The organism is Belnapia sp. F-4-1 (genome assembly GCF_000802185.1).
GTDB lineage: Bacteria > Pseudomonadota > Alphaproteobacteria > Acetobacterales > Acetobacteraceae > Belnapia.
In genome coordinates this window covers 694,345-750,327 of sequence record NZ_KN676113.1, presented here as the reverse complement: position 1 = coordinate 750,327, position 55,983 = coordinate 694,345, and the positions used below count along the sequence as shown (strand labels likewise).

The 55,983-nt window shown below is 70.9% G+C and carries 52 protein-coding genes (2 of these 52 cut by a window edge); 23 read left to right on the top strand and 29 right to left on the bottom strand.

Annotated features, from left to right (window positions below; genetic code table 11):
- On the bottom strand, window positions 1-190 hold the 5' portion of the coding sequence (locus LH62_RS03790; protein WP_043359348.1) for a tartrate dehydrogenase. Its footprint begins 887 nt before the window's first position; 190 of the gene's 1,077 nt are visible here — the first part of the coding sequence; the start codon lies at window positions 188-190; its stop codon lies off the left edge, out of view.
- A 55-nt stretch (window positions 191-245) separates the two neighbouring features.
- Window positions 246-1,046, bottom strand: coding sequence for a calcium-binding protein (locus LH62_RS28010; protein ID WP_052213678.1), 801 nt, complete (start codon window positions 1,044-1,046; stop codon window positions 246-248).
- A 143-nt stretch (window positions 1,047-1,189) separates the two neighbouring features.
- On the opposite strand from LH62_RS28010, the gene LH62_RS03780 reads away from it, so the two are divergent.
- The 4 genes from LH62_RS03780 to LH62_RS03765 all read left to right on the top strand — a co-directional run bounded on the left by LH62_RS03780 (window position 1,190) and on the right by LH62_RS03765 (window position 7,338).
- The gene (locus tag LH62_RS03780; RefSeq protein ID WP_043365118.1) at window positions 1,190-2,614 is read left to right on the top strand and encodes an FAD-binding oxidoreductase; all 1,425 of its coding nucleotides are present in this window, start codon (window positions 1,190-1,192) and stop codon (window positions 2,612-2,614) included.
- 97 nt (window positions 2,615-2,711) lie between these two features.
- On the top strand, window positions 2,712-3,887 hold the full coding sequence (gene lptF, locus LH62_RS03775) for an LPS export ABC transporter permease LptF (protein ID WP_052213677.1): 1,176 nt from the start codon (window positions 2,712-2,714) through the stop codon (window positions 3,885-3,887).
- Window positions 3,884-5,005 carry an LPS export ABC transporter permease LptG gene (gene lptG / locus LH62_RS03770; protein ID WP_043365115.1) on the top strand — a complete coding sequence of 374 codons (1,122 nt, stop codon included), beginning with the start codon at window positions 3,884-3,886 and terminating at the stop codon, window positions 5,003-5,005. Before lptF ends, lptG begins: the two co-directional genes overlap by 4 nt.
- Window positions 5,002-7,338: an LPS-assembly protein LptD gene (locus tag LH62_RS03765; RefSeq protein WP_236552466.1), complete on the top strand. Its 2,337-nt coding sequence runs from the start codon at window positions 5,002-5,004 to the stop codon at window positions 7,336-7,338. Before lptG ends, LH62_RS03765 begins: the two co-directional genes overlap by 4 nt.
- Window positions 7,339-7,340: 2 nt before the next feature.
- Here LH62_RS03765 and LH62_RS03760 read toward each other — a convergent pair whose 3' ends face one another.
- Complete coding sequence (locus LH62_RS03760; RefSeq protein ID WP_144404366.1) at window positions 7,341-9,047, bottom strand: methyl-accepting chemotaxis protein; 1,707 nt, start codon at window positions 9,045-9,047, stop codon at window positions 7,341-7,343.
- 160 nt (window positions 9,048-9,207) lie between these two features.
- Here LH62_RS03760 and LH62_RS03755 point away from each other — a divergent pair, with 160 nt between their 5' ends.
- Window positions 9,208-10,179, top strand: coding sequence for a tripartite tricarboxylate transporter substrate binding protein (locus LH62_RS03755; protein ID WP_052213675.1), 972 nt, complete (start codon window positions 9,208-9,210; stop codon window positions 10,177-10,179).
- A 6-nt stretch (window positions 10,180-10,185) separates the two neighbouring features.
- Here LH62_RS03755 and LH62_RS32290 read toward each other — a convergent pair whose 3' ends face one another.
- Window positions 10,186-11,121, bottom strand: coding sequence for a calcium-binding protein (locus LH62_RS32290; RefSeq protein WP_052213674.1), 936 nt, complete (start codon window positions 11,119-11,121; stop codon window positions 10,186-10,188).
- Window positions 11,122-11,379: 258 nt separating this feature from the next.
- On the opposite strand from LH62_RS32290, the gene LH62_RS03745 reads away from it, so the two are divergent.
- The 3 genes from LH62_RS03745 to LH62_RS03735 all read left to right on the top strand — a co-directional run bounded on the left by LH62_RS03745 (window position 11,380) and on the right by LH62_RS03735 (window position 14,091).
- Window positions 11,380-12,303, top strand: a complete 924-nt coding sequence (locus tag LH62_RS03745) for a DUF1835 domain-containing protein (protein ID WP_043359345.1) — start codon at window positions 11,380-11,382, stop codon at window positions 12,301-12,303.
- Window positions 12,300-13,217, top strand: a complete 918-nt coding sequence (locus tag LH62_RS03740) for an isoaspartyl peptidase/L-asparaginase family protein (protein ID WP_043359343.1) — start codon at window positions 12,300-12,302, stop codon at window positions 13,215-13,217. The genes LH62_RS03745 and LH62_RS03740 overlap by 4 nt, the downstream gene beginning before the upstream one ends.
- Window positions 13,218-13,617: 400 nt before the next feature.
- Window positions 13,618-14,091 (top strand): DUF1203 domain-containing protein, encoded by a 474-nt coding sequence (locus LH62_RS03735; protein ID WP_043359342.1) that lies wholly within the window; start codon window positions 13,618-13,620, stop codon window positions 14,089-14,091.
- On the opposite strand, the gene LH62_RS03730 is transcribed toward LH62_RS03735, so the two are convergent.
- Entirely contained in the window at window positions 14,092-15,957 is a 1,866-nt protein-coding gene (locus tag LH62_RS03730) for an ABC-F family ATP-binding cassette domain-containing protein (protein ID WP_043359340.1), read from the bottom strand.
- Between the two features lie 53 nt (window positions 15,958-16,010).
- Entirely contained in the window at window positions 16,011-16,202 is a 192-nt protein-coding gene (locus tag LH62_RS03725) for a hypothetical protein (protein WP_043359338.1), read from the bottom strand.
- Between the two features lie 109 nt (window positions 16,203-16,311).
- On the opposite strand from LH62_RS03725, the gene ndk reads away from it, so the two are divergent.
- A complete protein-coding gene (ndk, locus tag LH62_RS03720; RefSeq protein ID WP_043359336.1) occupies window positions 16,312-16,734 on the top strand; it encodes a nucleoside-diphosphate kinase in 423 nt (140 codons plus the stop codon).
- Window positions 16,735-16,772: 38 nt separating this feature from the next.
- On the opposite strand, the gene LH62_RS30115 is transcribed toward ndk, so the two are convergent.
- The 3 genes from LH62_RS30115 to purM are packed head-to-tail and all read right to left on the bottom strand — an operon-like array spanning window position 16,773 to window position 18,671.
- Window positions 16,773-16,931: a preprotein translocase subunit SecE gene (locus tag LH62_RS30115; protein WP_144404365.1), complete on the bottom strand. Its 159-nt coding sequence runs from the start codon at window positions 16,929-16,931 to the stop codon at window positions 16,773-16,775.
- Entirely contained in the window at window positions 16,915-17,601 is a 687-nt protein-coding gene (gene purN / locus LH62_RS03715) for a phosphoribosylglycinamide formyltransferase (RefSeq protein ID WP_082012331.1), read from the bottom strand. Before purN ends, LH62_RS30115 begins: the two co-directional genes overlap by 17 nt.
- Window positions 17,598-18,671, bottom strand: coding sequence for a phosphoribosylformylglycinamidine cyclo-ligase (gene purM, locus LH62_RS03710; RefSeq protein ID WP_043365107.1), 1,074 nt, complete (start codon window positions 18,669-18,671; stop codon window positions 17,598-17,600). Before purM ends, purN begins: the two co-directional genes overlap by 4 nt.
- Before the next feature lie 95 nt (window positions 18,672-18,766).
- Here purM and LH62_RS31800 point away from each other — a divergent pair, with 95 nt between their 5' ends.
- From LH62_RS31800 to LH62_RS03675, 7 genes are all read left to right on the top strand, one after another.
- The gene (locus LH62_RS31800; protein WP_043359333.1) at window positions 18,767-19,471 is read left to right on the top strand and encodes a hypothetical protein; all 705 of its coding nucleotides are present in this window, start codon (window positions 18,767-18,769) and stop codon (window positions 19,469-19,471) included.
- The gene (locus tag LH62_RS03700; protein WP_236552465.1) at window positions 19,458-20,075 is read left to right on the top strand and encodes a CDP-alcohol phosphatidyltransferase family protein; all 618 of its coding nucleotides are present in this window, start codon (window positions 19,458-19,460) and stop codon (window positions 20,073-20,075) included. Before LH62_RS31800 ends, LH62_RS03700 begins: the two co-directional genes overlap by 14 nt.
- Window positions 20,072-21,223: an AI-2E family transporter gene (locus LH62_RS03695; protein WP_236552464.1), complete on the top strand. Its 1,152-nt coding sequence runs from the start codon at window positions 20,072-20,074 to the stop codon at window positions 21,221-21,223. Before LH62_RS03700 ends, LH62_RS03695 begins: the two co-directional genes overlap by 4 nt.
- The gene (locus LH62_RS03690; RefSeq protein ID WP_052213673.1) at window positions 21,223-21,969 is read left to right on the top strand and encodes a hypothetical protein; all 747 of its coding nucleotides are present in this window, start codon (window positions 21,223-21,225) and stop codon (window positions 21,967-21,969) included. The genes LH62_RS03695 and LH62_RS03690 overlap by 1 nt, the downstream gene beginning before the upstream one ends.
- A 9-nt stretch (window positions 21,970-21,978) precedes the next feature.
- Window positions 21,979-24,180, top strand: coding sequence for an RNA degradosome polyphosphate kinase (locus tag LH62_RS03685; RefSeq protein ID WP_052213672.1), 2,202 nt, complete (start codon window positions 21,979-21,981; stop codon window positions 24,178-24,180).
- Window positions 24,181-24,185: 5 nt separating this feature from the next.
- A complete protein-coding gene (locus tag LH62_RS03680; RefSeq protein WP_043359331.1) occupies window positions 24,186-25,670 on the top strand; it encodes a Ppx/GppA family phosphatase in 1,485 nt (494 codons plus the stop codon).
- Between the two features lie 74 nt (window positions 25,671-25,744).
- The gene (locus tag LH62_RS03675) at window positions 25,745-26,149 is read left to right on the top strand and encodes a cupin domain-containing protein (RefSeq protein ID WP_052213671.1); all 405 of its coding nucleotides are present in this window, start codon (window positions 25,745-25,747) and stop codon (window positions 26,147-26,149) included.
- Window positions 26,150-26,194: 45 nt separating this feature from the next.
- On the opposite strand, the gene LH62_RS03670 is transcribed toward LH62_RS03675, so the two are convergent.
- The 3 genes from LH62_RS03670 to LH62_RS03660 all read right to left on the bottom strand — a co-directional run bounded on the left by LH62_RS03670 (window position 26,195) and on the right by LH62_RS03660 (window position 28,005).
- Window positions 26,195-26,503 (bottom strand): hypothetical protein, encoded by a 309-nt coding sequence (locus LH62_RS03670; RefSeq protein WP_043359329.1) that lies wholly within the window; start codon window positions 26,501-26,503, stop codon window positions 26,195-26,197.
- A gap of 54 nt (window positions 26,504-26,557) precedes the next feature.
- Window positions 26,558-26,965: a hypothetical protein gene (locus LH62_RS03665; protein WP_043359328.1), complete on the bottom strand. Its 408-nt coding sequence runs from the start codon at window positions 26,963-26,965 to the stop codon at window positions 26,558-26,560.
- A 77-nt stretch (window positions 26,966-27,042) separates the two neighbouring features.
- Window positions 27,043-28,005, bottom strand: coding sequence for an N-carbamoyl-D-amino-acid hydrolase (locus LH62_RS03660; RefSeq protein WP_043359326.1), 963 nt, complete (start codon window positions 28,003-28,005; stop codon window positions 27,043-27,045).
- Between the two features lie 192 nt (window positions 28,006-28,197).
- On the opposite strand from LH62_RS03660, the gene LH62_RS03655 reads away from it, so the two are divergent.
- Window positions 28,198-28,761 carry a hypothetical protein gene (locus LH62_RS03655; RefSeq protein WP_144404364.1) on the top strand — a complete coding sequence of 188 codons (564 nt, stop codon included), beginning with the start codon at window positions 28,198-28,200 and terminating at the stop codon, window positions 28,759-28,761.
- 131 nt (window positions 28,762-28,892) lie between these two features.
- On the opposite strand, the gene LH62_RS03650 is transcribed toward LH62_RS03655, so the two are convergent.
- A complete protein-coding gene (locus LH62_RS03650; RefSeq protein WP_043359324.1) occupies window positions 28,893-30,122 on the bottom strand; it encodes an ABC transporter substrate-binding protein in 1,230 nt (409 codons plus the stop codon).
- A 137-nt stretch (window positions 30,123-30,259) separates the two neighbouring features.
- On the opposite strand from LH62_RS03650, the gene LH62_RS03645 reads away from it, so the two are divergent.
- On the top strand, window positions 30,260-31,249 hold the full coding sequence (locus LH62_RS03645) for a tripartite tricarboxylate transporter substrate binding protein (protein WP_043359323.1): 990 nt from the start codon (window positions 30,260-30,262) through the stop codon (window positions 31,247-31,249).
- 222 nt (window positions 31,250-31,471) lie between these two features.
- On the opposite strand, the gene LH62_RS03640 is transcribed toward LH62_RS03645, so the two are convergent.
- Window positions 31,472-32,860 carry a dihydroorotase family protein gene (locus LH62_RS03640; protein ID WP_043359321.1) on the bottom strand — a complete coding sequence of 463 codons (1,389 nt, stop codon included), beginning with the start codon at window positions 32,858-32,860 and terminating at the stop codon, window positions 31,472-31,474.
- 33 nt (window positions 32,861-32,893) lie between these two features.
- Window positions 32,894-33,805, bottom strand: a complete 912-nt coding sequence (locus LH62_RS03635; RefSeq protein ID WP_052213670.1) for a LysR family transcriptional regulator — start codon at window positions 33,803-33,805, stop codon at window positions 32,894-32,896.
- Window positions 33,806-33,997: 192 nt separating this feature from the next.
- On the opposite strand from LH62_RS03635, the gene LH62_RS03630 reads away from it, so the two are divergent.
- Window positions 33,998-35,536, top strand: coding sequence for an MmgE/PrpD family protein (locus tag LH62_RS03630; protein WP_043359319.1), 1,539 nt, complete (start codon window positions 33,998-34,000; stop codon window positions 35,534-35,536).
- 231 nt (window positions 35,537-35,767) lie between these two features.
- A complete protein-coding gene (locus LH62_RS03625; protein ID WP_043359317.1) occupies window positions 35,768-36,901 on the top strand; it encodes a bifunctional 2-methylcitrate synthase/citrate synthase in 1,134 nt (377 codons plus the stop codon).
- A gap of 279 nt (window positions 36,902-37,180) precedes the next feature.
- On the opposite strand, the gene LH62_RS31430 is transcribed toward LH62_RS03625, so the two are convergent.
- The 6 genes from LH62_RS31430 to trxB form a co-directional block, all read right to left on the bottom strand.
- A complete protein-coding gene (locus LH62_RS31430; protein WP_201445417.1) occupies window positions 37,181-38,086 on the bottom strand; it encodes a hypothetical protein in 906 nt (301 codons plus the stop codon).
- A 28-nt stretch (window positions 38,087-38,114) separates the two neighbouring features.
- Window positions 38,115-38,714, bottom strand: a complete 600-nt coding sequence (locus LH62_RS03615; RefSeq protein ID WP_043359315.1) for a nitroreductase family protein — start codon at window positions 38,712-38,714, stop codon at window positions 38,115-38,117.
- 28 nt (window positions 38,715-38,742) lie between these two features.
- Window positions 38,743-41,697, bottom strand: a complete 2,955-nt coding sequence (locus LH62_RS03610; protein ID WP_043359313.1) for a caspase family protein — start codon at window positions 41,695-41,697, stop codon at window positions 38,743-38,745.
- A 1-nt stretch (window position 41,698) separates the two neighbouring features.
- On the bottom strand, window positions 41,699-42,712 hold the full coding sequence (locus tag LH62_RS03605; protein WP_043359311.1) for an SH3 domain-containing protein: 1,014 nt from the start codon (window positions 42,710-42,712) through the stop codon (window positions 41,699-41,701).
- Between the two features lie 409 nt (window positions 42,713-43,121).
- Window positions 43,122-44,009, bottom strand: coding sequence for a LysR family transcriptional regulator (locus tag LH62_RS03600; RefSeq protein WP_201445416.1), 888 nt, complete (start codon window positions 44,007-44,009; stop codon window positions 43,122-43,124).
- 85 nt (window positions 44,010-44,094) lie between these two features.
- Window positions 44,095-45,111, bottom strand: coding sequence for a thioredoxin-disulfide reductase (trxB, locus tag LH62_RS03595; protein WP_052213669.1), 1,017 nt, complete (start codon window positions 45,109-45,111; stop codon window positions 44,095-44,097).
- Window positions 45,112-45,232: 121 nt separating this feature from the next.
- On the opposite strand from trxB, the gene LH62_RS03590 reads away from it, so the two are divergent.
- Window positions 45,233-45,712, top strand: coding sequence for an Lrp/AsnC family transcriptional regulator (locus tag LH62_RS03590; RefSeq protein ID WP_043359308.1), 480 nt, complete (start codon window positions 45,233-45,235; stop codon window positions 45,710-45,712).
- A gap of 6 nt (window positions 45,713-45,718) precedes the next feature.
- Here LH62_RS03590 and LH62_RS03585 read toward each other — a convergent pair whose 3' ends face one another.
- From LH62_RS03585 to carA, 7 genes are all read right to left on the bottom strand, one after another.
- On the bottom strand, window positions 45,719-46,930 hold the full coding sequence (locus LH62_RS03585) for a threonine ammonia-lyase (protein ID WP_043359307.1): 1,212 nt from the start codon (window positions 46,928-46,930) through the stop codon (window positions 45,719-45,721).
- Window positions 46,931-46,938: 8 nt separating this feature from the next.
- A complete protein-coding gene (gene greA, locus LH62_RS03580) occupies window positions 46,939-47,412 on the bottom strand; it encodes a transcription elongation factor GreA (protein ID WP_043338559.1) in 474 nt (157 codons plus the stop codon).
- A 313-nt stretch (window positions 47,413-47,725) separates the two neighbouring features.
- Entirely contained in the window at window positions 47,726-50,971 is a 3,246-nt protein-coding gene (gene carB / locus LH62_RS03575) for a carbamoyl-phosphate synthase large subunit (protein WP_043359305.1), read from the bottom strand.
- Between the two features lie 88 nt (window positions 50,972-51,059).
- Window positions 51,060-51,320, bottom strand: a complete 261-nt coding sequence (locus LH62_RS03570) for a hypothetical protein (protein WP_043359302.1) — start codon at window positions 51,318-51,320, stop codon at window positions 51,060-51,062.
- Window positions 51,317-51,952 carry a LysE family translocator gene (locus tag LH62_RS03565; protein WP_043359300.1) on the bottom strand — a complete coding sequence of 212 codons (636 nt, stop codon included), beginning with the start codon at window positions 51,950-51,952 and terminating at the stop codon, window positions 51,317-51,319. The genes LH62_RS03570 and LH62_RS03565 overlap by 4 nt, the downstream gene beginning before the upstream one ends.
- Window positions 51,953-51,955: 3 nt before the next feature.
- Window positions 51,956-52,717 (bottom strand): SDR family NAD(P)-dependent oxidoreductase, encoded by a 762-nt coding sequence (locus LH62_RS03560; protein WP_043359298.1) that lies wholly within the window; start codon window positions 52,715-52,717, stop codon window positions 51,956-51,958.
- Entirely contained in the window at window positions 52,714-54,096 is a 1,383-nt protein-coding gene (gene carA / locus LH62_RS03555; protein ID WP_043359296.1) for a glutamine-hydrolyzing carbamoyl-phosphate synthase small subunit, read from the bottom strand. Before carA ends, LH62_RS03560 begins: the two co-directional genes overlap by 4 nt.
- A 121-nt stretch (window positions 54,097-54,217) precedes the next feature.
- On the opposite strand from carA, the gene LH62_RS03550 reads away from it, so the two are divergent.
- Entirely contained in the window at window positions 54,218-54,688 is a 471-nt protein-coding gene (locus tag LH62_RS03550) for a GatB/YqeY domain-containing protein (protein ID WP_201445415.1), read from the top strand.
- 18 nt (window positions 54,689-54,706) lie between these two features.
- On the opposite strand, the gene LH62_RS03545 is transcribed toward LH62_RS03550, so the two are convergent.
- A complete protein-coding gene (locus LH62_RS03545) occupies window positions 54,707-55,426 on the bottom strand; it encodes a DUF1028 domain-containing protein (RefSeq protein WP_043359293.1) in 720 nt (239 codons plus the stop codon).
- A gap of 124 nt (window positions 55,427-55,550) precedes the next feature.
- Here LH62_RS03545 and LH62_RS03540 point away from each other — a divergent pair, with 124 nt between their 5' ends.
- Window positions 55,551-55,983, top strand: the start of a protein-coding gene (locus tag LH62_RS03540) for a tripartite tricarboxylate transporter substrate binding protein (protein ID WP_043359291.1). Its footprint extends 569 nt past the window's final position; the window shows 433 of its 1,002 coding nt (coding positions 1-433); its start codon is at window positions 55,551-55,553; its stop codon lies beyond the right edge, outside the window.

Genomic DNA, 55,983 nt, shown 5'->3' with positions numbered 1-55,983 from the left:
GGCGGAGCCCGTCCTCCGGCATCATCCGCCCGCTCGCGCGGTACATCGCGCTGCCCCAGTCGAAGCCCTGGAACTCGCAGGCGAAGCCGCCATCGGCCCGGGCGGTCGCCTCCAGTACCTGGCAGCCGGCCTCGATCACTTCCGGGCCGATGCCGTCGCCGCCGATGGCGGCAATCCTCAGGCTGCGCATGACGGGCGTTCCTCCGATTCCTGGGCCGCCATGAAGCCCGGGAGGAGGGGCCCCTTCAAGCCAGGATGAAGTCGGACTTCGCCAGATAATGCTCCCCGTTCAGGGTGAAGCTCGCGCTGGGCCCGCCCGGTGCTCCGGTCTGGTTAAAGAACGGGACATAGACCTCGACCACCGTATGTCCGCCCTCGACCTTCGCCCGCACCTGCATGTGGCTGGCATCGGTGAAGGCGCCGGAGCCGAGGAAATCCACCATGGGCTTGTTGTAGAAGGGAGTGAGGAAGGGCGTGAGATCCAGCTTGTCCTCGCCGCGGCGGAAGTCGGTCACCACGTCGCCGGTGGTGTCATAGACCGGCATCTTGGCCTGGCTGTTGGTGCCGCCGAAGCGGAAGACGTCGTAGCCGATGCCGCCGGTGAGCGTGTCGGCCCCGACGCCGCCCACCAGCAGGTCGTTGCCGGCACCGCCCACCAGCAGGTCGTAACCGCCGCCGCCCATCAGCGTGTCGTGGCCGTCGCCGCCGTAGAGGTTGTCGCTGCCGTCGCTGTCCCGGGCCTGGGCGCTCTGCCACTGGTCGTTCCCGGCGATGAAGCCGTAGCCGTAGATCAAGTCGTTGCCGCTGCGGCCCCACACATGATCGCTGCCATAGCCGGCATAGACCGTGTCGTTCCCCTCGCCGCCATCAATCCAGTTGGGGCTGATGACGGGGCCGGGGAAGGGTTCCGGGAAGATCGGTGGTCGGGGTCCATTCAAACCGTCGCCATAGATCAGGTCGTTGCCACCCCAACCCTGAATACCATTTTCGCCGGCATCGCCGTAGAGGGTGTCAGCCCAGGAACCGCCGTTGATGTACGTGGACATGACTTGATTTGTCCTACTGCGCGCCAAACTGAATACAATATTCATGTTATAGGCGAAGCGGCCCCGTCACATTGCACAAACCCGAGAGAAAGATGGGCAAGGCGGCGATTGACCCGGGCCCCCTTCGGCACGACCTTCCCGCCATGCCCGACGACCTTTCGCCCCCGCTGCTCGACCGTCTTTCCGCGCTGCTCGGCCCGCGCGGCATCCTGACCGAAGCTGCCGACCTCGAGCCGCACCTGGCCGATTGGCGCCTGCTCTACCGCGGCCGCACCCCCTGCGTGCTGCGTCCGGCCAGCACTGCGGAACTGGCCGAGGCGGTGCGGCTTTGCGCTGCCGCGGGGATGCCGCTGGTGCCGCAGGGCGGCAACACCTCCATGGTCGGCGGCGCCACGCCCGATGAGGGCGGCCGACAGGTTGTCGTTTCCCTGGCGCGGATGAACCGCATCCGCGACCTCGACCCGCTCGACATGACGATGACCGCCGAGGCGGGCCTCGTGCTGAAGGCGGCGCAGGATGCCGCCGCCGAGGCCGGCTGCCTCTTCCCCCTCTCCCTCGGCGCGGAGGGCACGGCGACGATCGGCGGCGTGCTGTCCACCAATGCCGGCGGCAACACCACCGTCCGCTACGGCAACGCGAGGGAGCTGATGCTCGGCCTCGAGGTCGTGCTGCCCGATGGCCAGGTCTGGAACGGCCTCCGCCGCCTCAGGAAGGACAATACCGGCTACGCGCTGCGCCACCTCTTCGTCGGCGCGGAGGGGACGCTCGGCTTCATCACCGCCGCCGTCCTCCGCCTTTTCGCCCGGCCGAAGGAAAGCGAGGTCGCGCTCTGCGCCGTGCGCGACGAGGATGCGGCGCTGGCCCTGTTCCGCCGCTTCCGCGACCGCGACGAGACGGCGGTGCGCGCCTTCGAATACATGTCCGGCACCGGCGTCGGCTTCTACGCCCGGCTGATCGAGGGCGGCAGCGTCCCGCTCTCGACCCCCGCCGACCACTACGTGCTGGTCGACCTCGCCTCCACCCGCCCCGATGCCGGCCTCCGCCCCCTGCTGGAGGCGGTGCTGGAGGAGGCGCTGGAGGCCGAAGAAGTGCTGGATGCCGCCATCGCCGAGAGCGAGGCCCAGCGTGCCGCCATCTGGCGCATCCGCGAGGAGCATCCGGAGGCGCAGAAGCGCGAGGGCGCCTCGGTCAAGAACGACGTCTCCGTCCCGGTCTCGCGGGTGCCGGAGCTGATCCGCCGCGCCTCCGAGGCCTGCCGCCGGTTGATCCCCGGGGTGCGCCCGGTGCCCTTCGGCCACCTGGGCGACGGCAACATCCACATGAACCTGCAGCAGCCGGAGGGGATGGACCCGGCCGCCTTCCTCGCCCGCAGCCATGACATCATGGACACGGTGAACGAGGTGGTCCGCGACCTCGACGGCAGCTTCAGCGCCGAGCACGGCATCGGCCGCCTGAAGACGGACATGATGGAGGGCTGGCGCGGCGGGCCGGAACTCGCCGTGATGCAGCGGATCAAGGCCGCGATCGACCCGCAGGGGATCATGAATCCAGGGAAGGTGTTGCCCTGAAAGCAGGGCCGGGCCGCCACCGGCCCGGCGCCTTCCCCGATCCTTTCCCCCGCTCCCGCCAGCGGCTAGGGTGCGCGCCCCCACCCCTTGAGCCGTGATGAGCCGCCTCGACCGTTACATCTTCCGCCAGCTGGGCGTCGCGCTGCTCGCCGTCACGGTAGGGCTGGCGGCGCTCGTCTGGCTGACCCAGTCGTTGCGCTTCATCGAGTTAGTGCTCGACCGTGGCCTGTCCTTCACCGTCTTCATCGAGCTGACCGGCCTGCTGCTGCCAAGCTTCCTGGCGATTATCCTGCCGATCACCACCTTCGTGGTCTCGCTCTTCATCTATGTCCGTCTTGCCTCGGACCGGGAGCTGGTGGTGATGCGCGCCGCCGGCCTGTCGCAATGGCAGCTGGCGCGGCCGGTGCTGGCCATCGCTGGGCTGGCGATGCTGGTCTGCTACGTGTTGAACCTCTGGGTGGTGCCGCGGAGCCAGGCAGCCTTCCGTGCCTGGCAGTACGAGATCCGCAACGAACTGGCGGCGATCCTGGTGCAGGAGGGCGTCTTCAGCTCGGTCGGCGAGGACCTCACCGTTTATGCCCGCTACCGCGACCCGGACGGCACGCTGCGCGGCATCCTGGTCCATGATGCGCGTGAGGCCGGCGCCCCCGTCACCATCCTGGCCGAATCGGGCCATATTTCCCCGGGCCCCAACGGTCCGCGCGTCACTCTCGAGAACGGCCAGCGCCAGCAGGTGGAGAAGGTCTCGCCGCCCCCAGGCTCGCCGCCCGGCACGGCGCCGACGCTCCGCCTTTCGGTCCTTTCCTTCAGCGAGAACAGCGTGGACCTGGCCCGCGCGCGCAGCGGCGAGGCCGATAGCCGCTACCGCAACGCCCAGGAGCGGACGCTGGACGAGCTGCTCCGCCCCGACCCGGCCGAGCATATCCCGGAGCGCGACCTGAAGCGCTTCGTCGCCGAGGCTCACCAGCGCCTGAGTGGCCCGCTGACGGCGATGACTTATGCCCTGGTTGCCCTGGCGACGGCGCTGACCGGGCAATTCCGTCGCCACGGCGGCAGCCTCCGCCTCTTCACTGGCATCGCGGTAGTGGTGGCGCTGCTCGCCTTCGGGCTGACTGCGAGCAACCTCGCGGCGCGGACGCCGCGGCTGATCCCGCTGATCTGGCTGAACACGCTGCTGCCCGGCCTCGTTTCCGCCTGGATCCTCTCCGGGGCGCCGGGCTGGCCGCAGCGCTGGTGGTTCGGCCGCCGCGGCACGGGCGCCGCCGCATCATGATGGTGGCCCTGACCCTGACGCGCTACGTCGCCCGGCGCTTCGTCGGCGCGACGCTGGCCATGCTGGCCGGGCTGACCCTGCTGGTCTCGCTCTTCGACTTCATCGAGCTGCTGCGCCGCGCCGCCACCCGGCCGGATGCCGGCTTCGCCCTGGTGGCGACCATTGCCGGGCTTCGCCTGCCCTTCGTCGCCCTGCAAATCCTGCCCTTTGCCATCCTGCTCGGCGGGCTGCTCGCCTTCTGGCGCCTGACCCGCTCCTCGGAGCTGGTGGTGGCGCGGGCGGCGGGCATCTCGGCCTGGGGCTTCCTTTCCGGCCCGGTTGCCGTCGCGCTGCTGTTCGGCGGGCTCGGCACGGCGGCGATCTCGCCCCTGTCCTCGGTCATGCTCGCCCGGGCGGAGCGGCTGGACTACGCCTATCTCCGCTCCAGCGCCGGCCTCACCGCACTGGCCGGCGGCCGGCTCTGGCTGCGGCAGGCGGATCGCGGCATGGAGGAGCAGGGGGTCGCCATCCTTTCCGGCCGCCCGGTGTCCGACCGGGAGGCGACGCGCGAGGGGTTCAGCATGACCGATGTCTCCCTCTGGCGCCTCTCGGCCAGCGACCGCCCGCTCGCCCGGATCGAGGCGCCGCGGGCCAGGCTGTTGCCCGGCCGCTGGGTGCTGGAGGATGCCGTCACCTTCAATGCCGACCGCACCGCCGGGCCGAAGCAGGATCTCAGCATCCCCACCGAGCTGACGCCCGACCGCATCGAGAACAGCTTCGCCTCGCCGGATACGCTGTCGGTCTGGGCGCTGCCGGGCTTCATCGCCGTGCTGGAGGCGGCCGGCTTCTCCGCCGTGCGGCACCGGCTGCATTTCCAGAGCCTGCTCTCGCTTCCCGTCCTGGCCTCGGCCATGGCCTTGCTGGCGGCCGGCTTCTCCATGCGCTCTTCCCGCCGTGGCGGGGTGGCGCAGATGATCGGGGCCGGCGTCGCGGCCGGCTTCATGCTTTTCGTGCTCGACAAGATCGCCAATGAATTCGGCGAGGCCGGGACGCTTCCGGTCTCGCTCGCCGCCTGGGCACCCACCATGGCCGGGCTGCTGCTGGCCCTCGCCCTGCTGCTGCATCTGGAGGATGGATGAGCCCTCGCCCCGCACGCCGCCGGCGCCTGCTTCTCGGTGGAGCGCTAGCGCTGCTGCCGGCCGGCCAGGCCCTGGCGCAGCTGGAGCAGCCGAGCGTGACGCCGCTCGACTCGTCCATCCGCCCGTCCCTGGTCGCGCCAGCCCCGGGAACAGCCCCCGGCATGGGCCAGCCCCCCGGCTCCAGCGCGTCTGCCATCCAGCCCTTCGGCGGCATCGCCGGCGGCGGCCAGCCGGTCGACCGCAACGCCCCGGTCACCTTCACAGCCGAGGAGGTGGAGTACGACCGCGACAAGGGCCTCGTCATCGCCCGCGGCCGGGTCGAGGCCTGGCAGGGCGAGCGGCTGCTGCGCGCCGACGAGTTCACCTATGACCGCAACACCGGCGTCGCCACCGCCCGCGGGAACGTCCAGCTGCTGGAGCCGGACGGCCAGGTGCTCTTCGCCGATGAGGCGGAACTGAAGGACCGCTTCCGCGACGGCGTGCTGGAGGGTGTCCGCGCCCTGCTCGCCGCCAATGGCCGCATGGCGGCCAACGGCGCCCGGCGCACCGGCGGCACCATCAACGAGCTTTCCCGCGTCGTCTATTCCTCCTGCGACCTCTGCGCCGACGACCCGACCGCCCCGCCGCTCTGGCAGGTCGAGGCCCGCCGCGCGACCCAGGACAAGGGCGAGCAGCGCATCACCTACCGCGACGCGACCGTCCGCCTCGGCGGGGTCCCGGTGCTCTACACGCCCTACCTTTCCCATCCGGACCCAAGCGCGCCGCGCGCCTCCGGCTTCCTCTTCCCGACGCTCGGCTATACCCGCTTCCTCGGTGCCTTCGCCGAGACGCCCTATTACTGGGCGATCGACGACACCTCCGACCTCACCGTCATCCCGATCCTCTCGACGCGGCAATATCCCAATCTCGGCCTCGAATACCGCAAGCTGTTCAATTTCGGCGAGATCACCGGCAGTGCCTCGATCGGCGGGCTGAACGGCCGCGACACCGGCGGCAAGGAAGAGCTGGCAGGCCATATCTTCCTCAAGGGCCGCTTCACCATCGACGAGAATTGGCGCGCCGGCTTCGACCTCAACCGCGCCAGCAGCGAGCAGTATCTCCGCACCTTCCGCTACGAGTACCGCCGGGTGCTGACCAGCCAGGCTTTCGTCGAGGGCTTCTGGGGCACCGAAACCTATGCCCGCATCGATGCCCGCGCCTATCAGGGGCTGCGGAGCGTCGACGACACGCGGCAGATTCCCTATGTCCTGCCCAACGCGGTGGTCGAGCACGCGCCGCGCGGCAAGTATCTCGGCGGCTTCCTCACCGTCGATGCCGGGCTGCTCGGCATCAGCCGCGACATCGGCAGCTCCACCCAGCGCCTCTCGAGCCGCGTTTCCTGGCAGCGGCCGGAGACGGACCGCTTCGGCGGCCTCTGGACGGTGAAGATCCAGGCCGATGGCCTTGGCTACCGCGCCCAGGGGCTGCAGGAGCCGCCGACCTTACTGCCCGAGGCCAATGGTGACCGGTTCAACGGCAATATCCGCGCCGCGCTCGACTGGCGCATGCCCTTCGTCCGCTATGCCGGCAACTGGGGCAGCCAGACGATCGAGCCCCATGTGCAACTCGTCACCGGCCCGCGGGTCGGGCCGCAATACCGGGTGCCGAACGAGGACAGCATCGATTTCGAGTTCACCGATGCCAATCTCTTCGCCCTCAACCGCTTCACCGGCCGCGACCGGCAGGAGGGCGGCACCCGCGTCGATGCCGCGCTCCGCGCCGCCTGGGACTTCCCCAATGGCGGTCAGATCGAAGGGCTCGTTGGCCGCTCCTTCCGGCTCGACGACCAGATCTCGAACCCCTATGCCGGCTCCGGCCTCGACCGCCGCGCCTCCGACTACGTGGCCCGGCTGCGCATCGCGCCGACCACCTGGTTCGACACCATCGGCCGCATCCGCCTCGATGGCGAGAACATCACCGACCGTCGGCTGGTGGACACCGTCGCCAATCTTGGCCTCGGCCGGGTGACGCTCTCGGCCGGGTATCTCTACTCGCCGCCGCTGCCCTACCTGGTCCCCAGCCGCTCGCGCGAGGAGGTAAGCGCCGGCTTCACCGCCCGCATCGGCCAGTATTGGCGGGTGGCGGCGACCGGGAAGTACGATCTCGGCCTCGGCCGCGCCGTGCTGGTCCAGGGCTCGGCCGGCTACGAGGACGAGTGCTTCATCATCGAAGGTCGCTTCATCAAGCGCTTCGCCCAGGACCCGACGACCGATAGCCTCTACGCGGCGAATACGGTCATCCTCTTCCGGCTCGGCTTCAAGACGCTCGGCGAGTACTTCTTCCGCGCGATCTGACCTCACGCGGCGCGCAGCCCATCCAGCAGGGTGCGCAGCGTGCCGCGCAGCGTGCCGCCCTGGCGCGAAACCTCCTCCGTGGTCCGCCGCATGGCCTGCAAGGCCTTCGCGGTGTTGTCGGCGCCGGCGCTGACCTCGGCGAAGGTGGCGGACACCTCGGTGGTGCCGGCGGCCGCCTCGGCGACACTGCGGGCGATCTCCTGGGTCGCCGCGCCCTGCTCCTCCACTGCGGCGGCGATGGCGGCCGCCACGTGGTCGATCTGGCCGATCACGTGGGTGATGCCCTTGATCGAGCGCACCGCCTCGGCCGTCGCACCCTGGATGGTGGCGATCTGCTGCCCGATCTCCTCGGTGGCCTTGGCGGTCTGCCCGGCAAGCTGCTTCACCTCGCTGGCCACCACGGCGAAGCCCTTGCCGGCTTCCCCGGCACGGGCGGCCTCGATCGTCGCATTCAGCGCCAGCAGATTCGTCTGCCCGGCGATGTCGCCGATGAGCCGCACTACATCGCCGATGCGCCCAGCCGCTTCGGACAGCCCGCCGATCGTGCCGTCGGCGGCCTCCGCCTCCGTCACGGCCCGCCGGCTGGCCTGCGCGGCCTCCGCAACCTGCCGGCTGATCTCCTGCACGGAGCTCGCCAGCTCTTCCGCAGCCGCGGCCACGCTTTGCACATGGCCGGTCGCCTCCTCGGCGCGTTCGGCCGCGGTGCCGGCGTGCTTCGCGCTTCGGTCGGCCTGGCCGGAGAGGGTGCCGATCGTGCCCTCCAATGCCGTGGCGGATGCTGTCAGCCCTGCGAGGACGGCGCCCAGCTGCGCCTCGATGCCGGACGCCAGATCCTGCCGCTGCCGCTGCCGCAGCCGTTCCGTCTCGGATTCCGCCCGCGCCATGGCCGCTTCCGCTTCCAGCACCCGTGCCTGGCGCGCCGCCGCCCGCAGCGCCTCCAGTCCCCGGGCAATGGCGCCGACCTCATCCCGACGCTCGGTGCCTGGCGCCGCATCCTCCAGCTGCCCGGCCGCCAGCGCATCCGCCCGCCGGCTGAGCTGCGCCAGCGGCCGGGTCACCCGGCGCAGCACGACCCACAGCGCCAGCCCCAGTGCGGCCAGGACACCTCCGGCTGCCAGCGAGGTGAGCCAGATTCGCGCCTGCCTGGCTTCTGCATCCGCCTCCTGTGCGATATCGCGGACGAACTGCTCCGTTCTTCGCTCGATCGCACGCAGCCGGTCCCGCACCGCTTCGACCTCCGGCGCCGCAGCCAGCGCGAGGCGCGTCGCCTCGTCCAGGTGTCCGGCCCGCGATGCGGCGAGGATGGCCTCCTGCTGCACCCTGTAGCGAGCGATGCTGGCCGCAGCCGCTCCCAGGTCTTCCCGGTTGGCCGGAACCGTCAGCGTCTGTTCGAGCTGCCTCATGCGCTGCAGCAGGTGCTGCAACTCGTCCGCCATGACCCTTTCCCAGTGCCGCCGCTCTTCCGCCGGCATGTCCACCTGAAGGAATTCCGTCGCCCGGGCGAAGGCTTGCAGGTTGCCTGTCGCCTGCCCGGCGGTGATGGCGCGGGTCGTGGCCTCCACGCTCATGGCCATCCGCTCGGCCTGGGTGGCCAGCATGCGATCCGCGATGACCGGGAGCGCCACGGCCACCACCGCCAGAAGGCCTACCGCCGCGAGCAGCCGTGGAGCCAGCCCATGCCAACTCTCCAGCAAACGAGATTGCAACATTCTCATTGGGCTCCAACAAATGCAAAAATCATGGTTATATCTCTAAATTGAAACAAATCCGCTAAAGTTCCGTTAGCGCCGGACCCGTGGTTGCACGATGCCTCCGCTGCCGCGACCATGCCGGAAACCGGCCCTGACGGCCGCACCGGGAGAAACATCCATGCCCATCCGCCGCCGCGGCCTGCTGGCCGCCCCCTTCGCCGCGCCACTGCTCGCCAGCCCGGCCGTCGCCCAATCCGGTTTCCCCAACCGGCCGATCCGCATGCTGGTGCCCTGGCTCCCCGGCGGCTCCTCCGACGTGCCGCTGCGGGTGCTGAGCGAGCTGGCGAGCGCGAAGCTCGGCCAGCCCGTGGTGGTGGAGAACAGGCCCGGCGCCTCCGGCACGCTCGGTGCGCTGGCCATGTCGCAGGAGGCGAAGGGCGACGGCCACGTGGTCGGCCAGATGCCGGTCACGGTCTTCCGCCTGCCGGCCATGTCGCGCCGCCCGACCTTCGACCCGGCGAAGGACTTCAGCTGGATCCTGCACCTGACCGGCTACGTCTTCGGCGTCGTCGTCCGCGCCGACCAGCCCTGGCAGAGCTGGGGCGAATTCGTGGCCTATGCGAAGGCCAACCCCGGCAAGGTCACCTACGGCACGCCCGGCGTCGGCAGCACGCTGCACATCACGATGGAGCGCATCGGCGAGATGCTGGGCATCGAGTGGCTGCACGTTCCCTTCCGGGGCGGCGCCGACAACACCCAGGCGGTGCTCTCGGGCCAGACCGTGGCGAACAGCGACAGCACCGGCTGGGCGCAGCTGGTGCAGGAGGGCAGGCTCCGCCTGCTGGTGGTCTGGACCGCGGAACGCGCCAAGCGCTTCCCGAACGTGCCCACGCTGCGCGAGGTGGGTATCGACATCGTCGCCGACAGCCCCTTCGGCATCGGTGCGCCCAAGGGCGTCGACCCGGGCATCGTGCGGGTGCTGCACGATGCCTTCAAGGAGGCGCTGTTCGACCCGAAGCATGTCGAGACGCTGGACCGCTACGACATGCCGCTGCGCTACATGAACAGCGAGGACTACGCCGCCTTCGCCATGAAGACCTATGCGGAGGAGAGTGCCATTATCCGCAAGCTCGGCCTCAGGATGGACTGAGCCTCATCAGGACAGGATGAAGTCGGCCGCCGTCAGGTCATACACCCCGTTGAGCTCGATCTCGCCGTTCGGGCCGGATGGCGTCGGCACCGGGAAGTCCGGAGGCGGGCTTCCGAAGACGGCGGCAAGCTGGACGATGGTGCGCCCCTCCTCGGTTACGGTGCGGACCTGGAGGCCGAGGCTCGCGCCGAATTCGCCCTCGCCGAGAAAGACCGACTCCCGGTCTGGAGCGAAGGTGTTTGCGTAGCCGCGAAGGTCGATACGGTCCACGCCCTGGCAGAAGTCGAGGATCACGTCCCGCGCGCCGGGGCCGACCCCGGCTTCGATGTCGCCGAAAGGGAATTCCCTGACATAAACGAAGGTATCGGCGCCGGCCCCGCCGGTCAGCCGGTCGGCACCCTCCTCCCCGCGCAACCGGTCGTCGCCAGCACCACCGTAGAGCCGATCGACGCCGCGGCCACCGTCGATGGCATCGTTGTCGGCACCACCGTAGATCTGGTCGGCTCCGCCGCCGCCATCGATCGTATCGTTGCCAGCACCGCCGAAGAGCAGGTCGGCTCCATCCGCGCCGACGACACCGATGCTGCCGGACGGGCTGCCGCCGAAGACGCCATAGCCGTTGATCGAGTCGTTGCCGTCGCCGCCGAACACCGTGTCCGCCCCGAAGCCAGCGCCGACCACGTCATTGCCGGCACCGGCCAGGATGAGGTTGCGGCCGGGCAGGACGGCGCTGGAATTATAAGGTGGTGGCAACGGTCCGCCGAAGCTGCCGCCTCCAAAGAAATTATCCCCGAAAATCGTGTCGTTCCCAGAGCCCGCGAGGATGACGTCGTTGCCTGGCAGTGCTTCGATCCGGTCATCCCCGGCGCCGCCGAGGATCAGATCGTCCTCGGTTGTTCCGAGCAGGTTGTCCGACCCAACGGTACCGTTGCGAAATGCCATGGTCCTTGTCCCTCCCGACTTTTGGGCGAGCCTATGACGGCCAGCGCACCCTCTGCGATGGTTCCGATGACACGCTTGCGCGACGCCGCTGCCGCTGGTGCTGGCGTGGCAAAGGGGGTGGCGCGGCGCCGTGGTTCCGTCGCATGCTTTGCCGAGACCGGCCAATCAGGCTGGCAGGGGACGGAGGAGAGGCATGGCCGCAAGGCCGCGCGACAGGGCATCCGCATTCGATCAGGGTCAGGCAAGGCCGCGCCGCCGGTGACGCCGCTGCTGCATCTCCGCTGCGGCGACGACCTCCGCAGCCGGCTCCATTCGGCCGGGATCGCGGGCGAGTATCTCTGCTTCGCCGACCCGGTCTGCGTCGGCCCGGCGCAGGATGACGGCGACCTGATGGCCTGGCTTGGCATGCGCGCGCGCTACGTGGCACTGCATGCGGGGCAGGACCCGGCCGCCGTGCGCCTCCGCCTCGGCCGCGAATATGCTGCGCTCAACGGCCTGCATCGGCGCGAGGCCGTCTGGCTCTGGTTCGAGCACGACCTTTGGGACCAGGCCGCGCTCATCCGCATCCTTTCGCTGCTGGCCGAGAAGCGCCTGCTGCGCGGCAAGCTGCTGCTGCTGCCCGCCGATGGCGAGCGCAGCTTCCCCGCCCTCAGCGATGCCGAGCTCGGCGCGCTCCACCCCGCGCCGCTCTCCGATCTGCAGATCGAGCAGGCGGCCGAGGCCTGGGCCGCCTTCGCCGCGCCCGATCCGCGCGGGCTGGACGCGCTCAGCCGGCGCGAGCTGGCGCTGCCCTTCCTCGCCGCGGCGCTGCGCCGGCACCTGCGCGACCTGCCCTGGACGACGGACGGGCTCGGCGAGACCGAGCGCCGCGCCCTCCGCGCCATCGCCGCCGGCGCCGCGGACGAGGCCGCCGTATTCCGGCAGTTGCAGGATGGCGACCCGATCTTCCACGTCACCGACCTGATCGTGCGCGAGGTGATCAACCGGCTGCGCCAGGGGCCGAACCGCCTGGTCTCCCGCGACGAGCAGCTTCACCCGACGCCACGCGGCGCCGCCGTGCTGGCCGGAACGGACCGCTTCCGCCCGCCGCCGCGCTTCCATGCCGGCGTGCATGTGCTGCCGGATCCGCCCTGGTTCTGGGACCCGGCCCAGGCCGCCGTCGTCCCCGGGGCCAAGGCATGAGCGCCACCCTCGTGATCCATGGCGGCGCCGGCACCATCCTCCGGGAGGAGATGTCGCCGGCGCGCGAGGCGGAGCACCGGGCCGCGCTGGAGGCCGCCCTCGCCTCCGGCGGCGCGGTCCTGGCGCAGGGCGGCAGCGCGCTCGATGCGGTGGAGCAGGCGGTGCGCGCGCTGGAGGATTGCCCGCTCTTCAATGCCGGCCGCGGCGCCACCTTCACGACCGCCGGCACGATCGAGATGGATGCCGCGCTGATGGACGGCACGACGCGACGCGCCGGCGCCGTCGCCGGCGTGCGGCGCATCCGCAACCCGGTCACCGCCGCGCGGGCGGTGATGGAGCACACGCCGCATGTGGTGCTGATCGGCCAGGCCGCGGACGCATTCGCCGAGGCCGAGGGCCTCGATCTCGCGCCACCTGAGTATTTCCACACCGAGCATCGCTGGCAGCAATTGCAGATGGCATTGGCGGCGCAGCGCATCGCCCTCGACCATGACCTGCCCGCGCGCATGGGCACGGTCGGCGCCGTGGCGCGCGACCGCAGCGGCCGCCTTGCCGCCGCCACCTCCACCGGGGGGATGACGAACAAGCGCGCAGGACGCGTCGGCGACAGCCCCCTGATCGGCGCCGGCACCTGGGCCGATGCGACGGTCGCGGTGAGCTGCACGGGCGTCGGCGAGGCCTTCATCCGCTGCGCCGCGGCGCATGAGCTTTCCGCCTTGATGCGCCATCGCGGCCATTCGGTGCGGCAAGCCGCCGTGGAGGTTGCCCAGGTGCTGGTTCCTGCGAGCGGGGGCAGCGGCGGCCTCATCGCCGTCGATGCAGAGGGCGAGCCGGGCATCGCCTTCGGCACCCCCGGCATGTATCGGGGTGTTCTCCACGATGGCGCAGCGCCGGAGATCGGCATCTACGCCTGACCCCCGGAAGGCCGGAGCCCTCCGGGGGTCATGCCGCCTCAGCTACGCGGCGCGCGGCGGCCCATCGCCGCCGCCGACCAGCACCGGGCCTTCCTGGGCCAGCGCGGCACCGGCGGCGCCAAAGGCGATTACGGACGCGAGAAGAGCAGAGCGAAACATCATCCTATCCTTCGTGGCCGGGTGGCTCATGACCGCCCATGCCGCCGGAGATGGACCGCACGACTTCGCCCTCCCATACGTTTGGTACGTACCAACGATTTACGAAATGGATGATGCGGGACCGTCGCCGAGCCCAGGGGTTGCGTCCGCGTGACGCTTGGGCTCCCCGCATGCCAGCGCAACCGGCGGCAGGCGCGCCGCTCTCATCCAGGCGAGGCTGGGCGCGAAGGAGCTTTATCTCATGGCCCGGTTCCGCTGCACGCCCATCCCGACCGAGACCGCCCGTCGATGGCGCGCCACCGGGCTCGATGACCGCAGCCAGGCGCTGCATCGCCGCGTGGTGGACGGCCCCGGCTTCCCCTGCCGCCATTGCCTGCGCCTCGGCGAGCCGGGAGAGGCAATGCTGCTCGGCAGTTATGCCCTGCCGCATCCGCAGGGCGTCTACTGGACGCCGAGCCCGATCTTCCTGCACGCCCGCGACTGCAAGCGCTTCGAGGCGGTGGACGAGATTGCCCCGATCGTGCTCGCCAACGGCATCGTCTCCGTCCGCGCCTATGACGCGGGGGAGATGTGCCTCTACGACCTCGGCGCCATCAGCGAAGGAGGCGCAGTCGCGCCGCTGCTCGACCGCGCGCTCGCCGACCCTCGGACGCGCTTCGTCAACATCCACACCGCGCGGCCGGGCTGCCTGCTGACGGCGGTGGAGCGGCTGTGACTACGCCGCCTCCAGTTTCTCCTGCAGCTCCAGCCACTCACTCTCGAGGCCCGGCAGGATCTTGTTGATGACGGCGCGGCGCGTGGTGGCGCGGTTGATGAGGTCGGTCTTGTTGCCTGCGTAAAGCCGCGGGTCGGCCAGCGCCTTGTCGATCACCGCCGCCTCGTCCTGCAGCTTGGCAATCTGCGCCTCGATCTGCTTCAGCCGCTCCTTGAGCGGGGCGAGGGCGGTGCGGCTCTCCGCCCGGCCGCGCCGCTCGGAAGGACGTGCCGCGCCGGAGGGCTCGCTGCGCGCGGCCCGCCTGCCGCCACCGAGCAGCGCGCGGTAGTCGTCGAGGTCGCCGTCGAAGGGCGATACCTTGCCGTCGCCGACCAGCCAGAGCCGGTCCGCCACCAGCTCCACCAGATGCGGGTCGTGGCTGATGAGGATAACGGCGCCGTTGTAGTCCGCCAGCGCCTTCACCAGTGCGTCGCGGGCGTCGATGTCGAGGTGGTTGGTCGGCTCGTCGAGGATCAGCAGCTGCGGTGCCTCGCGGGTGCAGAGCGCCAGCAGCAGCCGCGCCTTCTCGCCGCCGGAGCAGGCCGAGATCTTCGTCGTCGCCCGCTCGACGTCGAGGCCGAAGCGGGCGAGCTGGGAGCGGCACTGCGTCACCGTCGCCTTCGGCATCGCCGCCTGCATGTGCGAGAGCGGCGTGCCCTCCATGTCGAGCTCGTCGGTCTGGTGCTGGGCGAAGTAGCCGATCTTCAGCTTGGGCGAGCGGAACTCCCGCCCGCCCATCAGCGAGAGGCGCCCGGCGAAGAGCTTGGCGAGGGTCGACTTGCCGTTGCCGTTGGCACCGAGCAGGGCGATGCGGTCATCCTGGTCGAGCCTGAGGTCGAGGCCGCGCAGCACCACGCGCCCGTCATAGCCGATGCTGCCGCCGGAGATGGAGAGCACCGGTGGCGCCAGCTCGGCCGGCTCGGGGAAGGCGAAGCGCGTCACGTGGTCCTCGACCACGCTCTCGATCGCCGGCATCCGCTCCAGGGCCTTGATGCGCGACTGCGCCTGGCGGGCCTTGCTGGCCTTGGCGCGGAAGCGGTCGACGAAGCTCTGGATATGCGCCCGCTCGGCGGCGAGCTTCTCGTTCATCGCCGCCTGCTGCGCCTGGCGCTCGGTGCGGACGCGGACGAAATTGTCGAAGGCGCCCGGGTAGAGCGTCAGCTTGCCCCGGTCGAGATGGGCGATGGCGTCGACGCAGCGCTCCAGCAGCCCGCGGTCATGGCTGACGATGATCGCCGCGCCCGAGAAGCGCTGCAGCCAGCCCTCGAGCCACATCGTCGCTTCGAGGTCGAGGTGGTTGGTCGGCTCGTCGAGGAGCAGCAATTCGGGCTCAAGGAAGAGCACGCGGGCCAGCGCCACGCGCATCCGCCAGCCGCCGGAAAACTCGGTGCTGGGGCGCGCCTGCGCCGCCGCATCGAAGCCGAGGCCGGCGAGGATGGTGGCGGCACGGGAGGGCGCGCTATCGGCCTGGATGGCGATCAGGCGCTCATGGATCTCGGCCATGCGGTGCCCCTCCGGCCCCGCCTCCGCCTCGGCGAGCAGGGCGGCACGCTCGGTATCGGCGGCGAGCACCGTCTCCAGCAGGCTCTCGGGCCCGCCCGGCGCCTCCTGCGCGACATGGCCGAGGCGGGCCCGCTGGGCTAGGCGGATCTCCCCGCCATCCGGCTGGATATCGCCGATGATCGTCTTCAACAGCGTCGACTTGCCGGCGCCGTTGCGGCCGACCAGGCCGACCTTGCGGCCGGGATCGACGGCGAGGTCGGCGCCTTCCAAGAGGGCACGGCCGGCGATGCGGAGGGTGAGGTCGCGGATGGCGAGCACGGTCATGCGCGCCTTCTACCGCCGCCCCGGCCCCCCGTCACGCATGGCGGCACATCTTGTCAGCTGGGCTGCTCCTCGGTTTCGGCTTCGGCCCCGGCCGGGCTTTCGGGCGGGGCGGGGTGCTCGGGCTTCGGTGCCTCGCCCCATTCGTCGGTGACCATGCCCTGCTGGCTGCTGACGAGGTCGATGTCGGCCTGGCTGGGGGGACGGGGGATGTGCGGCGTCTGGGGCTTCGTCGTGTCGTCGGCCATGGGGGCGCTCCTCTGCTGCGGCCCCAACGCGGCGCGGCGGGCAGGGTTGGGCTTGCATCCGCGCCCCGGCCCGCCTATCCCGCCGCCACCGTCACGAAGGAACGCCACCATGGCCGCGGAACGCACGCTTTCCATCATCAAGCCGGACGCCACGCGCCGGAACCTGACCGGCAAGATCAACGCCAAGTTCGAGGAGGCGGGCCTCCGCATCGTCGGCCAGAAGCGGCTGCAGCTCAGCGAGGCCCAGGCCGGCGCCTTCTACGCCGTCCACAAGGAGCGGCCCTTCTACAAGGATCTGGTCAGCTTCATGATCAGCGGCCCGGTGGTGGTGCAGGTGCTCGAGGGCGAGAACGCCGTCGCCAAGAACCGCGAGATCATGGGCGCCACCAACCCGGCCAATGCGGCCCCGGGCACCATCCGCAAGGAATTCGCCGAGAGCATCGAGGCGAACAGCGTCCACGGCTCCGACAGCGCCGAGAATGCCGCGACGGAGATCGCCTTCTTCTTCGCTGGCACCGAGATCGTCGGCTGAGACGGTGGGGCCGGCCCTCAGGGCCGGCCCATCTTCCGTCAGACCACGAAGACCAGCAGGGCCAGCAGAACCAGCACGGTGATCACGATCCCCCAGGTGGAGAACTGCACGAAGCCTTCCCACCCCCGCTGCCGGTCGAGCAGCAGCGCCTTCTGGTCGACTTCCCCGAAATTGTAATGCTCACGGTGTTCGGCCACGGTCCGGTCCTCGTCCACTCTCGGAATGGGGTGTAGAAAGCGCGGGCGGGCTCGGCAAGGGGTTGGCGAGCGCCGCCGAACGGTCCGGATGCGCCGCCGCCCCGCCCGCCGCAACCCGCAGCGCCTCTGGATAGATCCGGTGCTCCTGGGCCAGCACACGGGCGGCCAGCGCCGCCTCCGTATCCCCCGGCAGCACCGGCACCGCGGCCTGGGCGAGGATCGGCCCGGCATCCATCTCCTCGGTCACCCAATGGACGGTGCAGCCATGCAGGCGGACGCCGGCGGCCAGCGCCCGCGCATGGGTGTCGAGCCCCGGGAAGGCCGGCAGCAGGCTTGGATGGATGTTCAGCATCCGTCCCGCCCAGCGCCCGACCAGGAAGGGCGTCAGCAGCCGCATATACCCGGCGAGGCAGACGAGGCGGATGCCGTGCTGCTCCATCACATCCTGCACCGCCGCCTCATGCGCCGTCCGGTCGCGGCCGAAGGGGCGGCTCTCGACCACCGCCGTCGGCACTCCGGCCGCCGCGGCCAGCGCCAGCCCGCCCGCATCCGCCTTGTTGGACAGGACGAGGGCGATCTCCGCCGGGAAATCCGGCGCCCGGGCCGCTTCCAGCAGCGCCACCATGTTGGAGCCGCGGCCGGAGATCAGGATGGCGGTCCGGACCTTCACCTCGGCCAGCTCTCCGGGAGGTTGTTGATCCGCACCTGCGCCTCGCCGCTCCCGGCTTTCAACGAACCGATGCGGAACACGGTCTCGCCCGCGCCCTCCAGCAGGGCGGTCGCCTCCGCCACCACCCCGGCCGCGACGACAACGACCATGCCGATCCCGCAGTTGAAGACCCGCAGCATCTCCTCCGGCGCGACATTGCCGGCCTGCGCCAGCCAGCCGAAGACCGGTGGCACCGTCCAGGCGCCCGCATCCACCGCCGCGGCGACCCCCTGCGGCAGCACCCGCGGCAGGTTGCCCGGCAGCCCGCCCCCGGTGATATGCGCCGCCGCCTTCAGCAGCCCCTTCCGGTGCAGCGCTAGCAGCGACTTCACGTAGATCCGCGTCGGCGCCAGCAGCGCCTCGCCCAGCGTCCCGCCGCCGAAGGGGGAGGGGGCATCGAGGCCGAGCCCCGCCGCCTCCACCACCCGCCGCACCAGCGAGAAGCCGTTGGAGTGCACCCCCGTGCTGGCGAGCCCCAGCAGCACGTCGCCCGGCCCCACATCGGGCCGCGGCAGCAGCGCCCCGCGCTCCGCGGCGCCGACCGAGAAGCCGGCGAGGTCGTAATCCTCGGCGGCATACATTCCCGGCATCTCCGCCGTCTCGCCGCCGACCAGGGCGCAGCCCGCCTGCCGGCACCCTTCGGCGATGCCGGAGATCACGTCCCGCGCCTGCTCCAGCCGGAGCTTGCCCGTGGCGAAATAGTCGAGGAAGAAGAGCGGCTCCGCCCCCTGCACCACGAGGTCGTTCACGCACATGGCGACGAGGTCGATGCCGACCGTCCCATGCAGCCCGGCATCGAGGGCAACCCGCAGCTTGGTGCCAACGCCATCGGTCGAGCTGACGAGCACCGGGTCGGCGAAGCCGGCCGCCTTCAGGTCGAACAGCGCGCCGAAGCCGCCGAGCCCGCCCATGGTGCCGGCCCGGCTGGTGGACCGGGCCATCGGCTTGATCGCCTCGACCAGCGCGTCACCGGCGTCGATATCCACCCCGGCATCACGGTAGGTCAGGCTGTTTCGCGGGGAACTGGTCAGGGCGGCCTCCGATCGGCTAAGGGGAGTCCGCGGCTTTCTAGCGCGCCTTTTCGGGCGCGTCCCCTGTGCCGGGCCGCATGGCAGGAGAAAGCGCAATGCTGGGCAGATCGGGCGTCCTCCGGGGCATGGCGGCCCTCGCGCTGATCCTCCCCCTGGCCCTCGCCGCCACCCCCGCCCGGGCGCAGATGGCGGCCCTGCCGCCCCCGGTCGCCACGACGCCCGATGCCTCGGCGCTGAACCTCACCCAGCGCGGCATCCCCGCCGAGGCCTCGGCGGAGAACGGCGTGCTGGCCCGTGAGAGGGCGCTGGCCGCCGGCCGCCGCACCGCCTGGGAACGGGCGCTGAGCGAGGCCGGGCTGCCGCCGGTCAACCTCTCCGACGCGCGGTTGGAGGACATGGTCCGCTCCATCGTCATCGAGCAGGAACGCACGGCGCCGACCCGCTACACCGGCCGCATCACAGTGGTCTTCGACCCCAACCGGGTGCGCTCGGCGCTCGGCGGCAGCGTCACCGTGCCGGGCGCCTCGCCGCCCCCTGTCGCCGCCGGCGCCCCGGCCTCGAATTGGATCGAGGCCAGGGCCATCTACCGCTCCATGGGCGAATGGCTCGAACTCCAGCGGCGGCTGCGCGGGGCGCCCCCGGTCGCCTCGGTCGACATCCAGGCGATCGCGGTCGATGCGGCGCGGCTGCGCCTCGGCCTGCGCGCCCCGCCGCCCGAGGCCGCGGCGCTGCTCGCCGCCCTCGGCATCGCGCTGGAACAGGCGGGGCCCGCCTGGCGGCTGGGCCTTGCCGGAAGCTGACACCCGCCCGGCCGAGCAGGAAGGGAAGGGCGCGTCCGAGGCGCCGCCGCATGTGCTCGTCACCCTGCCCAACCTCATCACCCTGGCGCGGCTCTGCGCCGTGCCGGCCACCATCTGGCTGATCCTGCACCGCCGCCTCGACCTTGCCTTCTATGTCTTCGTCGGCGCCGGCATCTCGGATGGCCTCGATGGCTGGCTGGCGCGGGTGACCAATACCCGCAGCGCGCTCGGGGCGATGCTCGACCCGGTGGCGGACAAAGCGCTGCTGGTCTCGGTCTATGTGACGCTCGCCGCCATCGGAGGCCTGCCGGACTGGCTCGCCATCCTGGTGGTGTTCCGCGACCTGCTGATCGTCGGCGGGGTGCTGGTGCTCTGGGGGCTCGGCCAGCCGCCGCGCATCCGCCCGCTGCTGGTCTCGAAGCTGAACACCTGCGCGCAGATCGCACTGGCCGCGCTGGCCCTTTTCATCCTCGGCTTCGGCCTTGCCGCGGACGGGCTGCTGGCCGGGCTGGTCTGGGCGGTGGCGCTGACGACGCTCGCCTCGGGCATCGCGTATGTGGTTTCGGCAATACATTGGACGCATCATCCCCGGCCACGGCCATGAACCTCGTCCCGCCCCAGCCCCCGGCCATGAAGCCGGAACCGCCACCCGCTGCGCGCTCGCGCACCGCGCCGCCGGTGGCGACGCGCGCGCAGCGGGTGGCCCTCGCGCTCGGCGTCGCGGGCGGGCTGTTCCTCACCTTTTGGCTCTTCTCGCCGATCCTCACCCCCTTCGTCCTGGCCGCCGTCATCGCCTATTTCCTCGACCCGCCGGCGACGCGGCTGACCCGCATCGGCATTCCGCGCGGCGTCTCGGCGCTGCTGATGATCCTGGCGCTGGTGGCGCTCGCCCTGCTCTGCCTGCTGCTGCTCTACCCGCTGCTGGTCGCCCAGGTGACGGTGCTGATCCAGCGCCTGCCCGCCTATGTGCTCGGCATCGGCCAGGCGGTGCGCGACGCGCTGACCGCGCTTTCCGAGCGCCTCGGCCCCGATGTCTTCGACCAGCGCCTGCAGGACCTCGCGGTGGGCCAGGCGGGGGCGATCATCTCCTATCTCGGCACCTCGCTGGCGCGGATGATCACCGGCGGCATCGCGCTCTTCAGCGTCTTCACCCTGGTGACGGTGACGCCCGTCGTCGCCTTCTACCTGCTGCGCGACTGGCCGCGGATCATCCGCCGCATGGATGCCTGGCTGCCCCGCCGCTCCGCCAACACCCTCCGCCAGCTCGCCCGCGACACCGACCGCGTGCTCTCCGCCTGGCTGCGCGGTCAGCTCCTTTGTTGCGCCCTGCTTGCCGTCTACTACGCCGCCGCCCTTTCCGCCGTGCGGCTGGAGCTCGGGCTGACGGTCGGGCTGATGGCCGGCATCCTCTCCTTCATTCCCTATATCGGCTCCATCACCGGCCTCGTCACCGCGCTCGCCCTGGCGCTGGCGCAATTCGGCACCTGGAACGGCGTGCTGGTGGTGATGGCGGTCTTCGTCGCCGGGCAGGTGATCGAAGGCTACATGATCTATCCCTGGCTGCTCGGCGACCGGGTGGAACTGCATGCCGTCTGGGTGATCTTCGCCCTCTTCGCCGGCGGCGTCGCCTTCGGCTTCCTCGGCGTGCTGCTGGCGGTGCCGCTGGCGGCGGTCATCGGCGTCATCACCCGCTACTGGCTGCGCCGCTATCTCGAAAGCCCGCTCTATCTCGACCCGCCGCGGACCGGCTGATGCTCGACACCACGGCGCCGCTGCCGCGGCAGCTCGCCCTGCCGCTGCCCGCCTTCGCGCCCTTCGAGGCGGAGCCGGTGCTGGCCGATGACAGCAATGCCGAGGCTCTCGCCTGGCTCGCCCGGCCCGAGGCCTGGCCGGGCGGCCGCCTCGCGCTCCACGGCCCGGCCGCGACCGGCAAGACGCTGATGCTGCGCGGCCTTGCCGCCCGGCGCGGCTGGCCGGTGCTGACCGGCCCGGCGCTGCGCGGCCTGCCGGAGCTGCCGCCCGGCCCCGGCCTCGCCGTCGACGATGCCGACTGCATGGCCGAGGAGGCGGCGCTCTTCCACCTGCTCAACCTCGCCGCCGAACGCGGCCAACTCCTGCTGCTCGCCGGCCGCGCCCCGCCGGCGCGCTGGCCGGTGGCGCTGCCCGACCTCCGCAGCCGGCTGCGCGCCATGCCCGCCGCCGGCATCCGCCCGCCCGGCGACGGGCTGCTCGCCGCCCTGCTGCGCCGGCATTTCGCCCGCCGCCAGCTCCGGGTGGAGGAGGGGGTGCAGGCCTGGCTGCTCGCCCGCCTGCCGCGCGAAGCCGCCGCCATCGCCGAGGCGGCAGCCCGGCTCGATCGCGCCGCGCTCGCGCTCGGCAACCGCGTCACCCGTGCGCTCGCCCGTGCAACCCTGGCCGAGCTGCCGGGCTTCGGTACGGATGACGAATCCATGGCATTCCCGGAGACCGGCTGCCCGCCTGCGCCGAGGTTGCTATAGGGTGGGAGCATGAGCCTCGCCGAGACCCGCACCCCGCCCGCTGCCGAGCCCGCACCCGCGCCCGCGCCCGTCCCCGGCCCGCAGGAGCCCGAGCGCTTCATCAACCGGGAGCTCTCCTGGCTCGACTTCAACACCCGCGTGCTGGAGGAAGCCGGCAACGAGTACCACCCGCTGCTGGAGCGCCTGCGCTTCGTCGCCATCTCGGCCGCCAACCTCGACGAGTTCTACTCCGTCCGCGTCGCCGGGCTGATCGGCCAGGAGCGCGCCGGCATCACCAGCCGCTCGCCAGACGGCCGCACCCCCCCGCAGCAGCTCGCCGCCATCCATGACCGCGCCCAGGTGCTGATCGAGGCGCAGCAGGATGCCTGGCGCGCGCTGCGTGGACTGATCCGCGAGGCCGGCATCATCGTTTGCCGCGTCGATGAGCTGAGCGAGGCCGATCGCGCCTGGCTCGACGGCTGGTTCATGGAGCGGGTCTTCCCGGTGCTGACGCCGCTCGCGGTCGATCCGGCGCACCCTTTTCCCTTCATCCAGAACCTCGCCGCCTGCATGGTGCTGAAGCTGGTGCGCGAGGAGGATGGCGGCACCATGCGCGCCCTGCTGCCGCTGCCCTCGCAGATCGAGCGCTTCATCCGCCTGCCGCGCGCCGAGGGCGAGACCGCCATCCGCTTCCTGCTGCTCGAGGACCTGATCGAGCTCAGCCTGCGCCGCGTCTTCCCGGGCTTCATCCCGGCCGAGCACGGCCTGTTCCGCCTCATCCGCGACACCGACGTGGAATTCGAGGAGGAGGCGGAGGACCTCGTCCGCTCCTACGAGACGGCGCTGAAGCGCCGCCGCCGCGGCCGGGCCATCCGCCTCAGCGTGACCGCCGCGACGCCGTCCGACATCGTGGATTTCGTCATCGAGGAGTTGGATGCCGAGCGCAGCGGCGTCTTCGTGGTGGACGGGCTGCTCGGCCTTGACGACCTGCGCCAGCTCATCGTGGATGACCGGCCGGACCTGCTCTTCACCCCCTACACGCCGCGCTTCCCGGAGCGGATCCTCGACTATGGCGGGGACTGCTTCGCGGCGATCAAGGCCAAGGACATCGTCGTCCACCACCCCTACGAGAGCTTCGACGTGGTGGTGCAGTTCCTCCGCCAGGCGGCGCGGGACCCCAATGTGGTCGCCATCAAGCAGACCCTCTACCGCACCAGCCGCGACAGCCCGATCGCCCGCGCGCTGATCGAGGCGGCGGAGGCGGGCAAGAACGTCACCGGCATCGTCGAGATCAAGGCGCGCTTCGACGAGGAGCGGAACATCGCCCTCGCCCGCGAGCTGGAGGCGGCCGGCGTCCAGGTCGTCTTCGGCTTCGTCGAGCTGAAGACCCATGCCAAGATGTCGCTGGTGGTCCGCCGCGAGGCCGGCGCGCTGCGGAGCTATGCGCATTTCGGCACCGGCAACTACCACCCGATCACCGCGCGCATCTACACCGACCTTTCCTTCTTCACCGCCGACCCGGCGCTGACCGGCGATGCCGCGCGGCTCTTCAATTACATGACGGGCTATGCCCGGCCGGAGCGGATGGAAGGCCTCGCCTTCGCCCCGCTCACCATCCGTCCGACCCTGCTTGGCCTGATCGAGCAGGAGCGCCGCTTCGCCGAGGAGGGCAAGCCCGCCGGCATCTGGCTGAAGATGAACAGCCTGGTCGACGAGCAACTGATCGACGTGCTCTATGCCGCCTCGCGCGCAGGGGTGAAGGTCGACTGCGTGGTGCGCGGCATCTGCTGCCTTCGCCCCGGCGTCCCCGGCCTTTCCGAGAATATCCGGGTGAAGTCCATCGTCGGCCGCTTCCTCGAGCATTCGCGCATCTATGTCTTCGGCAACGGCCACCGGCTGCCCTCGCGGCGGGCACGGGTCTTCATCTCCTCGGCCGACTGGATGGCGCGCAACATGGACTGGCGAGTCGAGACCATGGTGCCGGTCGAGAACCCGACCGTGCATGCCCAGATCCTCGACCAGATCATGGTGGTGAACCTGAAGGACACCGCCCAGAGCTGGGAGCTGGCGAGCGACGGCGCTTGGCGCCGCCTGCCGTGCGGCCCGCAGCCGGTCTCGGCCCATGAATATTTCATGACCAACCCCTCCCTCTCCGGCCGCGGCAGCGCGTTGCAGCGCAGCGGCCGTGCAGCGATGCGCAAGCCGCGCCCCGACCGCATCGCCCAGGACTGACAGGCATGACCATTTCCGAAGCGCGCCGCTGCGGCGTCGTCGATCTCGGCTCCAATTCCGTTCGCCTCGTCATTTTCGAGGGACGTGGCCGGAACCCGCAGGCCATCTTCAACGAGAAGGCCGTGCTCGGCCTGGGGCGTGGCCTCCAGGCGACGGGGCGGCTGAACGAGGAGGCGATCGGCCCCGCGCTCACCGTGCTCGCCCGCTACCACGCCGTGGCGCGCGCCATGCACGCCGACCCGCTCGAGGTGGTGGCGACGGCCGCCGTGCGCGACGCCAGCAACGGCGAGGCCTTCACCGCCGCCATGCAGGAGCGCATGCCGGGCTTACGCATCCGCATCCTCACCGGCGAGGAGGAGGGCCGCCTCTCGGCCGATGGCGTGCTGCTCGGCTTCCCCGGCGCCGACGGCGTACTCGGCGACCTCGGCGGCGGCAGCCTCGAGGTGGTGCGCCTCACCGAAGGCCGGGTTGCCCGCGCCGCCTCGCTCCCCATCGGCGCCATCCGCCTCGCCGAGCGCGCCGGGGGCGAAGTCGCCCGCGCCCGCGCCATTGCCGAGGAGGAGCTGGCGAAGCAGTCCTGGCTCGCCGAGGGCGGCGGCCGCGACCTCTACCTCGTCGGCGGCGCCTGGCGGGCCCTGGCGCGGATGCACATCGCCCAGACCGGCTACCCGCTGGCCATCGTCCACCACTATGTCCTCCGTCGCGAGGAGGCGCGCGACCTCGCCGGCGTTGTCATGGCCGCCTCGCGCCGCGTGCTGGAGCGGATGGCCGGCGCCCCGCAGAAGCGTCTGGCCGACATGCCCTTCGCCGCGGTGACGATGCGCCGCCTGCTGCGGGCGACCGGCGCCTCCCGCGTCGTCTTCTCGGCCAACGGTCTGCGCGAGGGCTGGTATGCCCGCCTGCTGCCCGAGGCGGTGCGGCAGGAGGACCCGATGCTGGCCGCCGCCCGCGACCTCGCCGCCGCCTGGGGGCGCGACCCGGGGTTGCCGCCAGCGCTTATCGCCTGGGCCGATCCGATCTTCCCCGACCAGGATCCGGCGGTGCGGGCGCTGCGCGAGGCGGCCTGCTGGGTTTCCGACATCGGCAGCCACGACCACCCGGAATACCGCGCGGAGCAGGCCTTCCTCCGCATCCTCCGCCAGCATGGCGCGGGGCTCGACCACCATGCCCGCGCCTTCCTCGGCCTTTGCGCCGCGCTGCGCTACGAGGCGGAGCCGAGCGCCCCCTTCCTCGGCCCGACCCGCGTGCTGCTCGACCTGCCGACCATCCGCCGGGCGGAGGCGCTCGGCGCCGCGCTGCGCCTTGCCTATACGCTCTGCGGCGGCACGCCCGCGCTGCTGGCCGGCACCCGGCTCGAACGCCAGAGCAACCGCCTTGTCCTTCGCCTCGCCGAGGGCACCGGCGTCTTCGCGGGCGAGAGCGTCCTCCGCCGCGTGGAGCAGCTCGGCGCCGTGCTCGGCCTGGAAGCGGTCGTCGAAGTCGACGGCTGAGCGAAGTTTTTCTCCCCATGCCGCGCGATTCCGTCGTCAACTGCCTCCGCAGTCGAAGTGGGGGAGGAGCGGGGATGCGCCGGATCGCAGGCCTGGGCGCCATGGTCGGGATGGCGGTGATGGGCAGCGCCGCCGTGGCGCAGGATTCGGCGCGGCCGAACCTGCTTCTCCGCGAGGTGGTGGAGGGCATGCCCCGAGGCGAGCGGCAGGAGGTTCAGGTGCTCACGGCCACCATCGCCCCGGGCCAGGCGACGGTGTTCCATACCCACCGCTTCCCGGTGACCGTCTATGTCCTGGAGGGCGCCTTCACGCTGGAGATGGAAGGGCGCGAGCCCGTCACCGTCTCCGCCGGCGGTGCCCTGGTGGAACCGCCGCATGTCCGCATGACCGGCTACAACCGGCGTGCCGACACACCGGCGCGCGTCCTCATCGTCTACGTGTCCGATCCGGGAGCGCCCTTCCTCGACCCGGCCCACTAGGCCGCGATACCGATGGGGAGGGGAGGGCTTCCTGCCGGCCTGCCCTCACCGCTGCGTGTTTTGGTTCAGCCCTGGCTGCATGCCCGCACTGCCCGTGCTCAGCCGTCCCTGCTCCTCGGGCCGCCCCACATCCGGCCGCAGCGAGTTGCGATCCGCCTCCAGCGGCAGCACCTGCGCCGGAGGCACCACTGCCTGCGGTTCGCGCGCCGCCTCGGCCTGATCGACGGCGCGGTCCCGCTGGGTTTCCTGGTTGAGCTGGCGCGAGGCCCGCTCAGCCGGCGTCTGGGCGAGCGCCGGCCCGGCGATCAGCGCGGCGGCGAGGAGGAGGAAGCGGGGGGCGGTTGCGTGCGGCATGCCGCAGATAGCGCCTGGCCTTCGGTGCGGTTCCGGGCCATCTGCCGCCGTGCGTCACATGCACCCGTAGAGCCGCATGCAGGAGAAGTAGCGCTGCTGGCATTGCCTCATGCAGCCCGCCCGGTCCGTCGGCGTGAAGGCCGGCGCGCCCGGGTTCATGCTCCACATGGGCGGGCAGGCGACCTGGCAGGAGCTCTGCTGTGCGAGGCAGTTGTTGGCGAGCGGCTGGGCACAGCGCGGCGCCGCTTGGCCGTTGTCCGATGGTGCGGCAGGCGCCCGCGGCGCCGTGGCGCTGCCCGTGTCGTCGCGCGGCAGCGGCGGCGGTTTCCCGCCAGGCTCGGCGGGAGCCGCGTAGCCTCCCATGGCTGGCGGCAGCGCATCCGGCTTGCCGAGCTGGGCCTGGGCCGCAGCCATGACGGGCATCAACAGGGCCAGCAGCAGCCGGATCATCCAAAGGCGCAAGCGATCGTCTCCCTTCGGTCGGCGACACATGAATAACCCGGCGGACGCCCGGACGGATGTGCCCGCGGCGGGAGCCTCTAGCCCTTCGGCACCCACTCCGCCGGCGCCGCGCTGCCCGTCTGCCCGGTGATCCGCCCATAGGCCTCGACCCGCCGGTGGGCGGCGAAATTGAAGATCGTCCGCCGACCCAGCTCGCACATGCCGAGGTCGCAATCGGCGACGATCAGCTCGTCGCCCCAGCTCGTCGCCTGGGCCATGATCTCGCCCTGCGGGTTGACGATGATGGAATGGCCGAACAGCTCGTGCCCGTCCTCGTCCCCCGCCTTGGCGACGCCGGCCGCGAAGCAGGCATTCTGGTAGCACCCCGCCTGGATCGAGAGGTGGCTGTGGAAGACGCGCAGGTGATGCGCCTCGAAGCCGCGGTTTTCCATGTTGAGGCTCGGCGTGTTGTAGCCGAGCATCACCAGCTCGACCTGCTGCAGCCCGAGCACCCGCCAAGCCTCCGGCCAGCGGCGGTCGTTGCAGATCATCATGCCGATATTGACCTGCGCCTCGCCGACCGGCGCCCGCACCACCGGGAAGCCGAGATCGCCCACCTCGAAGTAGCGCTTCTCCAGGTGCTGCACGGTCCGTGTCGGGTCGTACTCGGCATGCCCCGGCAGGTGGACCTTGCGGTATTTCAGCACCACCTCGCCCGAGGGGTGGACATAGACGGCGGTGTTGAAGCGCCGCCCCTCCGGCGTCCGCTCGGCATAGCCGAGATGAAAGCCGATGTTGAACTTCCGTGCCGCCTCGAAGAGCGGGGCGGTGGCGTTGGAGGGCAGGGCGGTCTCATACCAGTGGTCCGCCTCCGCCAGGTCTTCGTGGTACCAGCGCGGAAAGAAGGTGGTGAGCGCCAGCTCGGGGAAGACCACCACCTCCGCCCCGCGCCGGTGCGCGGTCTCCAGCAGCCGCACCATGCGCCCGACCGCGACATCGCGCCCCTCGCTCTTCTGGATGGGCCCGAGCTGGGCGGCGGCGAGGACGAGGCGTCGGGACATGGGCAAGGCTCCGTGGTCAAAAGGTGTCGCCACCCACGCCGCCCGGCCCGTCATCGGCCGGCTCCGCGGGCGCGTCGAGTGTGACGACACAGGGTAGCACCAACAAGCCGCTGCCGGAGCCGGCTGGCCCGGGGCGGCCGGACTTGGCTAATCAGGATTGAAGTGCCCCCGGATATCGCACGGAGCAGGATCGTGGCCAATCCGTTGAGCTTGCCGGAAGAGGTCGATTTCTGGACGCTCTTCAACCGCCGGAACGTCCATGCCAATGACCGCAACGGCCAGTTCATGGCGAAGCAGGACGAGGAGAAGTACGCCCAGGCCATCCACACCATCAACGACAGCTATGGCGACCTCTACCGCTCGCTCTCGCTGCCGCGCTCCGATTTCCGGCGATCGGTCCATGCCCTGAAGCGCGGCTTCCTGATCAACAAGGGCTTCACCCAACTCCAGTCGGCGCCCATGCACTTCTGGTGCGTCACCTTCGACCTTTACAACCGTGGCTCGCCGAACGACCCGAACGGGCCGCGCCGCCTCATCACCATCCTCAAGAACTGGCCGGGTGGGCAGTCGGCCTCCGGCCAGATCATCTACAGCTCGGATGGCGGCTACTTCTCCCGCCTGATCTACAGCAACAACCACTATGGCGATCAGCGGGGCAAGACGCCGAGCTTCGCCTATGTGAAAAACTGGCCGCTGGCGGGCTACCCGGCCGGCGCCTACGCCGCCCTCGGCAGCGTCGCCGCGACCTTCGGCTGAGCATGTCCCGGTGACGAAGCCGCGGCGCTTCGGGCACGGCGCAGGGCGGGAGCGACCTGCCAAGGCTCGATCGCCGTGCCGAAGCTCAAGGCCCACGACCTTCCACAACAGTCCGCTGCGGCAGCGCCCCGTCAGGCCCTGACCAGCGGGCAGCCGCCCTCGCCGATCGGCCGGAAGGCTGCGTCGCCCGCCGTCGTCTGCAGCAGCTTGTAGTAGTCAAAGGGCCCGCGGCTCTCCTCCGGCTTCTTGACCTCGAAGAGATAGGCGGGGTGCAGCTTGCGGCCATCGGCGCGAATGGTCCCGGGGCCGAAGCAGTCGTCGTCGCAGGGCATCGCCTTCATCCGCGCCACGACCTCGGCGCCATTCGCCTTGGCGGCCGGCACGCCCATATCCGCCACCGCCTTCAGGTAATGCAGCACCGCCGCATAGCCGCCCGCATGGTTCATGCAGAGCGCATTGGTGCCAATATTCGGCCGCACGCGCGCCGAGAAGGCCCGGGTCCGGTCGTTCAGGTCCCAGTAGAAGGTCTCGGTGCAGATCAGCCCCTGCGCCGTGCCGAGGCCGAGCGCATGCACGTCGGGGAGGAACATCAGCAGCGAGGCGAGCTTGATGCCGCGCCGCGCCAGGCCGAATTCGGAGGCCTGCTTGATGCAGTTGATGGTGTCGGAGCCGGCATTGGCCAGGCCGATCACCTTCGGCTTCGCCGCCATCGCCTGCACCAGGAAGGAGCTGAAATCCGAGGTGCCGGGGAAGGGGGTGCGGGCCGAGCCGATGATGCTGCCCCCGGCGGCCTTGATGAAGGTGCCGGTATCCCGCTCCAGCGCGTGGCCGAAGGCGTAGTCGGCGGTGATGAAGTACCAGCTGTCCCCGCCCGCCCGCACCGTGGCGCCGCCGGTCGACTTCGCCAGCATCCAGGTGTCGTAGGTCCAATGGACGGTGTTCGGCGTGCATTTCGACCCGGTGAGGTCCGAGGTGGCGGAGGAGGTGTTGAGGAAGACCTTGTTCTTCTCCCGCACCACCTCGTTGACCGCGAGCGCGACGGAGGAGGCGCCGCCATCCACCACGACATCGACGCCGTCCCGGTCGAACCACTGCCGGGTGACGTTGGAGCCGACATCGGCGCGGTTCTGGTTGTCGGCGAAGACCACCTCGATGTTGAAGCCGCGATTGCCGAATTCGGCGGCGGCCTGGCGGATGCAGGCCAGTTCCGTCGGCCCGGTCACGTCGCGATAGGTGCCCGAGAAGTCGCAAAGCAGCGCGATGCGGATGGTGTTGGCCGCCTGCGCGCGGGCGCTGCGCCAAGGCAGGCCGCCCGAAAGCGCGGCGCCCGCGCCCAGCAGGGCGCGTCGAGACATGGTCATTGTCGCTGTCCTCCCTGGCGGCTTATGGCGCCGCCTGCGCCGGAGGCTACACCGTTCCGCTTTCCGCCTGCCAGTGCATAAGCCCCGATGACAGGGGCTGCCGCATGCGGCATGTCACCCGGCCAAGGAGGAAAACCATGCCCTTCACCCGCCGTGCCGCGCTCGCCCTCGCCGCCACCCCGCTCGCCGCGTCCCTGGCCACCCCTGGCCTTGCGCAGTCCGGCGGCGACTTCCCCAACCGCCCGCTGCGGATGGTGATTCCCTTTCCGCCCGGCGGCGGCAGCGACATCCTCGGCCGGCTGCTGGCCCAGCGTATCGGCGACGTCATCGGCCAGCCCGTGGTGCTGGAGAACCGCTCCGGCGCCGGCGGCAATATCGGCACCGATGCCGTCGCCAAGGCCCCGCCCGATGGCTACACGCTGGTCACGGTGTTCAACACCATCGTGGTGAACCAGTTCATCTTCCGCAGCATGCCCTTCGACCTGAAGCGCGACCTGGCACCGGTCGCCCGCGTGGCGCTGGCGCCGACCGTCATCGCCGGCGGGCCGAAGCTGAAGGCGCGCGACCTGGCGGAAGTCGTCGCCATCACCCGCACGAGCCCCGGCTTGCTGAACCACGGCACGCCCGGCCTCGGCACCATCACCCATGTCTCGGCCGAGCTGATGGACAGCATGTCCGGCGGCAAGCTGACGCATGTCCATTACCGCGGCACCGGCCCGGCCGTGACGGCCTGCGTCGCCGGCGAGGTGGAGCTGGTCTCCGCCCCCTGGTCCGCCGTGGAGCAGCTGGTGAAGGGCGGCCAGCTCCGCGCTTTGGGCAACCTCGCCGCCCAGGACAGCCCGCTGATGCCGGGCGTGCCGACCGTCGCGGAGGCAGCCAATCTGCCCGGCTATGCGGTCGACAATTGGGGCGCCGTCCTCGCCCCGGCCGGCATCCCGCCCGCCATCCTCGCCCGTATCGCCGAGGCCGTCCGCATGGCCGTCGACACGCCCGAAGGCAAGGCGGCCATGGCCGCCCGCGGCATCGAATCCGCCTGGGCCGATGGCGGCACCCTCGCCCGCATCATCGAGGAGGAGGGCGTCCGTTGGGAGCCGGTGATCCGCCGCGCCGATATCCGCGTCGAATAGCCAGCCCGGCTGCATCCACCTGCCTTCCCCGGCCGTAACGCCGCCGGGAGGCGAGGGGAGCGATGCCCGAGGACAAGGACGAACGGCGCAAGGTGGCATATGCTCATCAGCAGATGGCCGAATCCCTTGGCCTGCTGATCCTGGCGGCCGACGCGCTCGGCCTGCCGAGGACCAAGGCGGCGCTGGCCCTCGCCCTGCGCCGCCTTGACCGCGAGGTGGCGCTCAGCCCTCCCCCAGATACGTCTCCCGGTGCTGCCGCTTCACGAAGCGCCCCTGGCCCGGCCGCGCCAGCACCGTCTCGCCATCCCAGATGAGGCTGCCGCGCAGCCAGGTGGCCGCGACCCGCGCCCGCATCGGCCGCCCGTGATAGGGCGACCAGCGCGCATCCGGCCGGTCCTGGATCGTCGCCTCGTCGAAGGTGAAGTCGCCCCGCTCCATCACCAGCAGATCGGCATCGGCGCCGATGCGGATCGCCCCCTTCTTCGGCGCGAGACCATGGAAGCGCGCCGGCCGCTCGGCGCAGAGGCTCGCCATCAGCGTCACCGGCAGGCCGCGCTCCTCGAGCAGGGAGAACATCAGCGGCGCGAAGCTCTGCATCCCCGTCAGCCCGGCGCCGGGCGCGAAGATGTCGCCCTTGTAGACCTTCCGCTCGCGCGGCCAGGGCGCATGGTCGGTCGAGACATAGGCGACCTGCCCGGCGGCGACGGCACCCCAGACCCGCTCCACCTCGGCAGCCGAGCGGAAGGGCGGGTTGCACTTGCCGAAGCCCTCGAGCCGGACGAGGTCCTCCTCCGTCATGCAGAGATACTGGATGCAGGCCTCGCCGCTCGCCTTCGCCCCCTGGCGGCGGAACAGCTCCGCCAGCTCGAAGCCGCGCGCGAGGGAGGAGTGGGCGATATGCACATGGCACCCCGTCTCCAGCGCCATCTCGAAGATCTCGAGATCCGCCATGCTTTCGGCCAGCGGCGGACGGGTGCGGGCATGCATGATCGGGTCCGTCCGCCCGGCCGCCTTCGCCTCCTCGGTCAGGCGCTGCACGAGCTCCTGGTCCTCGTTGTGGATGGCGCACATCAGCCCGGTCTTCGCGATCTCATGGAAGGCCGCGAGCATCGTCGGGTGGTCGATGCGCGGAAACCGCACCGCGTCATACTCATAGGTGGAAAGCTTGAAGGAGCAGACGCCGCCCGCGGCCAGCCCCTCGATGGCGCCGACGCCGCCGGTCTTGGCGATGGTGCCGTAGAGCGCCATGTCCACATGGCTCGACCCCTCGACCACGCCGACCTTGGCGCGCAGCACCCCGGCATCCGTCACCGGCTGCGGCACGTCATAGGGCATGTCGACGCAGGTGGTGACGCCGCCGGCCGCCGCCGACATCGACGCGCCCTCGATCCCCGGCCAGCCCGTGCTGCTGCTGGTATGCATATGCCCATCGACCAGACCCGGCAGCACCAGCTTGCCCCGGTAGTCGGCGACGGCCCCCGCCGGCGGCGGCGCCCCCTGGCCGATGGCGGCGATCGTCTCGCCGCGGATGCCGACATAGCCCCCCGGCAGCACCGCATCGGGCAGCACGATGTCGCCGAGGATCACGCGGTCGAAGGGGCTCTGGTCCATGCTGCGCCGTCCTGGAGTCGTTGAAGGGGGAAGCTAGGCCGCATCCCCCGCCGCCGGAAAGGCCCCCCGCGCCACCGCGATGGCCGCCCGCGCCGCCTCCGTCTCCCGCTCGCCGTTCCAGACCAGCGCCACACCGACCGACCCTACCGGCCCCGCCAGTGCGCGGAAGGCGACCCCCGGCGGTTGCAGCACCGCCATCCCCGAGCTCACCAGCGCCACGCCCAGCCCCGCCGCGACGAAGGCGAGCTGCGCCATCGCACTCCCCACCTCGCGCATGGCGACGGGCTCGAACCCTGCCTCGCGGCAGGCGCTGACCTGCCGGTCGAAATAGGCCGGGCTGATCGAGCGCGGCAGCAGCACCAGCGCCTCCCCGGCGAGCGCCGCCAGCGGCAGCGGCCCAGCCTCGGCCAGCAGCGCATGCCCCTCCGGCAGCGCCGCCACCAGCGCGTCCGAGCCGAGCGGCATCACCCGTAGCGGCGGCCGGTCACGGTCGAGCCGGGCGAGGGCGAAATCCACCTCGCCCCGCCGCAGCGCCTCGACGGCATCGGCCGTGTCCATCTCCCGCACCGCCAGCGCGCTGTCAGGCGCCGCCGCCCGCAGCCCGCGCACCAGCGGCGGCAGGTAGTCGAAGAGCGCCGAGGTGACGCAGGCCATCGCCATCGGTGCGTGCCGCCCCGCGCGCAGCTCCCGCGCCAGGCTCTCCACCTGCTTCGCCTCCTCGGCCAGCCGCCGGAGGATCGGCAGCAGCGCCTCGCCCTCCCGCGTCGGCCGCGCGCCCTTCCGCGTCCGCTCCAGCAGCCGCACGCCGAGCTCCGCCTCCAGCGCCTGGATCTGCGCCGTCAGCGGCGGCTGCGAGACGCCGAGCCGCGCCGCCGCCCGGCCGAAATGCCCCTCCTCGGCGACCGCGAGGAAATGCCCCATGCGCCGCAGGATACGGAAATCCATTCAACCCGGTCCCCAGGCGTCCGATGGCCGAAGCGGTTCGACGCATGCGTCGAACGGCGCGGAGGTCTGAATCGGCCGCCCCATCCACCATGATACGAAAATCCTATCGCCCTTGCCGCTCAATCGGAATGGACGAAGATGGCCGACGGGGGGACAAAGCATCCCTCACCACCCGCCGGGGGAAGGCCACCGATGCAGAAACACGAAGTGAAGCTCTATCCGTCCAAGTCGCTGCTGAAGCGCGAGGACCAGCTCGCCTGGAAAATCGCCGGCGTCGCCGCCGACAAGGTCGCGGTCGAGAAGGACGTGGCCGGGATGATCATCAACCGGATCATCGACAACGCCTCCGTCGCCATCGCCGCCATCAACCGCCGCCCCGTCACCTCCGCCCGCACCATGGCGCTCGGCCATCCGCGGAAGGGCGGGGCGACCATCTTCGGCGTGGCGGGGGCGAAGCGCTTCTCCCCCGAATGGGCGGCCTGGGCGAACGGCACCGCGGTGCGCGAGCTCGACATGCACGACACCTTCCTCGCCGCCGACTACTCCCACCCCGGCGACAACATCCCCCCCATCCTCGCCGTCGCCCAGACCATGGAGAAGTCGGGCCGCGACCTGCTCCGCGGCCTCGCCACCGGCTACGAGATCCAGATCGACCTGGTGAAGGCGATCTGCCTGCACGAGCACAAGGTGGACCACATCGCCCATCTCTGCCCCTCGGCGGCGGCGGGCATCGGCACCCTGCTGAAGCTGCCGCAGGAGACGATCTACCAAGCGGTGCAGCAGGCGCTGCACGTCTCGATCTCCTTCCGCCAGAGCCGCAAGGGCGAGATCAGCTCCTGGAAGGCCTTCGCACCGGCCCATGCCGGCAAGCTGGCCGTCGAGGCCGTGGACCGCGCCATGCGCGGCGAGGGCGCGCCGAGCCCGATCTACGAGGGCGAGGACAGCGTCATCGGCTGGGTCCTCTCCGGCCGCACCATGGCCGACAAGGAGGGCCGCGAGGCCGCCTACCAGCCGGTCTACTACGAGGTGCCGCTGCCCGGCGCCGGCGAGCCGAAGCGCGCCATCCTCGACAGCTACACCAAGGAGCACTCGGCCGAGTACCAGTCCCAGGCGCTGATCGACCTCGCCTTCCGTATGCGGGAGAAGATCACGGACTTCGACGCGATCGAGCGGATCCTGATCCACACCTCCCACCACACCCACTACGTCATCGGCACCGGCGCCAACGACCCGCAGAAGATGGACCCGAAGGCGAGCCGCGAGACGCTCGACCACTCCATCATGTACATCTTCGCCGTCGCCCTGCAGGACGGGCGCTGGCACCATGTCGACAGCTACGCCCCGAAGCGGGCCGGCCGCGCCGACACCGTCCGCCTCTGGCACAAGATCGAGACGCGGGAGGAGGCGGAGTGGACCCGCCGCTACCACTCGCGCGACCCGAACGAGCTGTCCTTCGGCGGCCGCGTCGAGATCACCATGAAGGACGGCTCGGTCCTCAGCGACGAGCTGGCCGTCGCCAACGCCCATCCGCTCGGGGCGAAGCCCTTCGGCCGGGCCGACTACATCAACAAGTTCCAGATCCTGACCGACGGCATCATCTCGGCGAAGGAGAGCGACCGGTTCCTCGCCGACGTGCAGGACCTGGCCCGCATCCCCGCCGGCGAGCTCGAGGTGCTGAACGTCGCCCTGCCGAAGGGCGCGCTGGCCGAAGGGAAGCCGGGCATCTTCTGAGGCTGCCCGCGGCGCCGCCCCCGTCCGGCCGGGGGATGGGCCGCCCCTCTCCGTGACGCCCTCCCCGCATCGCGGAGGGGGCGTCACCACCTTGCCGGGAGACAGCGAAGGCCGCCGCGCCGGCCGGCCTTCGCCCCGCCTGCCGCGACGCCACGGCCAATGCGGAAGGGGAGCGGACGCGATCCCCGCCCGGTCCCCGCCGCCACTCATCACACGCAAAGGAGAGTCCGCATGAGCGAAGCCACCCCCGAGATCAAGAAGGGCCTGGTCGGCGTCTATGCCGACGTGTCCACCGTCTCCAAGGTGATGCCGGAGACCAACAGCCTCACCTATCGCGGCTATGCCGTGCAGGATCTCTGCGAGAATTGCAGCTTCGAGGAGGTCGCCTACCTGCTCTGGAACGGCGAGCTGCCGAACCGCGACCAGCTCGCCGAGTTCAAGGCCGCCGAGGCGGCGGAGCGCGAGATCAGCCCGGCGCTGCACCGCGTCATCAAGGACTTCCCCCACGGCGCCCACCCCATGGACGCCATCCGCACCGCCGTCTCCTTCATGGGGATGGAGGACCCGGAGAGCGCCGATGTCAGCGAGGCGGCGACGCGCCGCAAGGCCGTCCGCCTGCTGGCGAAGATCCCGACCGCCATCGCCGCCGCGCACCGCGCCTCGAAGGGCCTCGACCCGGTGGCGCCGGATCCGAGCCACAGCTTCGGCGAGAACTTCTTCAACCTCGTCTTCGGGAAGGTGCCGCAGCCCGAGGTGCTGAAGGCCTTCGACGTCTCACTGATCCTCTACGCCGAGCACACCTTCAACGCCTCGACCTACACGGCGCGGCTGGTGACCTCGACCGGGGCCGACATCCACGGCGCCATCACCGCCGGCATCGCGGCGCTGAAGGGCCCGCTGCATGGCGGCGCCAACGAGGCCGTGATGCACATGCTGAAGGAGGTCGGCGGGCCGGAGCAGGCGGAGGAGTGGCTCTCCACCCGCTTCGACCACAAGGCGCTGGTGATGGGCTTCGGCCACCGCGTCTACAAGTCGGGCGACAGCCGCGTGCCGACGATGACCAAGTACGCCGAGCGGATGGCCGAGGTGGTGGGCGACCGGCGCTGGATGGAGACCTCCCGCGTGCTGGCGGCGAAGATGCTCAAGGAGAAGAACATTCACCCCAACCTCGATTTCCCGGCCGGCCCCGCCTACTACCTGATGGGCTTCGACATCCCGCTCTTCACGCCGATCTTCGTCGCCTCGCGCATCACCGGCTGGGCGGCGCATGTCATCGAGCAGGCCGCCGACAACCGCTTGATCCGCCCGCTCTCCCACTACACCGGGCCGGAGCAGCGCCCGGTGCCGCCGATGGATCAGCGCTGAGCAGCAGCAACATCGCGCATCGTGGAGCGGCCGCCGGAGCGATCCGGCGGCCGCTTTCAATTCCGCATCGCGCATAAAAGCGCTGCGCGAATTGCGGTTTCTGTTGACATGATGGTTGCGTGTGCAGATAGCGTGATTCGCGCGCACGATGTTGCATGCGATTCGTTCGGCGGTGCCTGCACCGCTGCACCTCGCGGAGCCATCCGGCGACAGCGTGCCGCAGCAGGGAAGGACGGTCCATGGACCGCAGGCAAGGCGAGGATGCGGCACGGTACGTCGTCATCGTCGCGCCGGAGCAGGGCAGAGTCTTAACGCCCGATGCCGGATATGCGGAAGGCGTCGGCACGATGCGGCACCACGCCGCCGATCGCCCGCCATCGCATGCTGCCGACTTGGCCTGGATTGCGATGCCCGCTGCCACCACCCGGGAGACGCGCCGTCGCGCTGCCGCCCGACCAACACCGGAATGCGCAAGGAGATGCCCACCGTGACCGATTCCTCCGAGACCCCCGCCGCCGATCGCGCGCAGCCGATGGCCGTCGCCACCAGCCGCCGCACCGCGAAGAAGCCGGTGACTGCGCGCAGCCGCGCCGCCGCCGCGACGAAGAAGCCGGTCGCGCGCAAGGCCGCGCCGAAGAAGGCCGCCGCCGCGAAGAAGCCGGCCGCGAAGAAGGCCGCACCGAAGCGCGCCACCGCCGCACCGAAGCGCACCGCCGCGGCGAAGAAGCCCGCCGCCCGCAAGGCTGCGGCGAAGCCTGCCGCGCGCAACGCCGCGCCGAAGCGCGCTACCGCCGCGGCGAAGAAGCCCGCCGCCCGCAAGGCCGTGGCGAAGCCTGCCGCGCGCAAGGCCGCGCCGAAGCGCGCCACCGCCGCAGCGAGGAAGCCCGCCGCCCGCAAGGCCGCGGCGAAGCCTGCCGCGCGCAAGGCCGCGCCGAAGCGCGCCACCGCCGCGGCGAAGAAGCCCACCGCTCGCAAGGCCGTGGCGAAGCCTGCCGCGAGGAAGGCCGCTCCGGTGAGCTCCGCCCGCTCTGAAGCGGCGAAAAAGGGAGCCGCCACTCGCGCCGCGAAGAAGGCCGCGGCGATGAACTCCGCCACCCCGGCCACGCCGGCCGCCGCGCCGATGGCCGCCGAGGCCGAGACGCCGGCGACCTGATACGCCGCTACCGTTCTACGCCCGCGAGCCACCGCGCTCCGCGGGCGTAGAGCGCCACGCTCAAACCTGCCATCCGCCGAAGCGGGCCCATTCGCTGATCGGCCTGCGCTGCCGCGGTGCCACCTCGCGCGCGGCCAGGGCCTCGGGCAGCGCCTCCGCCACCCCGACCGGGCCGAGTGCGATCGCCGTCGCCGGCTCGTAGCCTTCGGGGATGCCGAAGACCTCGCGCGCCTTCGCCACGTCGAAGCCGCCCATCTGGTGCAGCTGCATCCCGAGCGCCCCCGCCTGCAGCGCCATCTGCGCCATCGCCGCGCCGGTGTCGTAGAAGGCATGGCGGTTCGGGTTGCCGTTCGCTGGGTTCACCATGCGCGCGACCGCCAGCATCAGCACGCTCGCCTTCTCCGCCCAGGGCTGGTTGCCCGGCGACAGCACGCCGAGCAGCTTGCCGAACGCCTCCGGCTCCTCCGCCTTGCGCGCGACGATGAGGTGCCAGGGCTGCTGGTTGCTCGAACTCGCCGCCCAGCGCGCCGCCTCCAGCAGGCTGCTGAGCGCCGCCCGACCGACCGGCGCCCCGGTGAAGCTGCGCGGGCTCCAGCGCCGCCGCAGCAGCGCCTCGATCGGATGCTCGGCCGGTGCCTCGCGGTCGGGTGGCGTGGTCATGCCTATGCTCCTCGATGAGGAGAGCAGCCTATCTCCGCACCTGCGCCACCGGGAAGGAGCGCAGGTCCCGCTGCGCCGTGCGGAACACCGCATCCTGCTGATGCTGCCGCTGCCGCGCCAGCTCCGGCACCCGCCGCGTCACCCACTCGCCGAGGCCCAGCGCGCTGACCCGCCCCTCGGCATCCATCGCCGCCTTGCCCTGCAACCCCTCGCGCAGCGCATAGGCGAAGACGCCGTTGCGGTCGTCATAGCTGTCGAGCGCCTCCTGCACGCTGCCGCTGGCGGCGAGCAGGAAGCGCCCCGTCTCGTTCCCGAGCGCCGAGAGCTGCTCCATGGTGAGCTGCCCCGCATGGCAGGTGTCGAGCAGCAGGAAGGCATCCCGCGCCCGGATGCGCGCCAGCGCCGCGACCAGCGTGCTGTCGTCGATCCCCTGCGCCCGCAGCACCGCCCAGCCGGAGGTGTCGCGCGTATCCGCCGGCAGGAAGAGGAAGCGGTTGTCCGGCTCCGTGCGGATGCCATGGCCTGCGATGTAGAGGATGAAGGTGTCTCCCGGTCCCACATCGTCCGCCGCGCGCGCCAGCGCATCCAGCACGCCGCGACGCGAGGCCTCGGCATCGCGCAGCACCGTCACCTGCGTCTCGCGGAAGAGCGAACCGGCGCCCTCGCGCAGCAGCCCCGCCACCGTCTCCGCATCCGGCACGGCGAAGCGCAGGTCGAGCTCCGGATTGGCATAGCGGTTGACGCCGATGGCCAGCACGACGAGCCGCCCCGCATCCGCCGGCGGCCCCGCATCCCCCGGCCGCCGCAGCGCCAGCCCCGGCCCATCGGCGAAGAGCGTCCTGTCCTCCGCATAGAGCCGCGTGGCGATGCGGTTCGGTCCGGGGTCGAGCGGCACCTCCACCTCGGTCTCGCCCGGCTTCGCCTCGGTGCGCGCGGCGATGCGGTCGTTCACCAGCACGTCGAGCGGCCCGAGACCGAGCCCGCGATCCGTCGTGGCGAGGGTGAGGCGCAAGGCCGTCGCCCCCTCCGGCAGGCTGCGCGCATCCCATCCCAGCGGCAGGCACTCCGCCGCGACCACGGCGCAGGCCTCCTTGCCCGCCGCCAGCACCGGCAGCTGGCCGATCTTCGCGCGTACCTCGCCGAGCTGCGCCAGCCGCTGCTGCGCCGGCCCCTGGTTGCCCGCGATCCGCTGCCGGACGGCCTGCGGCGCATAAAGCGCGCGATAGGCCTGCTGGAAGCTCGCCCATTCGGTATTCTGCGCCCGCCCGCGATTGAGCAGCACGCCGACCAGCTCCTGCCCGCCATTGGCGGCATGGTCGAACAGCCCCTCCGGCGTCCAGAGCGCCCAGCGCCGCGTCTCCGCCTGGATGAAGAGCGCCGCCTGCTCCACCACCGCCCCGCCGCCGATGCGATACCAACGCAGCGTGCCGTCGCCGAGCGCGGCGATCGCCATGTCGCCGGCAACCGTCAGCCCCCAGACCGCCCCCGGCACCGCCAGCGCATCCACCGCCCGCCCCGCCGCATCGAAGAGGCGGAGATGGGTGTCGGTGCCGAGCAGGAACCCGTCCTCCCTCGGCAGGATGGCGAGGCTGCGCGCGAATTCCCCCTCACCGAGCCTGAGCGGATTCTGCCCGAGCCGCGGCCGGTTGGAGTTATGCCAATCGGTGATCGGCAACCGCGCGCTCGCTATCCGCGCCGGCTGGAAGGCACCCGCACCGCCCGCTGCCTCCAGCCGCCCGTCCAACGCGTCGAAGACGACCGGCGCCTCGCCCGCCCGCAGCGCCACGCGCAGCGTCGTGCCATCCGCCGTCGCGGCGAGGCTCGCCCCGGTCGCCCGGAAATCCGCCCCCGGCGGCCGCGGCGGGAAGGCGAGAAGCCCCTCCGGGGTGATCCTCCCCCAGCCGGGATCGGCTGCCGCATAGGCGACGCCCCCGCCCGGCAGCGCCAGCAGGTGCGAGATCGCATCCCGCGCCGCCGGAATGTCGGTCGAGGGCCCGAGCCCGAAATCCGTCCAGCGCCGCACCACGAATTCGCGCTTGGGCGAGGGCGCGGGCGTCGCCTCCCGCTGCACCGCGATCCCCCGCCCGGCAGCGGCCGGCGCCCCCGCCAGCCGCGCATAGCCGCCGGCATGGAGCTGCACGCCGCCCTGCCCATCCGCCGCCCAGGCGACCGCCGGCAACCCCTCGCCGGCCAGCCCCGCCACATCCGGCACCATCACGCTGCGCAGGTCGGCCGCCGCCAGCACCTCCACCCGCAGCCGGTCCTCATAGCCGATGGCGATCAGCCCCCCATCCGGCGACCAGGCCAGCCCGAAGGGGCGGGCGCCGATGAGCGGCACCCGGTCCGCCAGCCTGCGCCCGTCCGGGCCATAGATCCGCACGTGCCCGTCCGCCGAGGCGGTGGCGAGCCGCCCCCCGCGGTCGAAGCCCAGCATCCGCGCCGGCCCGCCATAGCCAGGGTCGTCGAACTGCAGCTGCCCTGTCCGCGCATCGAAGACGCGGATGCCCGCCCGTCCGCCCAGCGCCACCGCCAGCCGCAGCCCATCCGCCGAGAAGGCCAGGTGCTGCACCGGCGCCGGCAGGCCCGAGAGCCGCGCCAGCAGCCGCCCGCTCCGCGCATCGTAGAGGTAGAGGCAGAAGACCCCGTCCCAGGACTGGCCGGTGAAACCCGCCGCCGCCACCCGCCCGCCATCCGGGCTGAGCGCGACGGCATAAAGCTCGCCATCCTCATTGGTGCCGATGGGTGGCCGGATCACCCGCCGCTGCGTCCCCTCCGGCAGGGTCCACAGCCGCAGCGTCTTGTCGTCCGAGACGCTGGCGAGGGTCTGCCCCGTCGCATCCACCGCCAGCCGGGCGACGGGCGCCGTATGCGCCCCCGCCTCGATGCGGAGGAAGGGCTGCTGTGGCGGCTCCGGCGGCGCCGGCTGGGCCGCCGCCACCGCGCCCAGCAGCAGGCCCAGCAGCAACAGCCCGGCGCGGATCATGTCAGCCGGCCAGCTCGAAACCCCCGCCCTGCGCCGCCCGCTCCGCATTGGTCACGCTTTCGGAGAAATTGTCCCGCTTGGCGATGTTGGAGGCCGCCAGCTCCCGCGTCGAGCCGCCCTCGCCACCCACCGGCGCCGCCTGCCGCTGTCCGGGGAAGCTGCTGGCCGGGGCATAGCCGCGCAACCCGCCATCCGTCTCGACCAGGGCGAAATTGCTCCCCGCCGGCTTCACCCGCACCGGCTCGTTGGCGGCGATGCGGCCGATCTCTGGCGCATTCGGCTCCGGGCGGATGCGCAGCGGCACCGGCGCCCGCGGCCGGGCCGGGGCAGGGGGGCCAGCGCTACGCGCCGCCACCTGGCTCCGCGTCCCCGGCGCCACGGCGTCGATCGCCGTGTCGAACTCCGCCCCGCGGGTGCCGATCTGCTGGTTGATCCGGCGCGCGATGGCGATGTCCTGCTGCACCCGCGTCCGGAGATCGGCCATCTGCAGCCGCCCGGCCTCCAGCACCGTCCGCCCGCTGCGCACATCCTGGCGGATCGCTTCGGCGGCCATCAGCCGGCAGTCGATGAGCTGGTTGAAGGCCAACTGCGTCCTGTCGATCTGCGCATTCTCGTTGGCGAGGTCGCCGCCGATCGCGGCGTTGAGGCTCGCTTGGTCCTGCGCCTGCCGCTGCTTCGCCGCCAGGTACCCGCCCGCCGCGCCGAGCGCGCCGCCCGCCAGCACGCCCGCCCCGGCGCCGATGGCGATGTCCCGCGTCCGCCCCGTTGCCGCCGCGCCGATCAGCCCGCCAAGCACGCCGCCCGAGACGGCGCCGAGGGCCGCGCCGCGGATCATGTCCTGCGCATAGTAATTGCCCGTGGAGTCGAGGGCGACGCGCTGCGGCCGGCACGCATCCATCCCGTCATCGGCGCCGATGCGGCTGGCCTGAGTCGTGGCGCAACCCGCGAGAAGGGCGAAGGCCGTCAGGCTGGCGGTCAGGCGCTGAAGCGGATGGCGCGAACGAGGATGATGCATGTGCCGAACGTAACAGGAAGGTGCTTACCCGGCCAGCACAGCCAGGGGTTGCATCACGCTTCGCCCGCGCTTGTGTGTTTTTGCGGCAATGTCCCGATGGCGTGATCGCGCAAAAAGAAAGCCGCCGTCCCGGTGGGGCGGCGGCCAAGTCAAACAGGGAGGCTTCACGTCTGGGAGACGAAGGATGTCGGGGGAGGCCCCCGAAACCCTGTCCGGCGCAACCGCCGGATGCAATGAGCCTACGCCTGCTACTGCTGTGCAGCATTGGTGAAATCGGCCGGCTCCCATGCGCCAGACGCATGCATCGGCAGGATTATCAGTCGCACCGACGCCGAGAAAATCACCCTAAAGTATTGTTTAAACGGCAAAGTCGCGCCGGTCGGCTCGGCAAGCCTGACCGGAACCTCTTCTAATGCCCGCTCAGCTCAGCCACCAAGAAGTCGCGGAACACCGAGACGCGCTTCGAATGCCGCATCTCCTCCGGGTAAACGAAATAGGCATCTAGTTTCGGCGCCTTCAGCTCCGGCAGCACCTGCAGCAGCCCGTCCAGGTCAGGGCCCATGTAGTCCGGCAGCGCGGCAAGGCCGAGCCCGCTCTGCACCGCCCGCAACATGCCGGTGAGGCTGTTCACCTCCACCGCCGCCCTGCGCGCCGAGCCGGGCCGTCGCCCCGCCTCCGCCAGCCAGTTCACCTCATCGATCGGCGGCCGGTGGTCGCCCCAGCAGATGATGCGGTGCGCGTCCAGCTCCTCCACCCGCTCCGGCACGCCGGCGGTCTTGAGATAGGCCGGCGCTCCGCAGACTCGCCAGCCGAAGCTCGCCAGGTGGCGCTGGATCAGGTCCGGCTGCCGCGGCGGATGCATGCGGATCGCCACGTCGGCCTCCCGCATGGCAAGGTCGAGATCGCTGTCGTCCAGCAGCAGCGTCACGCTGACATCCGGGTAGAGGGCCAGGAAGCGCGACAGCCTCGGCGCCAGCCAGGTGCCGCCGAAGCCGGTGGTGCAGGTCACCTTCAGCCGCCCCGCCGGCCGCTCCCGGCTTTCTGTCAGCAGCGCCTCCGTCATCGCCAGCTTGGCGAAGACCTCGCGCACCGTGCGGTTCAGCGTCTCGCCCGGTTCGGTGAGGATCAGGCCCCGCGCATGGCGGTGGAAGAGGGGAACGGCGAGCGCCTCCTCCAGCGCCTGGATCTGCCGCGAGACGGCAGATTGGCTGAGATTGAGCGTCTCCCCCGCATGGGTGAAGGAGCCTGCTTCGGCGACCGCGTGGAAGACGCGCAGCTTGTCCCAGTCCAGCGGCATCAAAAGCACCTATCCAAAGCGGCCCTGTGAGGGTGTCCTGCCGCGACATTGCCGCGGAAGGGCGTGCGCAGCGGCTGCGTGGGAATCACGTCCACGCTTCGATGGCCGGTGCGTCCTCGGGCAGGTGCGCCAGCCATTTCTCGGCCTCCAGCGCGGCCATGCAGCCGGTGCCGGCGGCGGTCACCGCCTGGCGGTAGATGCGGTCCTGCACGTCGCCTGCGGCGAAGACGCCCGGGATGCTGGTGCGGGTGCTGCCCGGCTCGGTCACGACATAACCCTCCCCATCCATCCCGAGATGGCCGCGGAACAGCGCCGTCGCCGGATCATGCCCGATGGCGACGAAGACGCCATCCACCGCAAGCTCCCCCCGCTCGCCCGTGCGGGCATTCCGGGTGGCGATGGCGCGAACGGCGCGGAAGCGCCCGCCCTCGGTCCCGAGCACCTCCTCCGCCACCGTATCCCACAGAACGGTAACATTCGGCTTGGCAAAAAGCCGCTCCTGCAGGATTCGCTCGGCGCGGAAGCTGTCCCGCCGGTGCACCACCGTGACATGGCTGGCCAGGTTCGACAGGTAGAGCGCCTCCTCCACCGCCGTGTTGCCGCCGCCGATCACCGCCACCGACTTGCCGCGGAAGAAGAAGCCGTCGCAGGTCGCGCAGGCCGAGACGCCGAAGCCCGACAGCTCCTGCTCGCCCGGGATGCCGAGCCAGCGCGCCTGCGCCCCCGTCGCGATCACCAGCGACTCGGCGAGGTAGACATCTCCCGAATCGCCCTCGGCCCGGATCGGCTGCGCCTTGAGGTCGATTCGCGTCACCACATCCTGGATGATCGTGGCGCCGACATGCTCCGCCTGTGCCCGGAACTGCTCCATCAGCCAAGGACCCTGGATCGGGTCGGCGAAGCCCGGGTAGTTCTCCACATCGGTGGTGATGGTGAGCTGCCCGCCCGGCTGCATCCCGGCGACGACCAGCGGCTTCAGCCCCGCCCTGGCCGCATAGATCGCGGCCGTGTAGCCCGCCGGGCCGGCGCCGAGGATCAGCAATCGCGTGCGGTGGGTCGTGGACAAGGCTCGGCTCCCGGCAGTCGTAGGGTTGTCGAGCATATTTGCCCGGCCGTCCCACGGAACAAGCGAAAGCCGAACTGGACAGTCTTCATGTCTTGCGGCCCCGGCCTTCTGCAATGATATTGCGCCCCGCGCCTGCCACCGGCAATGAATAGAGAGCATGACCATCGAGACCGACACATCCCTCGACGAGGTGGACCGCCAGATCCTGGCCGAATTGCAGGCGGACGGACGGATGACCAATGTGGAACTGGCCCGCCGCGTCGGCCTCTCCGCGCCGCCATGCCTCCGCCGCGTCCGCCGGCTGGAGGAGGAGGGGATCATCCGCGGCTACCATGCCGATCTCGACCCGGTGGCGCTCGGCTACGAGATCACCTTCTTCGCCCTGGTCGGCTTGGAAAGCCAGAAGGAGGCCGTGCTGCAATCCTTCGAGCGCATGGTGAAGGATTGGCCCGAAGTGCGGGAGTGCCACATGATCCGCGGCGGCGGCGACTTCCTGCTCCGCCTGGTCGCGCGCGACACCGCGCATGAAAATGCGCTGACCGCCCGCATCACCGCCGCCGAGATGGTCGCCCGCGTCCAGACCCTGCAGACCATCCGCACCTCGAAGGACGAGGCGGGAGTGCCGGTCGCCCCTTAGGCCGCCTCAACCCCGCCGCACTACATAGGCCGCGGCCTCGAGCGCGGCGACGATGGCATCGCCCTGGGCCGTGTCGCGGACCTCGATCATCAGCTCGAGCTCCGCCGTCTGCACGCTGGGCGCGGCGAAGAGCCGGCGGTGCGAGACCTCGATGACGTTGCCGCCGATGGCCGCAACCCGAGTGGTGATGTCTGCCAGCACCCCGGGCCGGTCCGGGATGTCGAGATGCAGCCTGAGGATGCGCCCGTCGCGTAGCAGGTTGCGCAGCAGGACATTGGCCAGGATGCGCGCATCGATGTTGCCGCCGCAGATGACCGTGCCGACCGTCCGCCCGGCGAAGCGCGCCGGATGCGCCAGCATCGCCGCCACCCCCGCCGCGCCGGCGCCCTCCGCCACTTGCTTCGCGCCCTCGGCCAGCAGGGCGATGGCCTGCTCCACCGCCCGCTCCGGCACCACCAGCACCTCGATGCCGAGCCGGCGGAGCTGCGCATAGGGCAGTTCCCCGACATCGCGCACCGCGATGCCCTCGGCGATGGTCGGCCCGCCGACCGCGACCGGCCGCCCGGCCAGCCGCTGCGCCATGGCCGGGTAGCCCTCGACCTCGACGCCGAAGACCTGCACCTCCGGCCGCAGCTCGCGGATCGCCCCGGCGCAGCCCGCCAGCATTCCCCCGCCGCCGACGGGGAAGACCACGGCCTCCACCCCCGGCGCATCCTCCAGCAGCTCGAGCGCCAGCGTTCCCTGGCCCGCGATCACGCCGGCATCGTCATAGGGATGGATGAAGGTCAGACCCTCATTGAGGGCCATGGCATGCGCATGTGCCGCCGCCTCGGCAAGGGTCTCGCCATGCAGCACGACGCGGGCCCCCCAGCCCTCGGTCCGCACCACCTTGGTGGAAGGGGTGAAGCGCGGCATCACGATCGTCGCCGCGATCCCGGCGAGGGACGCATGCCGCGCCACCGCCTGGGCATGGTTGCCGGCCGACATGGCAATGACGCCCGCCGCCCGCTCTCGCGGCGTCAGCAACGCGACGCGGTTGGCCGCCCCGCGCTCCTTGAAGGCGCCCGTTGCCTGGAGGTTGTCGAGCTTGAGGAAGACCCGCGCCCCGGCCGCGCGTGACACCGCATCCGCCTCCACGGTCGGCGTGCGCCGCACCGCGCCCTGTATGCGCGCCGCCGCGGCCCGGACTTCCGCCAGGCCGACCTGCTGGTCGAGCATCCTACCCGTCAGCGAAAGGCGACGGCGGTGATCTCATAGGCGCGGGCGCCGCCCGGGGCGGGCACCTCGACGCTATCGCCGACCTTCTTGCCGATCAGCGCCTTGGCGAGCGGCGAGGAGATGGAGATGGAGTTCACCTTCATGTCCGCCTCGTAGGCGCCGACGATCCGGTAGGTCTTCTGCTCCTCCGTCTCCTCGTCGACGACGGTGACGCGGGCGCCGAACTTCACCTGGTCGCCGGAGAGCTTCGAGACGTCGATCACTTCGGCCGCCGGAATGATCGTCTCCAGCTCGGCGATCCGGCCCTCGATGAAGGACTGCCGCTCGCGCGCCGCGTGGTACTCGGCATTCTCGGAAAGGTCGCCATGCGCCCGGGCCTCGGCGATCGCCCGGATCACCGCCGGGCGTTCCTCGGCCCGGAGGACCTTCAGCTCCTCTTCCAGCTTCGCCAGACCTTCCGCGGTCATGGGGAACTTCTGCACGGCTAGCCCTTCCCTTGAGCGTATCGAAGCGGAGTGTGCGCGGTCCGCCACCGCAAATGCAGCCAAAAAACGCCGGAGCGTGATCGCCGGAGGCCGCTACGGCCGAAGGCGTGAATCACGCGACCCAAAGACAAGCGTGATCGCCGGGGGCTGCTACGGCCGAAGGCGTGAATCACGCGACCCAAGAACAACCCCCGCCCGCCACCCTTGCGGTTGCGGCACGGGATGGCGAGTGGAAACACGGAAACCGGGCCCCGGGTTCCGGCCCGCCCGGGGGAAACCCGGCGTACCTCAGTGGAACCCGGACCCGGGATCAGAACGAGCGATGAAAATAGGCCTGCAAGGGAGCCACATCAAGGGTTCCGGCCCGGAGCGCCGCAATCGCATGCACCGCCGCCCGGGCCCCGGCCGCCGTGGTGTAGTGCGGCACCCCATGGGTCAGGGCGGAGCGGCGGATGTCGAAGCTGTCCGCCACCGACTGCCCGCCCCCCGTCGTGTTGATGACGAGCTGGATGTCGCCGGACTTGATGGCGTCCACGCAATGCGGCCGCCCCTCCAGAACCTTGTTGATGATCTCGCAGGCGAGGCCCGCCTCGCGGATGCGCGCCGCCGTCCCCCGCGTCGCCACCACGGCGAAGCCCATGTCGATCAGCCGCCGGGCGAGGACCACCGCCGCCGGCTTGTCGCTCTCCTTCACCGAGATGAAGGCGCTGCCGGCCAGCGGCAGCTTCACCCCGGCGCCGAGCTGCGCCTTGGCGAAGGCCCGCTCGAAGCTGGCATCGAGTCCCATCACCTCGCCGGTCGATTTCATCTCCGGCCCGAGGATGACATCGACATTCGGGAAGCGGTTGAAGGGGAAGACCGCCTCCTTCACCGCCACATGCCGGTTGATGGCGCTGTCATCCAGGTCGAACTCGCCGAGCCGCTTGCCGGCCATGACCAGCGCGCCGATCTTGGCCACCGGCACGCCCGTCGCCTTGGCGACGAAGGGCACGGTGCGCGAGGCCCGCGGATTGACCTCGAGGACGAAGATCTCCCCGTCCTTCACGGCGTACTGGACGTTCATCAGCCCCTTGACCTTGAGGGCCTTGGCCATCGCCTCCGTCTCCGCCTTCAGCTCGGTGACGATGGCGGGCGGCAGCGAGTAGGGCGGCAGCGAGCAGGCGCTGTCGCCCGAATGGATCCCCGCCTCCTCGATATGCTCCATGACGCCCGCGACATAGACCGTGCCGTCCTCGTCGGCGATGCAATCCACATCCACCTCGATCGCATCCGCCAGGTACTGGTCGATCAGGATCGGGTTCTCGCCCGAGACCTTCACCGCTTCCTGGCCAAAGCGCATGAGCTGCTCGCGGTTCCAGGCGATCTCCATCGCCCGCCCGCCCAGCACGTAGCTCGGCCGCACGACGACGGGGTAGCCGATCCGCTCCGCCTCCCGCGCCGCCTCCTCCAGCGTCCGCGCCGTCCCGTTCTGCGGCTGGCGCAGGCCGAGCCCCTTCAGCAGGTGCTGGAAGCGCTCTCGGTCCTCGGCGATGTCGATAGCCTCAGCCGAGGTCCCGAGGATCGGGATGCCCGCCTTGTGCAGCGCCTGGCTCAGCTTCAGCGGCGTCTGCCCGCCATACTGCACGATGCAGCCGAGCAGCGTGCCGCGCTCCTGCTCCTTCCGCAGCAGGGAGAGCACGTCCTCCCCGGTCAACGGCTCGAAATAGAGCCGATCGGAGGTGTCGTAGTCGGTCGAGACCGTCTCCGGGTTGCAGTTGACCATGATGGTCTCGAAGCCCGCTTCCTTGAGCGCATAGCAGGCATGGACGCAGCAATAGTCGAACTCGATGCCCTGGCCGATCCGGTTCGGCCCGCCGCCGAGGATGACGACCTTCCGGCGGTCGGTCGGCCGGCTCTCGCACTCCGGCACCCCGAACCCGCCCTCATAGGTCGAGTACATATAAGGAGTGTCGGAGGCGAACTCCGCCGCGCAGGTGTCGATCCGCTTGAACACCGGCGTGACGCCGAGCTTCAGCCGCAGCGCCTCGACCGCCGCCTCGCCCTGCCCGGTCAGCTTGCCAAGCTGCTTGTCGGAGAAGCCGAGCGCCTTCAGCGCGCGCAGCCCCGTCGCCGTCCGCGGCAGCCCCTCCGCCTTCACCCGCCGCTCGGCGGCGACGACCTTCTCGACCTCGCGCAGGAACCAGGGATCGAACTTGCTGGCCTCGGCGATCTCCTCCACCGAGACACCGGCCCGCATCGCCTGCGCCGCCATGACGATCCGGTCCGGCCGCGGCGTGGCCAGCGCGGCATGGAAGGCCTGCGCGGTGCCATCCCCCGGCGCCGCGATCTCGTCGAGCCCCGACAGTCCCGTCTCCAGGCTCCGCAGTCCCTTCTGCAAGGCCTCGGCGAAGCTCCGCCCGATCGCCATTGCCTCGCCGACCGACTTCATGCTGGTGGTCAGCGTCGCCGGCGTGCCGGGGAATTTCTCGAAGGTGAAGCGCGGGATTTTCACCACCACATAGTCGATCGTCGGCTCGAAGCTGGCCGGCGTCACCATGGTGATGTCGTTCTTCAGCTCGTCCAGCGTGTAGCCGACGGCCAGCTTCGCCGCGACCTTGGCGATCGGGAAGCCCGTCGCCTTCGAGGCCAGCGCGGAGGAGCGGCTGACGCGCGGGTTCATCTCGATCACCACCATGCGCCCGTCGGCCGGGTTGATGCCGAACTGCACGTTCGACCCGCCGGTATCGACGCCGATCTCGCGGAGGCAGGCGATGCTCGCATCGCGCATCCGTTGATATTCCTTGTCGGTCAGCGTCAGCGCCGGTGCCATGGTGACGGAATCACCCGTATGCACGCCCATCGCGTCCAGGTTCTCGATGGAGCAGATGATGATGCAGTTGTCCGCGGTGTCGCGGACCACCTCCATCTCGTACTCCTTCCACCCCAGCACGCTCTCCTCGACCAGCACCTCGTTGGTCATCGAGGCATCGAGCCCGGCCGCCACGATCTGCTCGAATTCCTCGCGGTTGTAGGCGATGCCGCCGCCCGTCCCGCCGAGGGTGAAGGAGGGCCGGATGACGCAGGGCAGCTTGACGAGGTCGAGCGCCGCCCGCGCCTCCTCCATCGTGTGCGCGATGGCCGAGCGCGGGCTCTCGATGCCGATCTTCGTCATCGCATCGCGGAATTTCAGCCGGTCCTCGGCCTTGTCGATGACCTCCGCCTTGGCCCCGATCAGCTCGCAGCCATACTTCGCCAGCACCCCCGCCTCGGCCAGCTTGAGGGCGGTGTTGAGCGCCGTCTGCCCGCCCATGGTCGGCAGCAGCGCATCCGGCCGCTCCTTGGCGATGATCTTCTCGACCATCTCGACGGTGATCGGCTCGATATAGGTCGCATCCGCCAGCCCGGGATCGGTCATGATCGTCGCCGGGTTGGAGTTCACCAGGATGACGCGATAGCCCTCGGCCCTGAGCGCCTTGCAGGCCTGCGCGCCGGAGTAGTCGAACTCGCAGGCCTGGCCGATGACGATCGGCCCGGCGCCGATGATGAGGATGGACTTGATGTCGGTGCGCTTCGGCATGGGTCGGGTATCCGTCGGTTCTGGGCCGCCATGGGCGGCAATCAATCGGGGAAGGCGGACGCCGGCCGCTATCGTCGGAGCGCGCGCATCACGGCCGCTCCTCCCGCCGCGCGGCGATCAGCAAGGCCGGCAGCAGCAGCAGGTGGCACAGCACGATCAGGATCACCGCCGCGATCGGCTCCCCCGGCGATGCGTACCAGGCGGAAATCGTGTTGACGGCGAGGCCGATGCCAAAGGCCCGCCATGCCGCCTGCCTGGCGGTGCCGACGCGCCGCAGCACCATGGCGAGTACCGCGAGGCTCAGCCCCGTCCAGGACAGGGCGGCCAGGGCGATGAGGAACAGCGTCATGCCCGCCGCCCCTCGCTCGCCAGCTTGACGGCCAGCAGCCCGAGCGCCGCGCCGAGCACCCAGCGCTGCGCCGCCATCCAGCCCGGCCGCGTGCCGAGGAAGCGTGCGACGCCCGCCGCGCCCGAGACCAGCAGCGCATCGAAGCCCGCGCAGATCAGCACCTGCACCACGCCGAGCACCGCCGCCTGGGTGAAGGCATTCCCCCGCTCAGGGTCGATGAAGGGCGGCAGCACCGCCATGTAGAACAGCGCCACCTTCGGGTTCAGCGCCGCCGTGGCGAAGCCGACGCTGAACAGCCGCGCCGTCGGCTCCCGCGGCATCGCCCGCGGCGCGAAGACCGGCTGCCCGCCCGGCCTCACGCTCTGCCAGGCGAGCCACAGCAGATAGGCCGCCCCGCCGAGCCGCAGCACGTCCCAGGCATAGGGAATGGCCAGCAGCGCCGCCGTGATCCCCGCCGCCGCGCAGAGCATGATGGCGAGCGACCCCGCCTGGCATCCGGCCAGCGAGACCATCCCCGCCCCCGTCCCTTGCGCCAGCGAGCGCGAGACGAGGTAGAGCATGTTCGGCCCCGGCGTCACCGCGAGGCCGAGCGACAGCGCGGCGAAGACGAGGAGGGTGTCGGCGGAGGGCAAGGCTCACCCCTGGACCGAGAACCCGCCATCAACCGGAATCGCCACGCCGGTGATGAACCCGCTCGCATCGCTCCCGAGGAAGGCCGCCAGCCCCTCGAAATCCTCCATCGTGCCCCAACGCCCCTTCGGCGTCCGCGCCAGCACGTTGTCGTTGAGCCCCGGCATATCCTTCCGCGCCTTGCGGGTCAGCTCCGTGTCGATCCAGCCCGGCAGCACCGCATTCACCGTGATCCCGTCCGCCGCCCAGGCCACGGCGAGCGACTTGGTGAACTGCACCACACCGCCCTTCGAGGCCGCATAGGCGATGTGGAAGGGCAGGCCGAAGATCGACAGCATGGAGCCGTTGTTGATCACCCGCCCATGCCCACTGCCCTTGAGGTGCGGATAGGCCGCCTTGGAGGCGAGGTAGGCGCTGGTCAGGTTGGTGTCGATCACCGCATGCCAGTCCGCCTCGGCATAGACCTCCGGCCGGTTGCGGATGTTGGTGCCGGCGTTGTTGATCAGGATGTCGATGCCACCGAAGCGCTCCGCCGTCGCGGCCACCATCGCCTCGATGCTGGCGCCGTCGGTCACGTCGACGATGACCGCATCCGCCTCCGCGCCGAGCCCCTTCAGCTCGGCGACCGCGGCAGCGTTCTTCTCGGCATTCCGCCCGGCGACCATCACGCTGGCGCCCGCCTTCGCCAGCCCCCGCGCGAAGCCGAGGCCGATCCCGCCATTCCCGCCGGTGACCAGCCCGGTGCGCCCCTTCAGGTCGAACATCATGCCCCTCCCTTATGCTTCTCGATCAGCTCGACGAAGCGATGGAACAGGTGGTGGCTGTCCGTCGGCCCCGGCGAGGCTTCCGGATGATACTGCACGGAGAAGGCCGGCCTGTCCGTCGCCATCAGCCCCTCGTTCGACTGGTCGAAGAGGGAGATGTGCGTGACCTTCACCCCCTCGGGCAGGCTCTTGTCGTCCACCGCGAAGCCATGGTTCTGGCTGGTGATCTCGACCCGCCCCGTGGCGAGGTCCTTCACCGGCTGGTTCGCGCCCCGATGCCCGCGATCCAGCTTGTAGGTCTTGCCGCCCAGCGCCAGGCCCAGCAACTGGTGCCCGAGGCAGATGCCGAAGACCGGCACCCGCTTCTCCAGCACGCCCTGGATCGCCGGTACCGCATATTCGCCCGTTGCCGCCGGATCGCCGGGGCCGTTGGAAAGGAACACGCCATCCGGCCCGTGCCGCAGGATCTCCTCCGCCGTCGCCGTCGCCGGCACCACCGTCACGTCGAGCCCGGCCGAGGCGAGGCAGCGGAGGATGTTCCGCTTCGCCCCGTAATCCACTGCGACGACCTTGTGCTTCGCCGCCGTCTGCCGCCCGAACCCCTCCGGCCAAGCCCAGATGGTCTCATCCCAATGATAGGACTGCCGGCAGGAAACCTCCTTCGCCAGGTCCATCCCCTCCAGCCCCGGCCAGGCCCCCGCCTGCGCCTTCAGCGCTGCAAGGTCGAACCGCCCGTCCGGCGGAAAGCACAGCACCCCGTTCGGCGCCCCACCGTCGCGGATGCGGATGGTCAACGCCCGCGTATCGACGCCCGCGATCCCCGGGATGCCGAAGGACTTCAGCCAATCATCGAGATGCCGCGTCGCCCGGTAGTTCGCCGGCTCCGTCAGGTCCTGCTTGACGACGAGCCCCCGCGCCGCCGGCGTCACCGCCTCGATATCCTCGGGATTGGCGCCCACATTGCCGATATGCGGGAAGGTGAAGGTGATGATCTGCCCGGCATAGGATGGGTCGGTCAGCGTCTCCTGGTAGCCCGTCATGCCGGTGTTGAAGCAGATCTCGGCCACCGGCGCCGCCCCCGGTGCCGTCTGCGCCCCGAAGCCTCGCCCCCAGAAGACGCTGCCATCGGCCAGCACCAGGCAGGCGGTCGCACCCTCGGGCACGGTCTCGGTCTGGGGCATCTCTGTCTCCACACGGGGTTCGGGGGTGCCGGGCATGTCGGCGAGCGTCAGCCCGGTGGCGGCGAGGATGGCCGGCCAATGGCGGGGCGGGATGGCCCGCGCCTGCCGCCACTTCCGCACCGCCTCGGTGCCGATGCCGCAACGCGCCGCGGCGGCCTCCGGGCCGCCGAGCTGGGCAATGATCTCTTCGACGGTCCGCATGACGGGAACATGCGGGAAGGAACTTCCCATTTCAAGCCGGAAGCCGAGCGTGGGAAATAACTTCCCATTCCCATCCTCGTCCCGCCCCATGCTACAGCCCCGCATCCATAGCACCGGAGACATGTCCATGGCCGAGGATCTGCGCAGCCGCTTCACCGCATCGCTGAAGGAGGCCATGCTCGCCAAGGATGCGGCCCGCACCTCCACCCTCCGCATGATCCTGGCCAAGCTGAAGGACGTGGACATCGCCGCCCGTCCCTCCGGTATCGACAAGGTGCCGGACGACCAGATCACGGCGATGCTGCGCGGCATGGCCAAGAGCCGCCGCGAAAGCGTCGAGCTCTACCGCCAGGGCAACCGCCCGGAACTCGCCGAGAAGGAGGAGGCGGAGATCGCCGTCATCGAGGGCTTCCTGCCCCAGCAGATGGACGAGTCCGCGATGCAGGCCGCCGTCCAGGCCGCCATCGCCGAAACCGGCGCCGGCGGCATCAAGGAGATGGGCAAGGTGATGGCTGCGCTCCGCGCGAAGCACGCCGCCAGCCTCGACATGGCCAAGGCCGGCCCGCTGGTGAAAGCCGCGCTCGGCGGCTGAGCCGGACGGGGGAGGAGCCTACCGCCGGAACCGCAGGCTCGATCCCTTCCGCCGCCAGCCCGCCTCGATCGCGTCGAGGTCGATCCAGCCCGACGGGTTGGCCTTGCGCGGCTGGTCCCTGAGCCCCGGCTCCCGCTCCCGCCGCCAGAGGCCGAGCAGCCGCCCGAGCTCGCCCAACGGCTCCGGGTGGTCGTCGACACGCAGGTTGATGTCGGGGAAGTCCTCCACCGTCGTCAGCAGCAGCGCCGCCGATTGCCGCCCGCGCCGGTCGCCGCCCGCGGCATCCCCGGCCTCGAGCGCCGCCACCAGCCGCTCGGCCAGCGGCAGGTCGTCCTTGGTGACGAAGGCCGCCATCGTATCCGCCAGCACCGCCTCGCCGGCCAGCATGTTGCCCGCCACGGAGAAGCCCTGGCCCGGCCGGTCGCCACACCATTCCACGCAATTCTGTCCGGTCCAGGCCGCGCTTCGCCCATGCCGGTCAACGGCATGGACCTGCCGGATGCCGCGCCCGTCATCCCCGGCCAGCGCGCTCTCGATCGCCGCCGTCGGCGACAGGCCGCGCGCCATCCCGTCCAGCACCGCGGGGCCAAGATAGCGGTTGGTCATCGACTGGGTGGACACCGCCCCAACCCCCGAGCGGACGAAGGGGCAGCTCGCGCCCACGGCAAAGGCGCAGGTCGTCACGGCCACGGCGAAGGCGCCGGTCGCCGGATCATGTGCAACGATGGACCAGGTCATGCGGGTCACCTCCCCCTTCCAGGCCGGAACCGAACCATATGCCAATGCACAGATTCCGCCAGCGGTTGCGCCCGCCGCGGCCCGGCGGCACCCTGCGCGCCGCTACAATCGGGGAGGGACTACCATGTCGCAAGCGTCACATGCATGGCGCCGACGCACGCTCCTGGGCGGCCTCGCGCTTCCAGCGCTGGCCCACGCGCAACCGGCCGCCTCCCCCTGGCCGGACCGTCCCGTCCGGCTCATCGTGCCCTTCGGCGCCGGCGGCGCCATCGACACCCTTTCCCGCACCGTCGCCAACGCCTTCCCGGCGCTCGCCAACGGCCAGGCGCTGGTGGTGGAGAACCGTGCCGGCGCCGGCGGCACCATTGCCGGGGCCGTGGTGGCCAGCGCCCGCCCGGACGGCGCCACGCTGATGATGGCCGACCTTTCCCCCAATGCCATCGGCCGCGAGCTGCAACCGAGCCTCGGCTACGACCCGATGCGCGCCTTCACCCCGATCTGCCACCTGATCAACCTGCCCCTCGTCCTCCTTGCCCCGATGGCCCTGCCGGTGACCG

Excerpts from the sequence above, each read along its gene's own strand:
- lptF (WP_052213677.1), top strand. The coding sequence starts at position 2,712 with ATGAGCCGCCTCGACCGTTACATCTTCCGCCAGCTGGGCGTCGCGCTG.
- LH62_RS03610 (WP_043359313.1), bottom strand. The coding sequence starts at position 41,697 with ATGATCCGCGCCGGGCTGTTGCTGCTGGGCCTGCTGCTGGGCGCGGTG.
- LH62_RS03680 (WP_043359331.1), top strand. The coding sequence starts at position 24,186 with ATGACCATTTCCGAAGCGCGCCGCTGCGGCGTCGTCGATCTCGGCTCC.
- LH62_RS03780 (WP_043365118.1), top strand. The coding sequence starts at position 1,190 with ATGCCCGACGACCTTTCGCCCCCGCTGCTCGACCGTCTTTCCGCGCTG.
- LH62_RS03645 (WP_043359323.1), top strand. The coding sequence starts at position 30,260 with ATGCCCTTCACCCGCCGTGCCGCGCTCGCCCTCGCCGCCACCCCGCTC.
- carB (WP_043359305.1), bottom strand. The coding sequence starts at position 50,971 with ATGCCGAAGCGCACCGACATCAAGTCCATCCTCATCATCGGCGCCGGG.
- LH62_RS03740 (WP_043359343.1), top strand. The coding sequence starts at position 12,300 with ATGAGCGCCACCCTCGTGATCCATGGCGGCGCCGGCACCATCCTCCGG.
- LH62_RS03660 (WP_043359326.1), bottom strand. The coding sequence starts at position 28,005 with ATGTCCCGACGCCTCGTCCTCGCCGCCGCCCAGCTCGGGCCCATCCAG.
- LH62_RS03550 (WP_201445415.1), top strand. The coding sequence starts at position 54,218 with ATGTCCATGGCCGAGGATCTGCGCAGCCGCTTCACCGCATCGCTGAAG.
- LH62_RS03640 (WP_043359321.1), bottom strand. The coding sequence starts at position 32,860 with ATGGACCAGAGCCCCTTCGACCGCGTGATCCTCGGCGACATCGTGCTG.
- carA (WP_043359296.1), bottom strand. The coding sequence starts at position 54,096 with ATGCGGACCGTCGAAGAGATCATTGCCCAGCTCGGCGGCCCGGAGGCC.
- LH62_RS31800 (WP_043359333.1), top strand. The coding sequence starts at position 18,767 with ATGCTGGGCAGATCGGGCGTCCTCCGGGGCATGGCGGCCCTCGCGCTG.
- ndk (WP_043359336.1), top strand. The coding sequence starts at position 16,312 with ATGGCCGCGGAACGCACGCTTTCCATCATCAAGCCGGACGCCACGCGC.
- LH62_RS03760 (WP_144404366.1), bottom strand. The coding sequence starts at position 9,047 with ATGTTGCAATCTCGTTTGCTGGAGAGTTGGCATGGGCTGGCTCCACGG.
- LH62_RS03725 (WP_043359338.1), bottom strand. The coding sequence starts at position 16,202 with ATGGCCGACGACACGACGAAGCCCCAGACGCCGCACATCCCCCGTCCC.
- LH62_RS03765 (WP_236552466.1), top strand. The coding sequence starts at position 5,002 with ATGAGCCCTCGCCCCGCACGCCGCCGGCGCCTGCTTCTCGGTGGAGCG.
- LH62_RS03735 (WP_043359342.1), top strand. The coding sequence starts at position 13,618 with ATGGCCCGGTTCCGCTGCACGCCCATCCCGACCGAGACCGCCCGTCGA.
- LH62_RS03685 (WP_052213672.1), top strand. The coding sequence starts at position 21,979 with ATGAGCCTCGCCGAGACCCGCACCCCGCCCGCTGCCGAGCCCGCACCC.
- trxB (WP_052213669.1), bottom strand. The coding sequence starts at position 45,111 with ATGCTCGACAACCCTACGACTGCCGGGAGCCGAGCCTTGTCCACGACC.
- LH62_RS32290 (WP_052213674.1), bottom strand. The coding sequence starts at position 11,121 with ATGGCATTTCGCAACGGTACCGTTGGGTCGGACAACCTGCTCGGAACA.
- LH62_RS03560 (WP_043359298.1), bottom strand. The coding sequence starts at position 52,717 with ATGATGTTCGACCTGAAGGGGCGCACCGGGCTGGTCACCGGCGGGAAT.
- lptG (WP_043365115.1), top strand. The coding sequence starts at position 3,884 with ATGATGGTGGCCCTGACCCTGACGCGCTACGTCGCCCGGCGCTTCGTC.
- LH62_RS03670 (WP_043359329.1), bottom strand. The coding sequence starts at position 26,503 with ATGCCGCACGCAACCGCCCCCCGCTTCCTCCTCCTCGCCGCCGCGCTG.
- LH62_RS03570 (WP_043359302.1), bottom strand. The coding sequence starts at position 51,320 with ATGACGCTGTTCCTCATCGCCCTGGCCGCCCTGTCCTGGACGGGGCTG.
- LH62_RS03675 (WP_052213671.1), top strand. The coding sequence starts at position 25,745 with ATGCGCCGGATCGCAGGCCTGGGCGCCATGGTCGGGATGGCGGTGATG.
- LH62_RS03755 (WP_052213675.1), top strand. The coding sequence starts at position 9,208 with ATGCCCATCCGCCGCCGCGGCCTGCTGGCCGCCCCCTTCGCCGCGCCA.
- LH62_RS03730 (WP_043359340.1), bottom strand. The coding sequence starts at position 15,957 with ATGACCGTGCTCGCCATCCGCGACCTCACCCTCCGCATCGCCGGCCGT.
- LH62_RS03690 (WP_052213673.1), top strand. The coding sequence starts at position 21,223 with ATGCTCGACACCACGGCGCCGCTGCCGCGGCAGCTCGCCCTGCCGCTG.
- LH62_RS03605 (WP_043359311.1), bottom strand. The coding sequence starts at position 42,712 with ATGCATCATCCTCGTTCGCGCCATCCGCTTCAGCGCCTGACCGCCAGC.
- LH62_RS03590 (WP_043359308.1), top strand. The coding sequence starts at position 45,233 with ATGACCATCGAGACCGACACATCCCTCGACGAGGTGGACCGCCAGATC.
- LH62_RS03695 (WP_236552464.1), top strand. The coding sequence starts at position 20,072 with ATGAACCTCGTCCCGCCCCAGCCCCCGGCCATGAAGCCGGAACCGCCA.
- LH62_RS03600 (WP_201445416.1), bottom strand. The coding sequence starts at position 44,009 with ATGCCGCTGGACTGGGACAAGCTGCGCGTCTTCCACGCGGTCGCCGAA.
- LH62_RS28010 (WP_052213678.1), bottom strand. The coding sequence starts at position 1,046 with ATGTCCACGTACATCAACGGCGGTTCCTGGGCTGACACCCTCTACGGC.
- LH62_RS03615 (WP_043359315.1), bottom strand. The coding sequence starts at position 38,714 with ATGACCACGCCACCCGACCGCGAGGCACCGGCCGAGCATCCGATCGAG.
- LH62_RS03625 (WP_043359317.1), top strand. The coding sequence starts at position 35,768 with ATGAGCGAAGCCACCCCCGAGATCAAGAAGGGCCTGGTCGGCGTCTAT.
- LH62_RS03585 (WP_043359307.1), bottom strand. The coding sequence starts at position 46,930 with ATGCTCGACCAGCAGGTCGGCCTGGCGGAAGTCCGGGCCGCGGCGGCG.
- LH62_RS03630 (WP_043359319.1), top strand. The coding sequence starts at position 33,998 with ATGCAGAAACACGAAGTGAAGCTCTATCCGTCCAAGTCGCTGCTGAAG.
- LH62_RS03650 (WP_043359324.1), bottom strand. The coding sequence starts at position 30,122 with ATGACCATGTCTCGACGCGCCCTGCTGGGCGCGGGCGCCGCGCTTTCG.
- LH62_RS03545 (WP_043359293.1), bottom strand. The coding sequence starts at position 55,426 with ATGACCTGGTCCATCGTTGCACATGATCCGGCGACCGGCGCCTTCGCC.
- LH62_RS03635 (WP_052213670.1), bottom strand. The coding sequence starts at position 33,805 with ATGGATTTCCGTATCCTGCGGCGCATGGGGCATTTCCTCGCGGTCGCC.